The 55,871-nt window shown below is 41.4% G+C and carries 65 protein-coding genes and 1 tRNA gene (1 of these 66 running past the window's edge); 33 read left to right on the top strand and 33 right to left on the bottom strand.

Translation table 11 applies throughout. The features are described 5' to 3' along the window. The 6 genes in view from D7V32_RS08405 to D7V32_RS08380 are tightly spaced (at most 58 nt apart) and all read right to left on the bottom strand, a layout consistent with a single transcriptional unit that may run on beyond the window. A protein-coding gene (locus D7V32_RS08405; protein WP_120402439.1) for a hypothetical protein crosses the window boundary here: on the bottom strand, positions 1-338 show its 5' portion. It extends 166 nt beyond the left edge of the window; the window shows 338 of its 504 coding nt (coding positions 1-338); its start codon is at positions 336-338; the stop codon falls past the left edge of the window. Beyond that, complete coding sequence (locus D7V32_RS08400) at positions 335-943, bottom strand: restriction endonuclease (protein WP_120402438.1); 609 nt, start codon at positions 941-943, stop codon at positions 335-337. The genes D7V32_RS08405 and D7V32_RS08400 overlap by 4 nt, the downstream gene beginning before the upstream one ends. Further along, on the bottom strand, positions 940-1,782 hold the full coding sequence (locus tag D7V32_RS08395) for a replication protein (protein WP_120402437.1): 843 nt from the start codon (positions 1,780-1,782) through the stop codon (positions 940-942). Before D7V32_RS08395 ends, D7V32_RS08400 begins: the two co-directional genes overlap by 4 nt. After that, a complete protein-coding gene (locus D7V32_RS08390) occupies positions 1,779-2,507 on the bottom strand; it encodes a phage antirepressor KilAC domain-containing protein (RefSeq protein WP_120402436.1) in 729 nt (242 codons plus the stop codon). The genes D7V32_RS08395 and D7V32_RS08390 overlap by 4 nt, the downstream gene beginning before the upstream one ends. Before the next feature lie 48 nt (positions 2,508-2,555). Continuing rightward, positions 2,556-3,056 (bottom strand): phage regulatory CII family protein, encoded by a 501-nt coding sequence (locus D7V32_RS08385; protein WP_120402435.1) that lies wholly within the window; start codon positions 3,054-3,056, stop codon positions 2,556-2,558. A gap of 58 nt (positions 3,057-3,114) precedes the next feature. Further along, positions 3,115-3,303: a hypothetical protein gene (locus D7V32_RS08380; RefSeq protein WP_110975155.1), complete on the bottom strand. Its 189-nt coding sequence runs from the start codon at positions 3,301-3,303 to the stop codon at positions 3,115-3,117. Positions 3,304-3,405: 102 nt separating this feature from the next. On the opposite strand from D7V32_RS08380, the gene D7V32_RS08375 reads away from it, so the two are divergent. From D7V32_RS08375 to D7V32_RS08320, 12 genes are all read left to right on the top strand, one after another. Beyond that, on the top strand, positions 3,406-4,059 hold the full coding sequence (locus D7V32_RS08375) for a LexA family protein (protein ID WP_228200188.1): 654 nt from the start codon (positions 3,406-3,408) through the stop codon (positions 4,057-4,059). An 11-nt stretch (positions 4,060-4,070) separates the two neighbouring features. Next, positions 4,071-4,379: a hypothetical protein gene (locus D7V32_RS08370; protein WP_120402434.1), complete on the top strand. Its 309-nt coding sequence runs from the start codon at positions 4,071-4,073 to the stop codon at positions 4,377-4,379. Positions 4,380-4,695: 316 nt separating this feature from the next. After that, positions 4,696-5,067: a hypothetical protein gene (locus D7V32_RS08365; protein WP_120402433.1), complete on the top strand. Its 372-nt coding sequence runs from the start codon at positions 4,696-4,698 to the stop codon at positions 5,065-5,067. A gap of 41 nt (positions 5,068-5,108) precedes the next feature. Further along, positions 5,109-5,990, top strand: coding sequence for a DUF2303 family protein (locus D7V32_RS08360; RefSeq protein WP_120402432.1), 882 nt, complete (start codon positions 5,109-5,111; stop codon positions 5,988-5,990). 82 nt (positions 5,991-6,072) lie between these two features. Next, entirely contained in the window at positions 6,073-6,345 is a 273-nt protein-coding gene (locus D7V32_RS08355) for a hypothetical protein (RefSeq protein WP_120402431.1), read from the top strand. Next, positions 6,342-6,671, top strand: coding sequence for a hypothetical protein (locus D7V32_RS08350; protein ID WP_120402430.1), 330 nt, complete (start codon positions 6,342-6,344; stop codon positions 6,669-6,671). The genes D7V32_RS08355 and D7V32_RS08350 overlap by 4 nt, the downstream gene beginning before the upstream one ends. Next, positions 6,671-7,015, top strand: a complete 345-nt coding sequence (locus D7V32_RS08345) for a hypothetical protein (RefSeq protein WP_120402429.1) — start codon at positions 6,671-6,673, stop codon at positions 7,013-7,015. The genes D7V32_RS08350 and D7V32_RS08345 overlap by 1 nt, the downstream gene beginning before the upstream one ends. Further along, positions 7,015-7,407, top strand: coding sequence for a hypothetical protein (locus tag D7V32_RS08340; protein WP_228200187.1), 393 nt, complete (start codon positions 7,015-7,017; stop codon positions 7,405-7,407). The genes D7V32_RS08345 and D7V32_RS08340 overlap by 1 nt, the downstream gene beginning before the upstream one ends. Then, positions 7,404-7,820, top strand: coding sequence for a DUF551 domain-containing protein (locus tag D7V32_RS08335; RefSeq protein WP_120402427.1), 417 nt, complete (start codon positions 7,404-7,406; stop codon positions 7,818-7,820). The genes D7V32_RS08340 and D7V32_RS08335 overlap by 4 nt, the downstream gene beginning before the upstream one ends. Continuing rightward, positions 7,810-8,292 (top strand): class I SAM-dependent methyltransferase, encoded by a 483-nt coding sequence (locus tag D7V32_RS08330; protein ID WP_120402426.1) that lies wholly within the window; start codon positions 7,810-7,812, stop codon positions 8,290-8,292. Before D7V32_RS08335 ends, D7V32_RS08330 begins: the two co-directional genes overlap by 11 nt. Then, positions 8,285-8,485 (top strand): hypothetical protein, encoded by a 201-nt coding sequence (locus D7V32_RS08325; protein WP_120402425.1) that lies wholly within the window; start codon positions 8,285-8,287, stop codon positions 8,483-8,485. The genes D7V32_RS08330 and D7V32_RS08325 overlap by 8 nt, the downstream gene beginning before the upstream one ends. After that, positions 8,486-8,767 carry a hypothetical protein gene (locus D7V32_RS08320; RefSeq protein WP_120402424.1) on the top strand — a complete coding sequence of 94 codons (282 nt, stop codon included), beginning with the start codon at positions 8,486-8,488 and terminating at the stop codon, positions 8,765-8,767. Between the two features lie 34 nt (positions 8,768-8,801). On the opposite strand, the gene D7V32_RS08315 is transcribed toward D7V32_RS08320, so the two are convergent. From D7V32_RS08315 to efp, 10 genes are all read right to left on the bottom strand, one after another. Then, positions 8,802-9,791 (bottom strand): hypothetical protein, encoded by a 990-nt coding sequence (locus D7V32_RS08315; protein ID WP_120402423.1) that lies wholly within the window; start codon positions 9,789-9,791, stop codon positions 8,802-8,804. Positions 9,792-9,795: 4 nt separating this feature from the next. After that, on the bottom strand, positions 9,796-10,314 hold the full coding sequence (locus D7V32_RS08310; RefSeq protein WP_120402422.1) for a Panacea domain-containing protein: 519 nt from the start codon (positions 10,312-10,314) through the stop codon (positions 9,796-9,798). A gap of 216 nt (positions 10,315-10,530) precedes the next feature. Further along, entirely contained in the window at positions 10,531-11,541 is a 1,011-nt protein-coding gene (locus D7V32_RS08305) for a tyrosine-type recombinase/integrase (RefSeq protein WP_120402469.1), read from the bottom strand. 175 nt (positions 11,542-11,716) lie between these two features. After that, a tRNA-Val gene (locus D7V32_RS08300) sits at positions 11,717-11,793 on the bottom strand. 46 nt (positions 11,794-11,839) lie between these two features. Beyond that, a complete protein-coding gene (locus tag D7V32_RS08295; RefSeq protein ID WP_120402421.1) occupies positions 11,840-13,843 on the bottom strand; it encodes a transglutaminase family protein in 2,004 nt (667 codons plus the stop codon). A gap of 3 nt (positions 13,844-13,846) precedes the next feature. Then, the gene (locus D7V32_RS08290; protein WP_120402420.1) at positions 13,847-14,752 is read right to left on the bottom strand and encodes a DUF58 domain-containing protein; all 906 of its coding nucleotides are present in this window, start codon (positions 14,750-14,752) and stop codon (positions 13,847-13,849) included. Between the two features lie 11 nt (positions 14,753-14,763). Continuing rightward, complete coding sequence (locus D7V32_RS08285; protein WP_120402419.1) at positions 14,764-15,675, bottom strand: AAA family ATPase; 912 nt, start codon at positions 15,673-15,675, stop codon at positions 14,764-14,766. 274 nt (positions 15,676-15,949) lie between these two features. Continuing rightward, positions 15,950-16,255 carry a YbdD/YjiX family protein gene (locus tag D7V32_RS08275; protein ID WP_171407616.1) on the bottom strand — a complete coding sequence of 102 codons (306 nt, stop codon included), beginning with the start codon at positions 16,253-16,255 and terminating at the stop codon, positions 15,950-15,952. A gap of 9 nt (positions 16,256-16,264) precedes the next feature. Next, positions 16,265-18,364: a carbon starvation CstA family protein gene (locus D7V32_RS08270; RefSeq protein WP_120402417.1), complete on the bottom strand. Its 2,100-nt coding sequence runs from the start codon at positions 18,362-18,364 to the stop codon at positions 16,265-16,267. A gap of 180 nt (positions 18,365-18,544) precedes the next feature. After that, positions 18,545-19,114, bottom strand: a complete 570-nt coding sequence (gene efp, locus D7V32_RS08265; RefSeq protein ID WP_120402416.1) for an elongation factor P — start codon at positions 19,112-19,114, stop codon at positions 18,545-18,547. 366 nt (positions 19,115-19,480) lie between these two features. Here efp and epmB point away from each other — a divergent pair, with 366 nt between their 5' ends. From epmB to D7V32_RS08250, 3 genes are read left to right on the top strand one after another with little or no spacing between them, the layout of a single operon-like run. Beyond that, on the top strand, positions 19,481-20,497 hold the full coding sequence (gene epmB, locus D7V32_RS08260) for an EF-P beta-lysylation protein EpmB (RefSeq protein WP_120402415.1): 1,017 nt from the start codon (positions 19,481-19,483) through the stop codon (positions 20,495-20,497). 14 nt (positions 20,498-20,511) lie between these two features. Then, the gene (locus D7V32_RS08255) at positions 20,512-22,260 is read left to right on the top strand and encodes a GTPase (protein ID WP_120402414.1); all 1,749 of its coding nucleotides are present in this window, start codon (positions 20,512-20,514) and stop codon (positions 22,258-22,260) included. Beyond that, positions 22,242-24,410, top strand: a complete 2,169-nt coding sequence (locus D7V32_RS08250) for an EAL domain-containing protein (protein ID WP_120402413.1) — start codon at positions 22,242-22,244, stop codon at positions 24,408-24,410. The genes D7V32_RS08255 and D7V32_RS08250 overlap by 19 nt, the downstream gene beginning before the upstream one ends. 135 nt (positions 24,411-24,545) lie before the next feature. On the opposite strand, the gene rpmE is transcribed toward D7V32_RS08250, so the two are convergent. The 4 genes from rpmE to D7V32_RS08230 all read right to left on the bottom strand — a co-directional run bounded on the left by rpmE (position 24,546) and on the right by D7V32_RS08230 (position 28,719). Further along, positions 24,546-24,773 carry a 50S ribosomal protein L31 gene (gene rpmE / locus D7V32_RS08245; protein WP_120402412.1) on the bottom strand — a complete coding sequence of 76 codons (228 nt, stop codon included), beginning with the start codon at positions 24,771-24,773 and terminating at the stop codon, positions 24,546-24,548. A 239-nt stretch (positions 24,774-25,012) separates the two neighbouring features. Next, entirely contained in the window at positions 25,013-26,005 is a 993-nt protein-coding gene (locus D7V32_RS08240) for a bile acid:sodium symporter family protein (protein WP_120402411.1), read from the bottom strand. 156 nt (positions 26,006-26,161) lie between these two features. After that, positions 26,162-26,563 carry a lactoylglutathione lyase gene (gene gloA, locus D7V32_RS08235; RefSeq protein ID WP_120402410.1) on the bottom strand — a complete coding sequence of 134 codons (402 nt, stop codon included), beginning with the start codon at positions 26,561-26,563 and terminating at the stop codon, positions 26,162-26,164. 2 nt (positions 26,564-26,565) lie between these two features. Continuing rightward, positions 26,566-28,719, bottom strand: a complete 2,154-nt coding sequence (locus tag D7V32_RS08230) for an AmpG family muropeptide MFS transporter (RefSeq protein ID WP_120402409.1) — start codon at positions 28,717-28,719, stop codon at positions 26,566-26,568. Positions 28,720-28,899: 180 nt separating this feature from the next. On the opposite strand from D7V32_RS08230, the gene D7V32_RS08225 reads away from it, so the two are divergent. After that, a complete protein-coding gene (locus D7V32_RS08225; protein ID WP_120402408.1) occupies positions 28,900-31,539 on the top strand; it encodes an ATP-binding protein in 2,640 nt (879 codons plus the stop codon). 58 nt (positions 31,540-31,597) lie between these two features. On the opposite strand, the gene grxD is transcribed toward D7V32_RS08225, so the two are convergent. After that, a complete protein-coding gene (gene grxD / locus D7V32_RS08220) occupies positions 31,598-31,939 on the bottom strand; it encodes a Grx4 family monothiol glutaredoxin (RefSeq protein ID WP_120402407.1) in 342 nt (113 codons plus the stop codon). 200 nt (positions 31,940-32,139) lie between these two features. On the opposite strand from grxD, the gene D7V32_RS08215 reads away from it, so the two are divergent. Beyond that, entirely contained in the window at positions 32,140-33,351 is a 1,212-nt protein-coding gene (locus tag D7V32_RS08215) for an aspartate aminotransferase family protein (RefSeq protein WP_120402406.1), read from the top strand. Between the two features lie 49 nt (positions 33,352-33,400). On the opposite strand, the gene D7V32_RS08210 is transcribed toward D7V32_RS08215, so the two are convergent. The 3 genes from D7V32_RS08210 to surE form a co-directional block, all read right to left on the bottom strand. Further along, positions 33,401-34,351, bottom strand: coding sequence for a LysR family transcriptional regulator (locus D7V32_RS08210; protein ID WP_120402405.1), 951 nt, complete (start codon positions 34,349-34,351; stop codon positions 33,401-33,403). 93 nt (positions 34,352-34,444) lie between these two features. Further along, positions 34,445-35,266: a peptidoglycan DD-metalloendopeptidase family protein gene (locus D7V32_RS08205; RefSeq protein WP_120402404.1), complete on the bottom strand. Its 822-nt coding sequence runs from the start codon at positions 35,264-35,266 to the stop codon at positions 34,445-34,447. A 112-nt stretch (positions 35,267-35,378) separates the two neighbouring features. After that, a complete protein-coding gene (gene surE / locus D7V32_RS08200) occupies positions 35,379-36,155 on the bottom strand; it encodes a 5'/3'-nucleotidase SurE (RefSeq protein WP_120402403.1) in 777 nt (258 codons plus the stop codon). Positions 36,156-36,266: 111 nt separating this feature from the next. Between surE and D7V32_RS08195 the strand changes: the two genes are divergently transcribed. The 5 genes from D7V32_RS08195 (at position 36,267) to D7V32_RS08175 (ending at position 39,768) form a co-directional block, all read left to right on the top strand. After that, positions 36,267-36,641 carry an MCR_0457 family protein gene (locus D7V32_RS08195; protein ID WP_120402402.1) on the top strand — a complete coding sequence of 125 codons (375 nt, stop codon included), beginning with the start codon at positions 36,267-36,269 and terminating at the stop codon, positions 36,639-36,641. Between the two features lie 195 nt (positions 36,642-36,836). After that, positions 36,837-37,211, top strand: coding sequence for an MCR_0457 family protein (locus D7V32_RS08190; protein ID WP_120402401.1), 375 nt, complete (start codon positions 36,837-36,839; stop codon positions 37,209-37,211). Positions 37,212-37,327: 116 nt separating this feature from the next. Further along, positions 37,328-38,476, top strand: coding sequence for a D-alanyl-D-alanine carboxypeptidase PBP5/6 (dacC, locus tag D7V32_RS08185; RefSeq protein WP_120402400.1), 1,149 nt, complete (start codon positions 37,328-37,330; stop codon positions 38,474-38,476). Between the two features lie 112 nt (positions 38,477-38,588). Then, positions 38,589-39,128, top strand: coding sequence for a gamma carbonic anhydrase family protein (locus D7V32_RS08180; RefSeq protein WP_120402399.1), 540 nt, complete (start codon positions 38,589-38,591; stop codon positions 39,126-39,128). A 100-nt stretch (positions 39,129-39,228) separates the two neighbouring features. Beyond that, positions 39,229-39,768: a hypothetical protein gene (locus tag D7V32_RS08175; protein WP_120402398.1), complete on the top strand. Its 540-nt coding sequence runs from the start codon at positions 39,229-39,231 to the stop codon at positions 39,766-39,768. Positions 39,769-39,817: 49 nt separating this feature from the next. Here the strand turns inward: D7V32_RS08175 and D7V32_RS08170 are convergent, their stop codons facing one another. Further along, complete coding sequence (locus D7V32_RS08170) at positions 39,818-40,774, bottom strand: DMT family transporter (RefSeq protein WP_120402397.1); 957 nt, start codon at positions 40,772-40,774, stop codon at positions 39,818-39,820. A gap of 119 nt (positions 40,775-40,893) precedes the next feature. Here D7V32_RS08170 and D7V32_RS08165 point away from each other — a divergent pair, with 119 nt between their 5' ends. Continuing rightward, complete coding sequence (locus D7V32_RS08165; protein WP_120402396.1) at positions 40,894-41,430, top strand: helix-turn-helix domain-containing protein; 537 nt, start codon at positions 40,894-40,896, stop codon at positions 41,428-41,430. Positions 41,431-41,489: 59 nt separating this feature from the next. Here D7V32_RS08165 and D7V32_RS08160 read toward each other — a convergent pair whose 3' ends face one another. Beyond that, on the bottom strand, positions 41,490-41,891 hold the full coding sequence (locus D7V32_RS08160) for a hypothetical protein (RefSeq protein WP_120402395.1): 402 nt from the start codon (positions 41,889-41,891) through the stop codon (positions 41,490-41,492). A 240-nt stretch (positions 41,892-42,131) separates the two neighbouring features. Between D7V32_RS08160 and D7V32_RS08155 the strand changes: the two genes are divergently transcribed. The 4 genes from D7V32_RS08155 to purB all read left to right on the top strand — a co-directional run bounded on the left by D7V32_RS08155 (position 42,132) and on the right by purB (position 45,954). Beyond that, on the top strand, positions 42,132-42,617 hold the full coding sequence (locus D7V32_RS08155) for an NUDIX hydrolase (protein ID WP_120402394.1): 486 nt from the start codon (positions 42,132-42,134) through the stop codon (positions 42,615-42,617). 4 nt (positions 42,618-42,621) lie between these two features. Continuing rightward, complete coding sequence (gene mnmA / locus D7V32_RS08150) at positions 42,622-43,758, top strand: tRNA 2-thiouridine(34) synthase MnmA (RefSeq protein WP_120402468.1); 1,137 nt, start codon at positions 42,622-42,624, stop codon at positions 43,756-43,758. Between the two features lie 13 nt (positions 43,759-43,771). Continuing rightward, positions 43,772-44,503: a high frequency lysogenization protein HflD gene (gene hflD / locus D7V32_RS08145; protein ID WP_120402393.1), complete on the top strand. Its 732-nt coding sequence runs from the start codon at positions 43,772-43,774 to the stop codon at positions 44,501-44,503. Between the two features lie 62 nt (positions 44,504-44,565). Then, positions 44,566-45,954 carry an adenylosuccinate lyase gene (purB, locus tag D7V32_RS08140; RefSeq protein WP_120402392.1) on the top strand — a complete coding sequence of 463 codons (1,389 nt, stop codon included), beginning with the start codon at positions 44,566-44,568 and terminating at the stop codon, positions 45,952-45,954. Positions 45,955-46,006: 52 nt separating this feature from the next. On the opposite strand, the gene D7V32_RS08135 is transcribed toward purB, so the two are convergent. Next, positions 46,007-46,246 carry a hypothetical protein gene (locus tag D7V32_RS08135; protein WP_120402391.1) on the bottom strand — a complete coding sequence of 80 codons (240 nt, stop codon included), beginning with the start codon at positions 46,244-46,246 and terminating at the stop codon, positions 46,007-46,009. A 146-nt stretch (positions 46,247-46,392) separates the two neighbouring features. On the opposite strand from D7V32_RS08135, the gene D7V32_RS08130 reads away from it, so the two are divergent. Then, a complete protein-coding gene (locus tag D7V32_RS08130) occupies positions 46,393-47,031 on the top strand; it encodes a DUF2238 domain-containing protein (RefSeq protein ID WP_120402390.1) in 639 nt (212 codons plus the stop codon). 4 nt (positions 47,032-47,035) lie between these two features. On the opposite strand, the gene D7V32_RS08125 is transcribed toward D7V32_RS08130, so the two are convergent. Both D7V32_RS08125 and D7V32_RS08120 read right to left on the bottom strand, forming a co-directional pair. Then, complete coding sequence (locus tag D7V32_RS08125) at positions 47,036-47,458, bottom strand: hypothetical protein (protein ID WP_120402389.1); 423 nt, start codon at positions 47,456-47,458, stop codon at positions 47,036-47,038. A gap of 34 nt (positions 47,459-47,492) precedes the next feature. Continuing rightward, positions 47,493-47,909 (bottom strand): hypothetical protein, encoded by a 417-nt coding sequence (locus D7V32_RS08120; protein ID WP_120402388.1) that lies wholly within the window; start codon positions 47,907-47,909, stop codon positions 47,493-47,495. 333 nt (positions 47,910-48,242) lie between these two features. Between D7V32_RS08120 and D7V32_RS08115 the strand changes: the two genes are divergently transcribed. From D7V32_RS08115 to D7V32_RS08100, 4 genes are read left to right on the top strand one after another with little or no spacing between them, the layout of a single operon-like run. Beyond that, complete coding sequence (locus tag D7V32_RS08115; RefSeq protein WP_120402387.1) at positions 48,243-49,088, top strand: methylated-DNA--[protein]-cysteine S-methyltransferase; 846 nt, start codon at positions 48,243-48,245, stop codon at positions 49,086-49,088. Continuing rightward, positions 49,075-49,806 (top strand): 2OG-Fe(II) oxygenase, encoded by a 732-nt coding sequence (locus D7V32_RS08110; protein ID WP_120402386.1) that lies wholly within the window; start codon positions 49,075-49,077, stop codon positions 49,804-49,806. Before D7V32_RS08115 ends, D7V32_RS08110 begins: the two co-directional genes overlap by 14 nt. Before the next feature lie 2 nt (positions 49,807-49,808). Beyond that, a complete protein-coding gene (locus D7V32_RS08105) occupies positions 49,809-50,054 on the top strand; it encodes an Ada metal-binding domain-containing protein (RefSeq protein ID WP_120402385.1) in 246 nt (81 codons plus the stop codon). Next, entirely contained in the window at positions 50,041-50,661 is a 621-nt protein-coding gene (locus D7V32_RS08100) for an alpha-ketoglutarate-dependent dioxygenase AlkB family protein (RefSeq protein ID WP_120402384.1), read from the top strand. The genes D7V32_RS08105 and D7V32_RS08100 overlap by 14 nt, the downstream gene beginning before the upstream one ends. A 685-nt stretch (positions 50,662-51,346) precedes the next feature. Here the strand turns inward: D7V32_RS08100 and sohB are convergent. The 4 genes from sohB to pabC form a co-directional block, all read right to left on the bottom strand. Continuing rightward, a complete protein-coding gene (sohB, locus tag D7V32_RS08090) occupies positions 51,347-52,309 on the bottom strand; it encodes a protease SohB (protein WP_120402383.1) in 963 nt (320 codons plus the stop codon). 385 nt (positions 52,310-52,694) lie between these two features. After that, positions 52,695-53,291 (bottom strand): dTMP kinase, encoded by a 597-nt coding sequence (tmk, locus tag D7V32_RS08085; RefSeq protein WP_120402382.1) that lies wholly within the window; start codon positions 53,289-53,291, stop codon positions 52,695-52,697. A 9-nt stretch (positions 53,292-53,300) separates the two neighbouring features. Next, positions 53,301-54,353 carry an endolytic transglycosylase MltG gene (mltG, locus tag D7V32_RS08080; RefSeq protein WP_120402381.1) on the bottom strand — a complete coding sequence of 351 codons (1,053 nt, stop codon included), beginning with the start codon at positions 54,351-54,353 and terminating at the stop codon, positions 53,301-53,303. Positions 54,354-54,356: 3 nt separating this feature from the next. Beyond that, positions 54,357-55,169 (bottom strand): aminodeoxychorismate lyase, encoded by an 813-nt coding sequence (pabC, locus tag D7V32_RS08075; RefSeq protein ID WP_120402380.1) that lies wholly within the window; start codon positions 55,167-55,169, stop codon positions 54,357-54,359. Between the two features lie 185 nt (positions 55,170-55,354). Between pabC and D7V32_RS08070 the strand changes: the two genes are divergently transcribed. Next, a partial coding sequence (locus D7V32_RS08070; RefSeq protein ID WP_120402379.1) for a sulfate ABC transporter substrate-binding protein occupies positions 55,355-55,871 on the top strand: 517 nt, incomplete at its 3' end.

Genomic DNA, 55,871 nt, shown 5'->3' with positions numbered 1-55,871 from the left:
ACCCAATTAACCAGCTGCCAGAACTCACATCCATGTCTCAAGCCCGCACATACTCGACCCGCCTCAGCCTGTAGAAACCAAAAGCTAATATGAGGTGCCTTTTGAGCTGGATTGAATTGCTTGCAGCGATCCGCTTTCTGCGTTTTGAATGCCTCAACAAAATAAATCTCAAGCTTTTGATCAGTCGCGATTTCAATTTCATTTTCACCAATCAGACCAAGCCAGATTTTGAAGTCGATATTTTCTTGCTCACTTAATCCAGCAAACGCATGATCAGTAAACGGCGTTGGATAAGTTGTAAGACCGCTTGAATCTTTGTATTCAGAAATTACACTCACGCCCCACCTCCCACACGATTAAATGTCTTCCCTATTTTTGCCACCAGCTCTGGAGGGCAAGGAACACCAATACGGTTTCGCTCATGGTTATCAAGCTGTTTTGGAGCCTTAGGCTTCACCCACATTTCTTGCGTCATACCCTTTGCCTTAGCGCGGCGTAGATAATCCACATAAATATCTTTGAAAGCGAAATGAGCCGATTTTTGCCCTTCTGCTGTCAGTACATGGCGAACTTCATCAAGTACCCGCTTAGTCAGTGTGGTGATCTTCGTTTGTGGATCTGATTCAAACTGCATTGCTTTTGCCCAAGCCATATCAGCAGTCCACCAATCACCGCCTTGTTCACACCAGCTACGGAATGTCGGTAAATTCTTCGGGCACCATTCCTCAGAGTTCATACGAGTTAAGCCGCGTGCGATATCTGCCGGGGTTAGGCCATTTAGGACTGTGCATGCCAATTGGCGAAGTTCTTCATCCGCATAAACTTCAAAGTTTTTCGTGAATGCTGACCCGTAAAGATCACTCATGCGCTGAAGAACCATGTCCGCTACTTCAACTGGGAAATCAATCGCAAATGCTTGCTCAAATAATTGGATATTGCTCATGCGCACTCTCCTTGAACATCACGCATTGGCGCTGGTTGATTTGCTTGGCTGCCAAAACGACGGCGCTCCAAAGGTTGTTGAACTGGTGCGGGTGTATTCTTCGGTGGGTATACGCTTTGGTAGCTACCGATGATCGAAGATTCCAAGGATTGATTTGCACCTACACCGAAACCAATTAATTTGTTGATCAGCAACTTCACGGCGTTTTCAGTCAGAGGTTTTTTGATGCTGTTGCGCATGTCCACGAACTGAATCCACAAATCACGATTTACATTCGCTGGTAACTCAACCGATTTTGGATCAAATTGATTTTGCTTTTCCGCTTTTGGTTTTTCAGCCTTAGGTTGTTCAGGAACACTCTTACTTTTTTTATTTATTTTTTTATTTTGTAGAGTGTCTTTTGATAGTGTCTTTTGTGTGTAAAGAATTTTTACTAGTGGTGGTAAAGATTCTTTACTAGCGTAGTTAAATTTCTTTACTAGTAAAGATTTTTTACTAGTGCCTTCAGGTAGTAAAGAATTTTTACTAGGGAAAGACATTTTCCAACTAACAACACATTCGTCATTCAGCTTAAAAGTATTGCCATGAATGGTAGAACCACACTCAATTACCAAGCCCACTTGAATGAGTTCAGCAATTGCTTTTGTGACTGTAGGACGGCTCTTACCTGTCATCTTTTGGAACTGACTTAGAGAGATCGAATCATGCTCTTTGTACCAGCCACGTGTCTTACGACAGATGATCAAATACAGCTTCGCAGCAACATCCCCAATTTGACAAAGAACGTCGTCTACAAAGGCGTTAGGCACCTGAAAACTGTTAGGAGTGAATTGACTCATTTGTTTAATAACCCCGCAGCAGCAACGAGCGCCGTCAATCTTGTTAATCCATAGGCTGTAATGCGTGCTTGGGTGTACACCTTGTCACCCTCTACACATGCAATCACCTGTGAAACCTTGTTTACCATTACCTTTTGCTCTACTCGTTGCGCGTATGCACATAACCGTCGGTGACGGCTGTTTTCTCGGTATACCCAGTGCTTCTTCAACATGAAGTCAATGAGCTTTGATTCTTGAATACCGATGGTTTTTGCTGAATCACGGATTGAATAAGTGTTTACCGTGTCTGCAATCACATCCATCACCTGCGCCTTAGGCTCTAACACGGCGACATGGTCCTTAAGCGCTTGGTTTTCTTGTTCAGCAGCCAAGGCCAATTGGATTAGCTCCATTCGACTGAGTTCGACAGGCTTTGCGGTTTGGCTTTCCAACTCATACCAACGCTTCACCAGGAGCGCCGTGAATTGAGGGCAAAGCTGTGCAACTACGGTAATGCTGTCTAATTTCCCTTGTTCACCGCTAAAAACGTAAGCATCAGAGAAACGGTTAGGACTAAGTGATTGTTTGTTTTCAACTTTCGCCATTGGCGGTAGTTGAATTACATTCTTATTGGCTAAACGCTCAATAGAAAGCTTCACATTGCGCGGTTCTGTATGAACAATCTGAGCAATTTCAATGTGATTGATTGAACCGGCAATCGTATGTGGTATAATTGGCATATTCATAAAGATTTACCCTCTGAATTGAATACTGAAAAAGCCTGATCTCAACTCTCAGGCTTTTTCTCTTTTTAAAGCTGACAAATATTTCCCAGCCTCTTTTTCTAAAGCCACACGTAAACCGCGCAGGTTTGCTTCCATCTCTTCCAAGATTTGAACTGTGTCTGCCAATTCCGACGGCGTTACAACACCATCCGCCATAACATCTGCAATATGCTGATTCACATGACCGTTATTGATATTGATTTGAAGAAGACGCTCTAAAACACTCACCTGATGTTCTTTTTCTTCAGCTTGGTTTGCTGGTACACACATCAATCCCAATTTATGCGCCCACGCTTTTACCAATGCTGGATTGCGAGTGAATGTCATCATTGATTCGATGGCTTTCACTGTTGGCAAATGCTGGTCCATATTTGGATTTGCATAGTTCAGAACAGTTTTATGAGAAACACCAAGCACCTGAGCAATGTCTTTAGGCTCGATGCCTGGTGTGTTATGAATCATTGTGTGTAAAGCATTCTTTGCTTCACGACTTAGCGTTAGTTCGCTCATATGTGAATCCTTGAATTTATTCACGTTTACCTATTTGTTGGAAAACGTGAAAATATGTTTATGGAGTTAAGGTTTCTAAATCAGCCTTCAATTTCCCTTTTGTGGTTAATTCAAAAACTGCTTGAGTACGCGGCGGGATTCCCTTTTTTTCCCACTTCCATAAAGTGACTTCTGAATAACCAGTTTTTAACGACAGTTCGCGCTTGGTTTTGCATTTGAAGTACCGCATTAGGTCAGACGGTCTCATGATTTTCTCTTAACTACGGTTAATTAACCAAAGTTACCACACGCAAACCACAGTTACAACTGTATGTATTAACATTGGTTAATACTTTTGATGGGTTTTTTTATGTCTTTCCACGAACGCTTAAAACAAAAAATGGAACAAAAAGGTGTAACACCTGCAGCTTTAGCACGTGCTGCATCTGTGTCACCTGTTGCGGCAGGAAAGTGGGTTCATGGAGAAAGTGAGCCAAAAGCTGCTAAGTTAAAATTAATTGCTGATTTTTTAGGTGTGACTGATGATTGGCTTTTAACAGGCAAAGGCTCGCCATCAAAATTAGATAACAACATCGATCTATCTGAAAAAATCCCCTTAGAAGGCCGCCCTATTCCTGTTATCTCATGGGTAGCGGCAGGCTCACTTTCATCAATTGAGACTGTTTTAAGAGACACTGAGATTGATGAATGGCTTCCACCAAATAAAGACTGTGGAAAAAGTGGTTACGGCTTAAAAGTAACTGGAATGTCAATGTCACCTTACTTTCTTCCAGATGACCGCATTTATGTAAATCCCGAAGTGCAAACTTTTGATTTGCAAACTGGCGATTTAGTCATTATTGCTTGCTTTGGTGAAACAGAAGCAACCTTTAAAAAGTTAATTATTGAAGGTGATAACAAGTATTTACAGCCATTAAACCCCAATTGGCCAGAGCAAATTATAAAACTTAGCGAAGACTGCCGATTGGTAGGCAAAGTTGTTGGTTTATATAGAAAAATCTAATTGGGTTGCAAATGATTGAAAAAATAAAAAAGTGGTGGAATGGGGAAGATATTTTTCATGAAAATAAACCCAGTGATCCTGTAATTTTTATTGGTTGGAATAATAAAAAACACTGGACATCATCATTGCTTCACTGGGTTGTTTCGCTTTTTACCAATCCAGAAAGAAGATCAACTTTCTTGGCAGTATTGGCATTTGTCACTTTTGTTTTTATGATTTTGAAGTATTTCACCCACACTGATTCCGAACAATATTCCACATATCCAAAGAGTGAAAATAGAGAGGCTAGTGCCCCAATCAACAAACCTGTAAATCAATAGAAATATGCCAGATTGAATAACTAGCATTAACGTTAGAAATTTGTTCATTGTGTACCTACTTCCACCCCTGCGGTGGATTTCTCATTTCTGTAACATACCTTTATTACTATTGAATCAAGGTCACATCGAAGGATGACCTGTAATAACAAAGTAGAGCCTAAATAACCTCGCATGCGCGGGGTTTTCTTTTGCCTATTAAACCACAGTTAAGTAATCTGGTTTAATTAATTTTAACTTTGGTTAATTTTATTATTGACTAAATTATTAACCTTAGTTAATCTTTGCTCACACACCAACCCAATGTGAGTGAACCAAAATGACAAAACAAACCTCCTTCTGCCAAACCCTTAGTAATTTGCAACATGGCTATTCGCTTCAAGAACTTGACCAATTGCTTACAGAAGCGCTTCAAGCATCACAAGACACAGGCAAGGTCAGCAAAGTAAGTGTGACCTTGACGATCAAGCCTAATGGCGCTGGAACATACAAAATCACAGACGACATCAAGTCGACGCTTCCTAAGTTTGAAAAAGAGGCAACGCTATTGTTTACAGATGGCGAACAGCAACTTGTGCGTGAAGATCCACGCCAACAAAAATTAAAACTTGAGCAAGTTCAGTCAAGCGGCCCAATTGATCTGAAAGGTATTCCTGCTGATTCAAAACCACTAATTAAACCACTTAATTAATTTTTCCTTAACCCCTCAACCTCACTATAAACAGGTGCTTTATGAATAATGAAATAAATCAAAACAACGATTTAGATGCTTATCGCGCAGGTCAGCTTTCACAACAATATGCAAATGCGAATCTTCCATTTGTTGTGGTGCCAGGCGAAGGTAAAGTACACACCTTCCCTGAAACCCTTGATCGCCCTTTACAGCTTCAGCAAACGGTAAGCTTGCATACAGCCAAAGACTTCATTGGTTACGTAAATCGTTTCGCTGATAAAAATTCAGTCATTTTCGTTAATGTCCTTGGCGGAAAAATCCAAGCTGTTCTTGATTACCATGAAGCTTCGCCAGTTGAAGAATACGGATCTAATGCTAAGCAACGTCATTGCTTACATAAAGCTATCTTCAATGTTGAGCAGACACCGGAGTTTAAGAAAATCCGTGACAAGTCTGGTGAATCAATGTCTCAGTCTGACTTTGCATTGTTCTTAGAAGATGTAATGCCATACATCAATCAGCCTGCAGCTGCCGAGCTTTATGAAATTGTCAGCACATTATCTGCAAAAACTAGTGTGGACTTTAAATCAGGTATTCGTACTGACAATGGTCAAGTCTCTATCACATATAACGAAAATATTGATGCCAACGCAGGTCGTGAAGGCAAACTGAATATTCCTGAACAAATCGTATTTGGCATTCAGGTTCATCGTGGAGGCAGTCACTATGCTCTACCTGCTCGTTTCCGCTATCGCATTAAAGATGGCAACTTGCGCATGTACTACGATCTTGATCAATTAGAAAAAGCTATCGAAAAGTCCATGGAAGACACAGTTACATATATCCGTGAAGGCAAAGTAATTGATAACGGCGATGGCACTGAAACAAATTTATCAGGCGTTCATTCAGACGTAACAATTTTGGAAGGCTCTGTTAACTAATTAACAGGCATTAAAAAGCCCTGATTACTTTGGACGGCGATCAGGGCTCAACGTAAACAATTGGAAGCTTACGGAACTAATTATGAATCAACGCGTATCACATAGCAACTTACCCAAGTTTAATGCTAACAAAAGCCAAACAAGTGAAATTCTCTATCAGCAACCAACTGCAGGCGAAATGAAGACTCCTGCTTTGGGGAAAGCTAAGAATTTTGCTCATAACTTAATCGCTGTAGCACTGGTAATTGGTTGCATTTCATCACCAATTTATATGATTCGCGGTTGTGCTGATGATGTAGATCGTCAACATGCTCAAGCCGTTCAATATCAGGCGCAATTTGGAGTTTCTAAATGATTTCAGATACGGCGCAAACTTTAGTGCACCATGCACTAAATTACAAAAACATTTCTATTGAGCCAGATCTCAATGAACCTGTAATAGCTTTAGCGATTGCACACGCTTTTGAATGCTGGATATTGAACGACGGATACATTGGCAAATATTTACCTGGTCAAAATTCTGTTCAATATTCAAAGCCTAAAATGCCAAATTTAACAGTTCACGGCGCAGGATTCATGAATGAAGCTTGCCAAAAGCGCTACGCCGTATTTTTAAAATCATATTTAAGAAAAGGTCGTAAATTCATTGAAAGCCTAAAAATACAAGTGCAGGTGGCGTGATGGAAATAAAACAATTAGAACCTGCTGAAATTATTCGCAGCGAAATGGGCACTTGGACTCATTCTGAATATGCAAAGTATTTGGCTGAAAAATGTAATGATGCTGAATGGATTGATCAAAAAGATTGGGATGAATTAAAGCGTTACTTCAATATTGATACTGTGACTTTTTGGATGGAAGGCCATGTAAACACTGATGATTGGGAAACGATGATGGATGCAGGCGACATTTCAAAATGGAATCCAATTGCACCAAATGGCTTTTTCTTAATAGATATTCATTTCAGTGAAGATGATGCATACGCATTGTTTGCCCGCAATAAACGTGAAGTTGAGGTGGCGTGATGGAAATTCAAAAAGTCAAAGTTAAAGCTCAAATTCGCTGGTGGGAAGACACCACAGTAAATGGAATAGAAGACACTGAAAATGGTGCAAATGTTCCATGTAAACAAGGTGAATTATGGTGCCCTATTATTAATGTGGCTACTGGCATTATTGAAAATTGGGAAATTGGTAAAACAGCAAAAATTCACTACAAAGTAACCGATGGCTGTGGTTGGGAATTGTTGGATAAAAATGGAATAGTCATTCAATCTCAAGCCGATGGTTATGTGCCTGAAACACTTTGCCCTGCTGAACGTGGCTACGGTGATTACATCATTATGAACATTAATGAAAATGGTCTAATCGATAAGTGGCATTTCAATATTGATGATTTTCAGGAGGATGACCAATGATGGATATTCAGAAAGAAAAGCACAATTACTTGGCTATGCTTGTGGCTGAAGATGCAATCACTCAAGAGCAATGTAGCAACCTAAGTCTATACAATGGCGGTAACTACTTTCATTCCGATTTTTTAGCTTCTTCAAGAGTCGACTGCATTAATTGGGGCTGGTCAGCATGGTTGAAAGCCAAAGCCCAAACTATGCCTAAATGGATTTCGGTTGAAGATGAATTGCCACCTTCAGACACAATGGTTTTAATTTGCTGGTCTGATAGTCCAGATGTAGAACCCGAAAAAGACTTCATGGATGTGTGTGTGGATACTGGATGCCCTTTTTGGGCGAATAGCTTGAATGATGAACCATCACATTGGATGCCTCTACCTGAACCGCCAAAAGCACAGGAGCAAGGCCATGACAGCTAAGGTTTTAGATCCATGTTGCGGCTCTCGCATGATGCATTTTGATCGTGTTAATCCGAATGTTGTTTTTGGGGATATTCGAACTGAAAGTCATATTTTGTGTGATGGGCGCTCCTTAGAAGTCGCACCGGACATTGAGATGGATTTTCGCAATATGCCTTTTAATGACGGTCAATTCAATTTAGTTGTGTTTGACCCACCCCATTTGGTGAAAGCAGGCCCTTTAAGTTGGTTAGCTTTGAAGTATGGAAAGCTTCATGAAAATTGGCGCGATGATATTCGCAAAGGTTTTTCAGAATGCTTTCGTGTGTTGGCCAATGGTGGTGTATTGATTTTTAAATGGAATGAAACTCAAATTAAAGTGAGTGAAATATTAAAACTAACTGATCAAAAACCTGTGTTCGGGCATATAAGTGGGAAACGAGCTAATACACACTGGATCACTTTCATGAAAATGGAGCCAACCAATGATTGAACTATCCCCTATTGAAATCGAACTTCTAGAGGAGTTCCGCGAGGAGTTAGGCCCGCGTGTTATTTCAGATGTTGGCTTTGCTGCTGAGCTTCCCGCGGCTCTAGTGCAGGCTCTTTATAAGTTGGTTTGTGAAAAAGTTGCTGAAAATGAATTGCCGTACAAAGTTTTGAAAAGTTTGAGGGAGGTGTCTTAAATGGGTACATTTCAAATCACAGTACATGGAGATGCACCTCAACTATTTGTTGGATCTGATCTAGGCGGAGCTAAAATTGTATCTATCAAAGATGTGAGTCCTAAATTAGTGTCTGCTGCTGATTTAGCAAAGCAATTTGGAATTAGTGTTGATGCGGTCCGTGATCGTTGTGCAGAGATCAACAAAGGTACGCGCGGTAAGTGCCTTTATGATCCAGAGCAGGCAAACTTGATTTTGATTGCCCGGCCCGTGGCAAAACGTGGTCGAGCGAGGAAGAATTAATATAAATGACCAAGCCCCTATTGGGGCTTTAACTTTATTCACTTTTATCTTTATCTGCATTTTTATCATTTGCATGATTAGATACAGTAATTTTTTCTACAACAGTAACTTCTTTGTTTTGGCTTTCAAGCTTTGATTTATCGGCTGGTTTATTATTTTCTGCAGCCATTGGTAGATTTTTAGTGGTGGTTTCCTTCGTAATAGTAAATAAGCTTTCCTTATTAACGCTGTACATACCACACATACTAATAAGTAAAATTAAGAGAAAGAAAGACACTGCTTTTGTATAAAAGTCCCATGTCCAAGGCTTATACCAATAGCATTCTACAGCAGTCACATTGTCTTCTTTATTATGCTTCTCTAAAACCCTTTTTAAATTACTCATCGAGTTAATCCACTTCACCATCATATTTAATAGTGTCAGCAGACAAATCATTAGGAGAGCAATGATAAAGGTTAAGTATGGCCACCTGGAGTTAACTTCTAAGAGTTTTACTGTAGACCCTATTAAGTTTACACCACCAAATAAAGTAAAAATGATCGAAGCAAAGATACCTAGAATAGAAATATAGTTTGCAATCGTTGATTTGGCTTGTGCATCTGCTTCATTTGCTAAATCTTCGGCTTTTTTAGCAATATCTAAAGCATCTTTTGAAGCTTTTTGAATAAATTGCTTTTGTATAAATGCTAATTCAATATGATGTGTGAATTTTTCGTAGCATTTAAGAAGATGTTCGAAATCATTACTACTGTTCTTGTATTTATCAACTAATACCTCTTTAACCGTGTTAGCGAAGCTATCTAAGGTATTAGACTGAATTTCATTAATATTACTTTCAAATATTCTTACTGATATTTCTTTATAAGGTAGATTATAAAATGTTTCACGATTTGTTTTTTGAACAAAGTCTGCTTCAAATAAACTAAATAGATATGCAGCTTTATCAACGATATCATTCTTATGGAATGAGGCAGAATCCAAGTGCAAATCTATTAGTATAATCTTAGCTTGTTCAAAGTTCATTTATTCAAATATCCTTCGCTTGTTTTAGCTCAGACATTGAATAAGTTAGGTTTTGAGTTCCTGAATTAATTTCAGGCTCATATCTACTCCAGGCATTTTCCTCATGAGTCATTTCAACTAGATCAAAAGCCTTTCTAGAAATTAATTTTTCAATTATAGGGTCTGCAATTTCAACAAATTTTTTATCAGATAAAAATAACCCCTCTTTAAAATCTCGTTTATGTATACCAAACGGAGCATCTGATGACTCTTCAATAAGAGACTTAGGTTTACTTATATGATAAATATTTGCCGATTTGAACTCTCTATACACTTCTTTAACCACTGGTCCATATTGCCATTTTTGAAATGGCTCATCAAACAACAATACTTCGTGCTTTTTTAAATAATTAGCAGCAACATAGTATAAAATTTTTTGAAGTTTTAGAGGAGTTAATCCTCCTAATGGGGATTCCTGATCTTTGTTAACATACCAAATAATATAGTTAGCAATATCCATCGCTATATATTTTTTATTATCCATATCACACCTCACATAAAATACTTAACTCAACAGAACTTAGCAGGAAAAAACTAAGGATTAACATTGTCGAAAATCAGTGGCGGTATGCATTTTAAATTCCTTATTTCGGGTACAGCAAAAGACAAGATCAACCTTGCCCATAGCCAAATTATAGCATTTGCTATAATTAAACAATAGCGTGAAACATAAAAGTTCCACACTTGAGCTTATTTTTTATTACGCATCCATCATATCTGCAATATCTTCAACATCCGGGTTGTAGTAAGTATTCACCAGGACTTTAATATTTTTATGGCCTGTCACCTTGGCCAGAACTTCTACCGGTAATTTCTGGTTATTCACAAAGCGAGTAATGGCTTCATGGCGTGTGTCATGGAAATGAATATCTGCCAGCCCTACCCTCTCCTTTCTACGCTCCCACATTAACCGAAAGGCATTCTCAGACTGTGGAATCAACTTATCACCTTCATGATCGATCAGATCCAGTAAAGCTAAAGCCTTTTTCGTCAATGGCACATTACGAGCATCACCGTTTTTGGTTTTTGGTAAATGCACATGCCGATCATAAATTTCAGACATTTTAATGCCAAGGATTTCACCACGGCGCATCGCTGTTTCCAATGCAAATAAAAATGCCCAGGCAACATAATGTTCGGGAAGTGTGGGCACCTGGCCATGCCTATACCCTAACCCTTCAATAATTAAATCAATCTCATCATCCCGGATACGGCGATTACGTGCCTTAGGCTTGGCAGGCTTCTTAATCCCCATCCATGGATTGTTATCCAATAGAAATAGCTCTTTGACTGCATAGCTAAAAACTGATGAGTACAGCGCAATTTCACGCAGCACTGTATTTGCACCAACTTCTTTTAAACGCTTATTTCGCCAAGCGGTTAAATGCTTCGGGGTGATGTCATGAATCGACATATCTGCAAGCGGACCAAACTTTTCCTCAAATGGCCCTAATTGTTCTTTCACATATTTTGAGCCTCGCAGCTTGCGGCCTTGCTCATCATAATATTTATGAAAAAGTGTCTTGAATGGATAGAGTTGTTTTACGCCCTGATCCTCTGCTAATTGATTCGCCTTAGCCTCAAGCATCTTTTGCGCCGCCCACTGCTCACACTCCTTGGCAGTATCACGAGTTGCAGACGAGCGCTTACCATTAATCATAATTTCAATATAAAACGCTGCACCGCGTTTGCGAGGCTTCGGTAATTTCATGACGTAAATTCCAAAATTCTTGACGTAATCTTGACGTAAATTTAACTGCATAATCAGCATAAAATAACGATTTCGCAGCAAGTGCGGTTAAGTGATTACTTTTTTATAGGCATAAAAAAAGGGCTTTAAGCTGTTGTTTTAGCTTAAAACCCTTATAACATATAGTTTTGAATCTTGGTAGGTATATCCAGACTCGAACTGGAGACCTCTACGATGTCAACGTAGCGCTCTAACCAACTGAGCTATACACCTGAAGTCCAAGCATCATATTCATTTTTATTTGCATAAACAAGTTTTTTCATAACTTTTTCAACACATATGAACAAGATTTAAGCAAAATCTTAAATTGCTTTATTTCTTGCTTTGAAACAGGCTGCCCAGCATACCTATGCCGTATATATAATTCAGATAGCCAAGTAAAATCATCCTGATACTTAACATTAACCTGACTGGATAAACGGCGCATCCAAACACTAAATGTTTCTGCTTGTTTTTGCTGCAGTTCAGGTTTTAACTGGCGGTTAAAATGCTGAATGCTGCGCTCCCATATAGACAGCTTTCTTTTTTGCCGCCAATACATCCAGCCAAAATACAGCATTGCTAAACTTACACAGCCCAGTGCAATCACCAAAACTGCAGCATAAGATGAATGCAGGCCGATTTTATTCAGCCAGCTGCGCTGCGTTTCAGCATTGTACCCCACAACTTTACTTTGCCATTGATAACTGGCGAAGTCGCTCCAAATACGCATTTTAGTCAAAATTGCATATTTCTGGCGGTCAAAATTTGAATTGCCTTCAAATTCACGCGCATCTGCTGCAATATAGTTCTGCATCCCGCTGTCTATGCGCTGCGGCGCAATAATTGCTGTAGGATCATAGCGTTGCCATTTTCCATGCAGCCATACTTCAGTCCACGCATGCGCATCCAGCTGCCGCACCTCCCAGCTTTTCCCATCTGGCGCTTCCTGACCGCCTTGATAGCCCACAACAACCCGTGCAGGAATATTTGCATAACGCATTAACATGACAAAACTTGATGCAAAATGCTCACAAAAACCTTTACGGCTGCCAAATATAAAATCATCGACTCGGTTTTGCCCCAAAGTGCCAGGGGTCAATGTATAAGCAAAATTCTGCTGTTTATACCACTGTAAAACATTGGAAATATAACGTTCAGGGAGTCCGCCGCTTTCCCTCCAGAGCGTTGCAGCTAATTGCTGCGCTTTCGGGTCTAGCTGATCGCTGACTTTCGTATTTAATTTAGCCTGCCGCATTTGCTGGCGCTCATCCAATGATTCCAGCGGAGAACTGCCGATCCAATTCAATGCAATCGGCTCAACTTTCAAGGTCATACGGCGCGGTGTAATCCTGCCGTCTATACCTAATAAATAACTGCCCTGCTGCGGCATAGACTGCTCCAGTCCCATGACCCAATGTACACGCGGATCTGCGGCCAAATAACGGTATTGCCATTTCTCCTGCTGCTGCAGCTGACTCAGCTGCTCAGGCATAAATATACGCTGATTAAATTCACTGCTGGTCCAGCGGCTGCCGTTATACTCATCTAACACCATTGCCCGCCAGTACAGCTCTGAACGCGGCGGCAGCTGTTTCATATCACCAATAATTCGAAAAGCTAACTCGCTGGATTGCGATAATTGCGCGATATCTCCCGGTGACATGCTGTCACTGATACCCGTGACACTGGTGTCGTCTGGAATTGGAATATGCCACAGCGGCGGCAGACGCGGGAAAAAGATAAACAGCAGCACGAAAAATGGAATGCCGTAGAGCAAAAGCTTTCCTACATGGCCCGCATCTTTTTTTATGGTCTGCCAAACCTGCACTTGGGCGGTTTCAAACTGACTGGTCTGCAAACGGTACAGTCCCATAAAGCAGCTGACCAAACACAATATAATGATGACTGCCATCGCAAATGACTGGCTGAATAAAAATGAGCTGGCTGAAACAAATAATGCAAAATTAAATAAAATCAGCATATCGCGCTGATCTTTACTTTCTAAAGCTTTGGCAAATAAAAACGTGCTAAGTACAGCAACACCTGCCTCTACCCCAACAAAACTGCGGTAACTAAAATAAATACTGGCTAATGCGATACATGTCAGCAATAACGTCCAACTGCGTTTTAACGCGCCAATATTTTGTTTTCTGCGCAGAAATAAACACAGCCACATCACAGCAAACGTGAGGCTCAGCGCAATTGGCAAGAACATGGCTTGCGCCGCCAGCAGCAGCGCCAAACTCAAAAGCATCGAAACTCGAACAGAATAAGTCATCATCAATTAAGCCTGCGCTAATAGCAATTTGGCATGATTAAGCTGTGCCTCACCTAGACCGCTTGGCAGCGCCGCCTGAGGCAATAACAGTGCATACGAAAACTGCAGCTGCTCACATTGCAGCACCAGCCCCATCATCATGCTCAGTTTCTCTTCATGTGACGCGCTTGGCATATGTGCATAGTCAATATCAATACGGTGCTGATCTGCATATTGTTCAAAAACCTTGACATATAAGCCTTGCCCTCTGGCAGCCTGTTTCCATGATACGGCCTGCAGTGAATCGCCTGCTTTAAAATCACGCAATTCACGAAACTCATCCATATCTGGCTCAAAGTTCATCTGATGATGCTTATTTTCCAGTTCAGGATAGATTGCCTTTGGAGCAATCCAGCTGCTTAAGTTTAAATATAAATAGCTCCAAGCCCGAACTAAGCCAAACGGATAAACCGAATAAAATTGCAAATTTGGATAATGAAATTTCCCTCTGTGCGGGGCAATAAACGCGATTTGAAAATGTGTTTTCTGCTCATACACAAATACTTTCTGCAGCTGCCCCTCAGTACGTATCCACAAATATCTGGGCTGCTGATGCGGCTGCTGTATATAAATATCTAAATAAACCTGCTGTTCAGCCGTGCCCATTTCCATAGCAGCAACTTCAATGCTCATTCCATGCAGCTGTTTAAATGTCAGGTAAAAGCTCATGCACAGTACGGCGCTGATTAAAAAGCAAAAACCCAAAATCAAGTTATTGGCATAGTTCACCCCAGCAATAAAGGTAATAAAAATCAGCACCAAAAACAGATAACCCTGTTTATAAATGAATACCAGTACATCTTTTTGTGTCAGCTGTTTTGCTTCAGTATATTGAAAGCGCTTGCTGAGCCATTTCTGCCATAAAGACGCCACAAACCGCCTCCTTAACAGATATTAACCCGCTGCATTAAACGTACTGTTTCATCTTCATTCATGCCTATCCGGTGTGACGCCACTGCGGCAAATACCGCCTGCACATCATCAGGAATAACAAAGTTACGCTGTTCCACCAAAGCATGCGCCTGAGCGGCTTTTTTCAAAGCCAGTACGCCTCGGGTAGATAAGCCATGACGCCCCTTACGGCTTTCTTCTGCCAAATCTAAAATATAGTCCAGTACATTTTCATCTACATAAATTTGTCCGACAAGATTTTGCAATTCTAAAATCTCCTGCTGGCTAAATATATGCGCCAATGAAGCAATCAGCTGCTGACGGGAACTTTGCTGCAAGAGCATTTTTTCAGCATTACGAGATGGATAACCCAAAGATAGGCGCATAAGAAAACGGTCAAGCTGCGACTCAGGCAATGCATAAGTACCGCTTTGAAATAGCGGGTTCTGTGTCGCAATCACCCAAAAAGGCTGCGGCAATGCATAGCGCACCCCATCAACTGTAACAAACCCCTCTTCCATCGCCTCCAATAAAGCGCTCTGAGTTTTGGGGCTGCAGCGGTTAATTTCATCGGCCAGCAGAATTTGCGTAAATACTGGCCCCTGTTTAAATTCAAACTGATGTTCTTTTTGATTAAACATATTCACCCCAATGACATCACTTGCCAGCATGTCATTGGTAAATTGAATGCGTTGAAATTGCAGGCCAGCCAAATGCGCCAAAGCACTGGAAAGCGTGGTTTTTCCCAAACCCGGCAAATCTTCAAACAGAACATGGCCGCCTGCCAGCAAACTGCACAGCGCCAGTTTGGTCTGCTGATTTTTATCTAAAATAATTTGGTTGATGTGCTCAAGATATTTCTGAATCTTCGGGTAGTACACTGCAAGCTGCTGTTCTTCCAGCATTTCTATTTGTATTCCCCCTGCTTTCTCTTTTTTTCCAAGCACGCCGTATTCCCCAATTCAAAAGCTTTTAAAGTATTTACCATACAGGTTTTTAAAGCAGATGCAAAATTTACAAGCACATGATTTATTTTACAAAATATATCGTAAACAGGAAGTTTGATGTGCATCACATTAAAACCAGCTTCTCTGGCACATTTATTTTTCCGCTTTTTTATTTTACTTATTTGCAAATAAAAAAACGGCACCGAAGTGCCGTTTTAGTTTTTATCCTATATCAGCAAGGACATTTTTTCATATTGCCGCCTGCCGATGGATAACGGGCATCTACGCAATAGCGGTAAAAAGTTTTCGCGTCCATCGCCTCTAAATCTGGATGATGCTTTTTCATATGTTCCAAATAATTTTGGTAATCCGGCACTCCCACCATCAAGCGAAAACTTTGCTGTAAACGCTGCCACAATGTCGCAATTCGAGACCAGTTTTTCGGATTCAGGATCAAATCCTTTTGCGACATGATGGTCATTTTAATGATTTTATAAATCACCGTTTTTCCACTTTTTGCAAATTTAAGATTCATCACTGACTCCTTTTAATGCTGATTCGATGCAACAATGTCTTTCGGATCACGATAAACAGCTTCACTTTCATTTACCGTTGGCGTTGGACTAGCCAGAGCACGGCGCACAACACCAATCGCTGCAAATAACATAACAAAAGCCACGATCATAAAGAATGCGCAAAGCGCTGCATTAATTTGATTCGACAAAGCAACTGTATGCATTTCAGCCATGGTTTTCGCCGGCGCAAGAATTTCATTTTTCGCAATCGCTGCATTAAAACGGTCTGCCTGCGCCAAGAAACCAATTTTCGGGTTTTCATGGAAGATTTTTTGCCAGCCAGCGGTCATTGAAGTAATAAACAAGAAAACTGTTGGGATAATCGTAACCCAAACATATTTCTGCTTCTTCATTTTGAATAAAATAACCGTACCTAGAATTAACGCCATCGCCGCTAAAATTTGGTTACCGATACCGAATAGCGGCCACAAGCTGTTAATGCCGCCGAGCGGATCAACTACACCTTGGTAAACAAAGAACCCCCAGCCTGAAACTGCAACAGCTGTTCCCAGCAAGTTGCCAAAGAAGTTATGTGAGTTTTTAACCGCTGGAATAACAATGCCGACTGTATCCTGCACCATGAAACGGCATGCACGTGTACCGGCATCCACAGCTGTCAAAATAAACAGCGCTTCAAATAAAATCGCGAAGTGATACCAAAACGCCATCATTGAGCGGTTATTGAAAATTTCCGTAATAATGTGCGCCATACCAATTGCAAACGTTGGCGCGCCGCCTGTACGGGAAAGAATCGAGTTTTCACCGACTTCTTGAGCAAGCAGCGTCAAGGCCTCTGGCGTGATGACAAAACCTAAATTACGCACTGCTTCCGAAGCGCTTTCTACAGTTGTTCCTAAAACTGCAGCTGGCGAGTTAATCGCAAAATAAACCCCTGGTTCTAATACTGTTGCACACACCATGGCCATAATGGCAACAAAAGATTCCATCAGCATGCCGCCGTAGCCAATCACACGGATGTCTTTTTCGTTATTCACCAGTTTTGGTGTGGTCCCTGACGACACCAAGGCATGGAAACCAGAGATTGCGCCGCAGGCAATCGTAATAAACAAGAATGGGAACATTGAACCTGCAAATACAGGGCCTGTGCCATCTATGAAAGGTGTCACTGACGGCATTTTCAGCATTGGCATCGCAACCATAATACCAATTGCCAAACCTGCAATCACACCAATTTTCAGGAAGGTAGATAAATAGTCACGCGGTGCAAGCAGCAGCCATACAGGCAATACAGATGCAACAAAACCATAGCCAATCAGCCACCAAGTCAGCTCTGTGCCGCTTAGGGTAAAGAATGGGCCCCAATACGGATGCTGCGCAACATCACCGCCATAAATAATGCCAGCCATCATCAGCACAAAACCAATGATTGAAACTTCAGCAATTTTCCCTGGGCGGATATAGCGCATATAAATCCCCATGAATAATGCAATCGGTATCGTCGCAGCAATACTGAATACACCCCATGGACTATTGGTTAATGCTTTCACGACCACCAGCGCTAAAACAGCTAAAATGATGATCATGACACCAAGTGCGCCAAGCATCACAATGATGCCGGCAAATGAACCCAGCTCTTGTTTTGCCATTTCACCCAATGAACGGCCATCACGGCGGGTCGAGATAAACAGCACCAAGAAGTCTTGCACTGCGCCTGCCAGCACCACGCCGACCAACAGCCAAATTGTACCTGGCAAATAACCCATTTGGGCTGCCAAAATTGGGCCAACGAGCGGACCTGCACCCGCAATTGCGGCAAAGTGATGGCCAAACAATACGCCTTTATTGGTCGGAACATAGTCCAAACCGTCATTTAAGCGGTGTGCTGGTGTTAAACGCCGTTCATTCAGTTCAAAGACTTTATTTGCAATGAATAAACTATAAAAACGGTATGCAATACTGTAAACACAGACTGCTGCTAGAATCAGCCAGACAGCATTAACATGCTCTCCCCGGCTGACGGCTAATATGCCAAAAGATACTGCACCTAAAATGGCGACAAATAGCCAGATAAATTTCGAAACCAAGCTTGGCTTCGTTTGCGTTTGATCCATGTCAATCCCTCATTTCTGTGTAACTAAATCAGCTGTTTTTCTAATTCGAGGTACTGCTGTTTCTTCCAATGAAACTTTACTCCTTTGACAAATGATTTCCTCTACGACTTTGGAATGCATAACCATAAAAAAAGGGATGATTTTCATCATCCCTTTCGATAATAGTCTATTTATAAACCATTATGCACGTTCTAAATAGTCACCAGTACGAGTGTCTACACGAACGCTTTCTTCTTGCTGTACGAACAATGGAACACGTACCACAGCACCTGTTTCAAGTTTCGCAGGCTTACCGCCGCCGCCTGAAGTGTCACCGCGTACACCTGGATCAGTTTCAACGATTTTTAACACAACGAAGTTCGGTGCAGTTACGTTCAATGGCACGCCATTAAATAACATAATTGTGCATTTTTCGTTAGAATCGTCTTTTAACCATTTAGCAGCATCACTCATTGCTGTTTTGTCAGCTGCGATTTGCTCAAATGATACAGGATCCATGAAGTTCCACATTTCGCCATCGTTGTACAAGTATTCCATTTCTACTTCTACAATGTCAGCCGCTTCTAAATTTTCACCAGATTTAAAAGTTTTTTCCAACACTTTACCGCTGCGAAGGTTACGTAATTTAACACGGTTAAACGCTTGGCCCTTACCAGGTTTTACGTATTCATTTTCCATGATTGAACATGGGTTGCCGTCAAGCATAACCTTTAGGCCAGACTTGAAATCATTTGTAGAATAATAGGCCATGACTGGCACGCTCCAAACTTACTAACTTTAATCTATGAATGCATTAGGCCCATTGCGCATATAAAATATGCGGGCTTAAAACTGATGCAGAAGACACGTATTGATTATTTTAACATTCTATAAAAGCAAAACGAACAAATTCCAGCATAAAAATGCAATGAATGACTGTTTGCTGCCTAAGGCGCATGCGAAAGAACCAGAAACGGTTTCCCTTCACGCTGCGAATCGCTAAAATTATGCCATACTTCTTTGCATAGAAATATGGTCCAGCCCCATCCCTTGCACTCAACACACCAGATCAATAGGACGGCAATGCTGCATATGACTTGCCTAACGCTATCCATCACGTATTTTTAAACACACAGCATGATAAACTATTTATACCAAGAGCAAAACTGGCAATCTCAACTCAGTGATTTAATTACAGATCCTGCAGAACTTCTCGATTTGCTCCAGCTTTCTCAAGATGAATTCCTCGAAGGCGCTAAACTGGCAGCTGAACAGTTTAAATTACGTGTGCCGCGTGCATTCGTCGGAAAAATGAAGGCTGGCGACCCTTTTGATCCGCTGCTGCTGCAAGTGCTTCCGCACCATTTGGAAACAGAAGATCATGAGGGTTTTGTCACAGACCCTCTAGGTGAAGAACAAGCCAATCAGCAGCCAGGGGTCCTGCATAAATACAAATCCCGCTTTTTACTGACCCTGACAGGCGCATGTGCAGTACATTGCCGCTATTGCTTTAGAAGACATTTTCCGTATCAGGAAAACCTGCCCAAAAATGAAGATTGGCTTAACATTCAGCAATATATACAAAGCCAGCCTGATATTAATGAAGTCATTTTAAGCGGCGGAGATCCGCTCACCTTAAATAACCGCAAAATAAAACTCTGGATTGAAAGATTAGAGAGCTTGCCGCAGCTAAAATTTTTGCGAATTCATTCACGGGTTCCTATCGTAATCCCCAACCGTGTCGATGAAGAGCTTATTTCCATATTAAAAAACAGTAGGCTACGGGTTATTCTGGTGGTACACTCAAACCATGCATTAGAACTAGATGATTTCACTTGCCATCAGCTTTCCAAGCTGGTCAAAGCGCAAATTACTGTACTGAACCAAGCAGTATTGCTCAAAGGGGTGAATGATTCTGCTGACGTTTTAGTCAAATTAAGCAGCCGCTTATTTGATGCTGGCGTTATGCCATACTATTTACATGTTCTTGATAAAGTAAAAGGCGCACATCATTTTGATCGTCTGCCACAAGACATAGATGAGATTTACAAAGAGGTTTTAGCGAACTTACCAGGCTATTTGGTTCCTAAACTTGTTCGGGAAATTGCGGGCGAAAAAAACAAAACACCGCTTTTTGGGGTTTCAACTTTTTGAGTTAAATAATAAAGATGACTAAGCGCACTTCAGATATATTTCAGAATTCGACTGAACTAAAACTGGATAAACTCAGTTTTTGTCCTACAAATGCAAAAGGTTTGCAGGAATGGCTGAACAATATCTCCATATTACAACTGGGGACTTCGTCTAAATCCTTATTTAACGCGCTGCTTGAAATTTCAGAACTCAAATGCCAGGAAATGCTCCGCTTTGACCTGATTCAAATTTTGCATCCAACACTGGAAAATGTGCTGACCAGCCTCGAAAAGCATTTTGCCAATCATAGTTTGATTACCACTGACCGCAATGATCAAATTATTGAACTTGCCATGCTGCTGCGCAGTTATTTCGCAAAGATATATATTGATATTGCCATGCGCTGCAATACTCAGCTCAGCCAGCAAAAGTTTTCAATTTTTTCATTCGGCCATAAAAAAAGTCTGCAGACAGCCAGAACCGCTTCAATTTATTATGCCCTTCAGCAGCTGGCTTTGTTGCTGTACCAGCAGCATATGCTTTACACCACGCCAATCCCGAGCCAGTGGCGCGCTGCGCACCAGCTGATTGATTACGCTATTCAAAATAATTTTGATCAAACCAATATCAATCAATTACTTGGTACACAGCATGAGGTAAACACAATTGCACAAGTCTATGCACAGCTCATTTTATTGGATATTTTCAATACCAACCAAATCCGCCCTGCAGAAATTCAAGGCTTGTTTATGTGCAGCGCAGACTGGGCAAAACTGATTCAAATCATGCCGAAAGAAACCACGCTTTCGCGCTATATTGTGGACAGCTCAAAAGACCATCCGCCTATTTATAATTCGCATCAAGCATCACACTACAAAGCCAATATTTTTATTTCCACACAGAACCTGCCGGATCATTTAACAGAAACACAAACTAAAAATGGCCAGTATTTATCTAAAAATGAAAAACTGTTTTTAACGCCTGCACTGCATTTCCATATTCATAATCTGCTCATTAACAATATCGAGCGTAAGCATGAACGTTATGAATACTCTGCAGATATCAATATTTGCTTCAGTCTTGCCGTTTCACATTTTTACCTCTCTAAAGGCAAAACTTTGCAGGAAACGTTACAGCTGGATAACAGCTATCAAATGCAAAGTGAAACTGGCTTTTTAAATTCAATGGACAGCAACAGCTTGAATACCAATGTATCCAATGCTAAGGCGCTGGACCGTGAATCAAAACAAATTCACAGCGCAGAAGTATTGGATATCAGTGTTAACGGTTACCGTATTAAATGGACTGGTGAAACCCCTGCCAATTTAAAAACTGGCGAGTTTATTTTGGTACAGGAAAATGCCAAAAGCTTATGGCGCGGCGGTGTGATCCGCTGGATTAAACAATCTGCTGAAAAGAGCCTTGAATTGGGTCTAGAGGTTCTATCTCAAGATCTGTACCCATGTTCTGGCCATATCCGTACAGATCTTCATACCCACAACTATCAGCCCGCTCTGCTGATGCAGACCTCTCAGCTGGATCAAGTATCTACAACGCTGATTCTGCCTGGTTCCAACTTATTTAGAGAAAAACAAACGATTTACCTGCGTTTAGGCAAAGAAGAATTAAAAGTTTATTTAACCAAAGCGCAGCTGATTACGCAGAGCTTTATCCGTTTTGAATATGAATTATTAAATGATCAGCAAGAACACCTGATCTCCGAATTTATCAGCAAACAAGCGAATGAAACGAAAAATCACGATTTATGGGAAGCATTGAAGTGAGAAATCCATTATTGTCCAAAAAGTTAAAACATACGGAAACACGTTTACTCATTATCGATGACAATCAGATACGTTATAACCAAATTCGTGATCTGCTGACTGAAAGTGAGCACCAAGTTGAAGCTGTTTTACTTGATGATTTACATGGTTTTGAAAAGCAATTAAACCTGAATTGGGACTTGGTTATTTTCGGCCGCGCTTATGATTTAAAGTATGAACAAGCGCTGAGCCTGATCCGCTTGTCCAAGCAGCCGAATTTACCGATGATTTTACTTAAGCCTGATGATTATCAGGCTGAGCAATATCCTGCTTATATACATAAAGGCATTTACGATATTCTAAACCTTGAATATCAAGACCGTTTTTACTTAGGTTTAGTCCGCGCACTGTCTTTCAGCAGGCTAATGCAAACTCAAACACAGCTGATGGATGAATTAGAAACTGCCCAGACTCAGGCTCAGTCACTCGTTGTAGACAGCCACAAAGCAGTTGCTGTCATTCAAGAAGGCATTCATATTCAAGCCAATGCCGAATATTTAGCATTGTTTGGCTTAAAATCTGAAGATGACATTATTGGGCTGCCATTACTAGACTTGCTTCAGCCAGCAGAACTCAGCAGCTTTAAATCACGCTTTAAAAAGATCAGCCAAGGACAATTAGACCTAGGCCGTTTCGATGTCGAATCATTACACGCAAATGTTGCCAGCCATAATCCTTTAAAACTCGAATTCATCTCTGCCGCTGAAGAAGATGCACTGCAAATTGCAATTGATATTGGCAGCGCCGGTACCAAAACAGAAGCAGCTAACCCCGCTGTAAAACCAAATGCTTTTCAGCTCTTTAAACGGACAATGACGAAGCAGCCCGCTAAAGTAAATGCCTTAGTACTGTTCTCCTTGGCCGCTGCGCCAGAGCAGATCTTTAAATCAGACTGGGCAACCCTGAAAGATTATTTCGCGCAAGTACACAGCTTTATCAAAGAGCAAACCAATGCGCCTTTGTTTAAATTAGATGCTGGCGTAATTGCTGCCTTATTTCAAGCCGAATCACAGACAGTACTTGAATCTAAACTGATTGGTTTAAGTTCTTTAAGCAAACCGCAGCTGATTAATGTAAACAATCAGAGCTTAGCGCTCAATCTGCGTTTGGGTTATAGCCTAGTGGAAAGCGAACTGCAAAATGAAGATATTTTCGATCAGCTTGTCAGTAAAGCCTATATCACTAAACTTCCGCAAAATCAGCCAGCGCCTGAACTGGAAATTTCTATACCGGAAATTCAGTTCGCTCCAACTCTTGAGCCTATTGCTGCGCCAATCACAGCTAAAGAATCCTCTATTCCTGCCATCAGTTTTCAAACGCCTGAAGCAGCCTTTATTCCTCAAAATGTACTGAATGAACCTGCTGTAATTAAAGCGCTGCGCGGCTCTCTGGAAGCTGGTGAAATTCATCTTAAATATCAGCAGCTATATGACAAAGAAGACCAAAATATGTATACATATGAGGTCACTAGCGGCTTCATTTTTGAAAACAAATGGTGTGATATTTCTGAGCTGAAAGAGTTATCGGAAGATGCAGAACTGTCGATCAAACTTGACCGCTGGATTATGGTTGAGTCATGCAAACAGCTGCACAATTTCATTACCCAATACCCTGATGCAAAACTGATTATTAATTTAAACAAAGAAATTTTATTAAAAGACCGTGACTTCCCTGTCTTTATATCAAAATTGCTCAGTATTATCCGCAGCAAGCAAGCCCATCCGCTCATCCTGCAATTTGCCGAAGATGATGTATATCAAAACCTTGCTCATGCGCAAAAAACAATTGTAGAACTTCGCCGCAATGGTGCTGAAATTGCAATCCGTGACTTTGGCAACTCGATGTTCAGCAGCACACTGCTGGAGCAAATTGATGTAAATTGCCTGACATTACATCCAAATCTGACCAACATGCTGGCAACAGATAAAGCCTGTGAAGAGCTGCAAGTTAAAATTGCGGGTTTCAATGAAGTCCGCCCTGCTCTTATTATGCTTCGCGGTTTAAATGATATGACACTGTTTGCCAATGCTTGGAATGTAGATGCCCGCTTTATTCAAGGTGATTACTTCCAGAAAAAACTGGATCATTTAATTGATGTTCAGGACCAATAACTCATCTCATCCTGAATGTTAAATAAAAAGGCGCAGTCATAACTGCGCCTTTTTTTACTTAAGTTAAACTGCTGCAAGTACTTAATTAAGAATAAAAAAAAGCAGGCTGAAAGCCTGCTTTTTTCGTTTTGGATATTAACCGCGTTTGATAGAACGTGACATACCAGCAAAACGTTGTTTGAATTTATCGATACGGCCGCCAGTGTCAACGTTTTTCTGTTTGCCAGTGTAGAATGGGTGGCAAGCTGAGCATACGTCTAGGTAGATAGATTCTTTACCTAAAGCTGAACGAGTTTCGATAACGTTACCGCATGAGCAAGTAGCAACTAATGTTTCGTATTTTGGGTGAATATCGGCGCGCATCGTCGATTACTCCATAAAGTTTAAGAAGGTTTTGCTGTCATCGCAATTGGCCACTCTCCATTAAATATGGAGGACATGCCTAAGGCAGACCAACACCACAACAGACCATTCTTTTGGCCCACCGAAACGGATACCGTCAGGGCTAAGCGCAACAAGTTGAGGCATATTATAGCCGAAGCCAGCACATTAATAAATAGAGCAAACCAAATGAAATCTTTCAGCTCACCACAGCAAACCGATTAAGTTTGCTCTAGCTCTATAGCTTCTTCTTCTGGCTGCTTAGACCAATAGTTTGCAATCACACCGCAGACCATCAGCTGAATCTGATGAAAAATCATAATTGGCAAGACAATCATTCCTAAAGGCTGGCCAATAAATAAAATTTGCGCCATAGGAACACCGCTGGCTAACGTTTTCTTTGACGCACAGAAGAAAATTGCTTTTTGATCCGCATTATTAAAGCCCAGCCAGCGCGGCACAAATAAAGCCATCAGCATCGTGATCGTCAATAGAACCGAACAAGCGAATATCAGCAGCATCAACGTCTTGCCGCTGACTTGGTTCCATAACCCTGCGGCAACTGCACTGCTGAATGCTCCATACACCACCATTAAAATTGAACCCTGATCAAATACTTTTACAATCTTGGGCATTTTTTGCATATATGGAAAAACATACGGCCTCAAAAGCTGGCCCAAAATAAACGGAACTAACAGCAGAAGCGTAATTTGGATAATCGATGAGGTCGGATCAAAATCATGCTGTGTCTGCCCAAGGATGAAAAAACTCACCATCACTGGAGTAATGAACATACCGATAATATTTGAAAATGACGCACTGCAGACAGCACTCGCGACATTCCCCCGAGCAACGGATGTAAAGGCAATAGATGATTGAACTGTAGACGGCAAGAAGCACATAAATAAAAAACCCCAATATAATTCCTGCCCTAACATTGGAACTAAAATGGGTTTAGCCATCAAACCTAAAATTGGAAAAACGGCAAAAGTGAAAGCAAATACTAAGCTATGCAATTGCCAATGCATCAGTCCTTGAACTACAGCCTCACGGGACAATTTAGCCCCATGTAAAAAGAATAAAATTGCGATAGCAGCTGTTGTAATGATGCCAAAAACATCTGCAGCCTGCCCTGATATTGGAGCAATAGTTGCCAATACCACCATAACCATGAGCAATATTGTAAAACGATCCAACGCCAATAGTTTTAACATATCAACATCCTGTCATTATGATTATTCATAAAAAAGCCCAGAGACTTCTTTACCTTTAGGTAAACTCATCTTACTGGGCTAAATAATTAAAGCTAGTCTTTAGCGGATATGTTCAATATTTATTTAAGTAATATTAAAACAATTCCACCTGTTCACTTAATTATTACGGGCATTTTGATCTTGCTGAATCAGCTCAATTTTATAACCGTCTGGATCTTCAACAAAAGCAATCACTGTTACACCGCCTTTCATTGGACCTGCTTCACGCACGACATTGCCGCCGCGCGCTTTAATTTCTTCACAGGCTTTATAAGCATCATCGACACCAATTGCGATATGGCCATAAGCGTTGCCCAATTCATAACTGTCTGTATCCCAGTTATGGGTTAATTCAAGCACAGTATGATTGGCTTCATCGCCATAGCCGACAAATGCCAATGTAAAACGACCTTCTTCATAATCACGCTTACGAAGCAAAGTCATACCGAGTACTTCGGTATAGAACTGCAAAGAACGTTCTAAATTGCCTACACGTAACATGGTATGCAGCATGCGCATTGTTATTCACCTTTTCCGTTCAATTGTGCGTTATTATGATCACGCAGTAATTTTCCAACCCAAACCACTAAAATCAAAATTGGAATACCAATTAAGGTTGTCATCAGAAAGAAGTTTGGATAGCCGATGTTGCTGACTATAGTACCCGAATAACCGCCTAAAATCTTAGGTGTCAGTGTCATGAGTGAGCTGAAAATAGCATATTGCACTGCTGTAAATGACACACTGGTTAAACTGGATAAAAAGGCAATAAAGGCAGCGCCTGCTAAACCGGAGGCCAAGTTATCTACAATAATGGCAAAATACAGCCAAAGTGAGCTGTAGGATTTGATGACCTTGCCCTTAATTTCAACAAGCCCGTTTTGTGCATTATTCAGCTGAATCGGCTGTATATCAATATCTAATACGCCAGCCATATTGGCAGAGCCATTCACGCTGTAACGATGTGAAATGCTGCTGACCACAGCGGTATTTTCCAGCAGCTTGGCCTGTATGGTTTGTTTATCGGACTTCACCAAAGCTTCTGCAGGAATAGCCGCAGTAAAGATGCCTTCTTTGTCCAGTTTGGCATCATAATCCTGACCATCCAAGCTGAACTGCAGCTTTTGGTTTTCACCGAGTGTTTTTGCATATTGTCCGCGTACAACAATGCTGTTTGAGCTTTCATTCGCACTGATCACGTTATCCGCTGTCACAGGTAATACAATCATACCTGAGCTTTGCAATGCACTGAGATATGGCATTTTAACAGTGACAGGTGCGGCCTGTTCTTTTGCATAATCGGCTGTGACTTGAATTTCGCCATAACTTTGTAATGACATTTGCGGTACAAGAATGCTCCAAGCACCTGTTTCATCTGGCTGCGCAGTATAATTCTGCCCTGCTGCTTGAACCGTTACATCTGACAATGGCTGACCTGATTTTACCAGACCAATAAAAATTAAATTGGTTGAACTGGCCAAAACCGCACCGACAAACATCAGTTTCATGATATTCATGCGCTGCGCCAGCAAGCCGCCTAAAAAGCCGCCGACCAAGCTGAAGATTACGCCATAGACTTTTACCGCTTCTGCAATTTGTTCTTTACTGAAGTTTAAATCTTGATAGAACACATTCGAAATGACCCCAGCAATGATGTCTGAAATACGGTAAAAACCAATCAGCAGCAATAGCACCAAAGCCAGTTTTAAGCCATAACGTTTAAAAAAATCAGCAACTGGATTGACCCATGTCTCATAAGCCATTTGCTTGTTGACTGCACCTATTTTCACCAATGCAGAGCCTACAGCTAAAGCTGCTGCGCCTGAACCAATAAAACGCAAAGCTTCTAAACAGAACAGCAAAAATGAATCTTTGACAGCAAATTGCGACTTGAGCGCTTCAACCGCATTGCCAGAAACAACATAACTCAAGACAAAACTGACCACAGCCACAAAGAACACACCGACTAAACGGTAATAATCAAATCGCTTATAATTTTTAACCGCGCGCTCAACTTGAGGCTCACGAATCAATAAAGTGGTCACAATACCTACCAGCATGACTCCAGCCATGGCTAAATATGTCGTACGCCAAGCCTCATAAATATAATTGCCTTTGGCTGTACCTAAATAAGCCGCAAGAAACAATGCGCCTGCACCAGCCACGATCATACCGATACGATAGCCAGCATTGTATGTAGATGCCAACACCGTCTGCATCTCAGTTTCAGCCAGCTCAATACGGTAAGCATCAATGACAATATCTTGTGTCGCCGCTGAAAAACCTAACAGCACGGCACCTGCTGCCATTTGATATAAATAGCTTTGCCCTAACGCTGGATCTGAAAATGCCATAATGGCGATGGCGGCAATAATCAGGCACTGCGCAATCAACAGCCAAGCGCGGCGCCGGCCAAGCAGTTTTGTCAGCACAGGAACCGGCAGCTCATCCACCAAAGGCGCCCAGACAAATTTAAAAGAGTAGCCCAATGCTGCCCAGCTGAAAAATGTGACAGCGCTTTTATCAATGCCTGCCTCACCAAGCCAAAGCGATAAACTGGAAAAAATCAGCAGAATTGGAATACCCGCTGAAAAGCCTAAAAACAGCATGATCAGTGCGCGCTTATCCAAAAACGCTGTAAATGCAGATTTCCATCCTGAAGCTTGTGTTGTCATTACATTATTTTTGTCAAAAACGATTGATGCTATTCAATCGCTTAATTCGCTTTGTTTCAATACAATTTATAATTTACATACGTAATTTTATCGAGAATATCTGTACTCTTGCTTGATCTTTAGCACTAATACTGTATACCTTTAAATTCTGCCGTAATTTATTTTGTTTTGGATTAAACAGTGACTAAAAAACTCGACAATATTCAATCTTCACTCTCTGCCAGCACTGAAACCAAAAACGAACAAGAACTTCAAAAAACCTTAAACAGCGTATTTGATCAACCCGAGATCCAACAAACATTGGTAAAAACTCAACTGAAAGCTGAACAGCTTACGTATTTGACAGACCTGAAAAAAATACCGACTTCAACCAAAAGACTCAAACCGCTGAACAATTTTTTAGGTCAAGACCGCGCACGTGCTTCTGTTGAGGCAGGTATTGCCCTGCCATATTCGGGCTACAACATTTTTGCTGTGGGGACAGCGGGCCTTGGCAAACGCACCATGATTAAACGCTTGCTGCAGCAGCATGCAAAAAATATGCAAACGCCAAATGACTGGGTATACGTCAATAATTTCCAAGCCTCACGCCAGCCGATTGCACTGCAGCTGCCAGCAGGCCAAGCGCCAAAATTTCAAACTCAGCTGCATCAAACTTGGCTGACTGTTTTAAAGCAGCTGGAACGCCGTTTTACGGCTGAAACTTATCATAACAATATTGAGTTGATCCGCCAGCAAACTGGCGATGAGCAAAATCAGGCGCTTTTTGAACTGACGAAAGAAGGCGAAGATTTAGACCTGAAGCTCATTACTCAAGACGATGAACACTGTTTTGTGCCAGTACATGTCATAGACAATAAATTGCAGGAAATGTCTAAAGAAGACATCAATGCGCTAAACAGTAAAGAACGCGCTGAAATTGCGGCCAATATCCGCTATATGGATAAAAAGCTCGATCGTCTCGGCCTGCATTTAGGCAACCTTGAAGATGATGCCCGTGACCAAGTACAGCACTTAAACCGTGATATCGCGAAACAAGTAGTGATGCCGCGTATAGACATGCTGCTGAACAAATTCAGCGAAGTCAAAGGTCTAGAAAATTATCTAAAATACTATGCCGAAGACATCATTAACAATGTTGAAGTGGTGCTGGAACAGGAAGAAGATGACTTCCGTCCAGGCGTATTCAGCCGTGTGCCGTCACGCTACCAAGCGAACATTATTGTGACGCATAAACCAAATTCAGGCGCTCCTGTCATTTTTGATGACTTCCCTACACACTACAACCTGCTTGGCCATGTAGAACAGCTGACACAAAATGGTACGATTACCACAGATTTCACGCTCATCCGTCCAGGCGCATTGCACAAAGCTAATGGCGGCTTCCTTATGCTGGAAGCTGAACAGCTGCTGGAACAGCCTTATGCATGGCAAGGGCTGAAACGCGCATTGAAATCAGGCCAATTAAAATTATCTTCTTTAGAACACATGCTGACGTTAACGGGCAGCATTTCTATTGAACCTGCATCCATTCCGCTAAACATAAAAGTGATTTTGCTGGCAGAACCTGAAATTTACTATGAAATTTTAGAGCTTGAACCTGAACTTGGCAGCGTATTTAAAATCCGTGCAGATTTTACCGATACTCTTCAGCGCAACGAAGAAAATGAACAAGCTTATATGCAGCTCATTGCAGATTATGTGCAGTCAGACAAACTGCTGCCATTTGACCGCACAGCCCTGTCTGCCTTACTGACAGATTCCAGCCGTCAGGCCGAAGATCAAAGTTCTCTGTCGCTGCATGCGCTGACTTTAGGCGATCTAATCCGTGAAGCGCATCATCATGCCGCGCAAGCTGGCGATACCTTAGTTACAGATCAGCATATCAATACCGCGCTGGATCACCGCAAATACCGCTTAGGCTATTTACGTGAACTATACTGGCAAGACCTGTCCCGCGGCACACAGCTGATTGAAACCCGCGGTCACCGCTTAGGTCAAATCAATGCTCTGTCTGTCATTCATTATGCAGATGTTGAGTTCGGCTTGCCTTCGCGCTTAACTGCTTCCGTTTACCAAGGCGGCGGCGACATTTTAGATATTGAACGAAGCGTAGAACTGGGCGGCTCATTACATGCCAAAGGTGTATTACTCATGTCCAGCTTCTTAAAAGCGCATTTTGGCCGTGAACAAATGCTCCACTTCTCTGCAGCTTTAGCCTTTGAACAAAGCTATGGTCAAGTTGATGGCGACAGTGCAACAGTCGCTGAACTTTCCGCACTCATTTCCGCGATTAGTCAGCTGCCGATCGATCAGTCCTGGGCCATTACTGGCTCAATGAACCAATTGGGTCAAGTTCAGCCGATTGGCGGCGTGAATGCGAAAATTGAAGGCTTCTATGATGCCTGCAAATTACAAGGTCTAACAGGCAAGCAAGGTGTGATTATTCCGCGCCAAAATATGCAGCATCTCATGCTGCGCAAAGATGTGATTGAAGCTGTAAAAAATGGTCAATTCCACATCCACGCTATTGATACCATTGACCAAGCCTTAGAAATTTTGATGGCCCGCCCTGTAGGCACATTGGATAAAAAAGGCCGTTACAGCAAAAATTCAATTTATGCTGCGGTTATGGATCAGCTGGAATACTGGCAAGCGCTGGAAGACGGCGCTGAATTTGAAGAAGAAGACAGCAAGAAAAAGAAAAAAAAGAAGAAAGACAAAAAAAAGAAAAAAGCGGAGCAAAAAGCGAAGTCTGACGCGGAGCAGAACAGTGCTGTTGCTGAAAAAACGGAAACAGCTGAAACAAGCCCAGAATAAGGCTTATTTCAGATACAAAAAAAGCGCCTATTAAAGGTGCTTTTTTTTACGCACTGAATTAAGCTTCAGGTGCTGGGCTGAATTCTTCAACTAAAGATTTCAATTCACCCTTTTGGAACATGTCCAACATGATGTCGCTGCCGCCAATCAACTCACCGTTGATCCACAATTGCGGAAATGTCGGCCAGTTTGCAATTTGCGGCAAAGTAGCGCGAATATCTGGGTTTTCCAAAATATTTACATACGCAAATGGACGGCCAATTTGACTGAGCGCCTCTACCGCACGTGCAGAGAAACCGCACTGTGGAAATTGTGGAGTGCCTTTCATATATAGAAGAACTGCGTGTTTAGCAATTTGATCACGAATTAACGCTTCTGTATCACGTGCTTGTTCAGTCATTGATAAATCCTCAATAAATCTGCATCACATTATACCCAAAACTGGCAGAAACAGTATGACTAAAGCAATATTTCCAATTTTATTTACAATCGGGCTTTAAATCATGGGGAGATTTTGCTTATATAGAAAACATTGACGCTTTATTAAGAGATGGCGCCAAAATCTATTTTTTCAATCTACCTATCAGATAAGAGTTCGTTATGAATAACTTTACCCTTGCGCCTGTGCAAACTGATCAACCCTCTCACTTGATGCCAGTATTCGGCCGTCAACAGATCAGCTTTGTCCGAGGCCGAGGTTCTTATCTTTATACAGAAGATGGCACAGAATATTTTGATGCGCTAACGGGTATTGCCGTTTGCGGTTTAGGCCACTCACATCCTGCGATTACAGCCGCGATCACTGAACAGGCTGCAACGCTGATTCATACCAGCAACATCTTTGAAGTGCCTTGGCAAACTGCAGCAGCGCAAAAGCTGGCAGAAGCTGCAGGCATGGAAGAAGTGTTCTTCTCAAACAGCGGTGCAGAATCAAATGAAGGCGCAATTAAAATTGCGCGCAAATTTGGCCATTTACAAGGTGTAGCAAACCCTAAAATTATTGTGGCAGATCATTCATTCCATGGCCGTACTTTGGCAACGCTTTCAGCAACTGGCAATAAAAAAGTGCAAGAAGGTTTCGCACCGCTAGTTGAAGGTTTTATCCGCGTACCTTTTGGTGATATTGAAGCCATTGAAGAAGCAGCCATCAATCATCCCGACATCGTTGCAATTTTAGTAGAACCTATTCAAGGTGAAGGCGGCGTAAACACTGCTCCTCAAGGTTTCAGCTATTTAGAAGAAATACGTCAAATCTGTAACCAGCACAACTGGCTGATGATGCTGGATGAAGTGCAAACTGGTAACGGCCGTACTGGTAAATACTTTGCTTACCAGCACACCAATATCATTCCAGATGTTCTAACTACAGCAAAAGGCTTAGGCAACGGCTTCCCTATTGGTGCAGTCATGACTCAAGGCCGCGGTGTTGGCGTTTTAACTGCAGGCAACCACGGTTCTACCTATAGCGGCACACCGCTAGGTTCTCGTGTGGTTTATACCGTAATTGAAACGATTCAAAAAGAAAACCTTGTTGCAAATGCCGCTGAAAAAGGCGCTTATATCGTGCAGCAATTGACAGAAAAGTTAAATGGATTGAATGTCACAGTACGCGGTTTTGGCCTTATGCTGGGTATTGAACTGCCAAAACCTTGCGCTGAATTAGTTGATATAGCACGTGATGAATATCAATTAATCATGAACGTAACAGCGGGTTCTGTGATTCGTTTATTACCAGCATTGAATATTACGCAAGAACAAGCAGACCAGCTGATTGAGCGTATTGAAAAACTGGTAAAAGCTTATTTAGCATAAGTTTTGATCAAAAAAAGCCGCTTTCAGCGGCTTTTTTAATACTTTAAAATTATTGATTAATACATAAAAGATATTGATAGTTTTCTTGATACATTCGTCCGCCCGGCAATTGACAGAAATATTGCTTTAATGCATCCAGGCAGCGGTGAATTTTGGTCGGCTGCTGATCACTTTTTGGCATAACGGCATACAAGGTAAATGCTGGTAATTTCCACTCTGGCAATACTTCGACCAATGCGCCATTGACCAAGTCTTTTTGTACATCTAAATATAAATGACGTGATATGCCATGCCCTTGCATGCACATCGCTTTTGCCGCCATAATATTATTGGTCGAAAAGCGGGATTCTATTTCTAAACTTACTTCTTCACCGCTGTTATGCCTGAAAGAAAAGTGCTGACAATCTTTCATCACATTTGCCAGCAGCAAATCATGATGCTTTAAATCTTCTGGACGTGAAATCAATGATGTCTGATTAATATAGCTAGGCGCGGCAACCAGCACTTGCTCCACATGCGCTAAAGGCACTGCGATTACATTTGGATCATCAATTTTAGCGCTCATACGCAAAGCAAGATCAATACGGCCATGAATTAAATCGATGTACTGATGATCAGCTTCTAAATGCACAGACAAACCGCGGTGTGCAGACATCCAATGTGACAAAGCTGGAATGACATGATTTGCGCAAATCTCTGGTGTAGAGGCTATACGTAATTCTCCAACGAGATCATCACGCAGCTCGTTAATACGGATTTTTCCGCGCTCTGCTGCTGACAGCATTTCTTGACAGCTATGAAAAAAAGCCTGTCCAGCTTCGGTCAGGCTTAGTTTTCGTGTAGAACGGTGCAGAAGTACAACTTCCATATCCTGTTCAAGTGAACGGATTTGCTGGCTTACGGCGCTGGTTGTAATTCCAAGTTCACGCGCAGCGCCGCTGAACGAGTTCTTTTCTACTACGCAAGCAAACACACCCATTGCGCGAAGTTGATCTAACATAAATTTCCCTCATAAACTTATGAGACACTCTTATCACTTGATAAAAGCAACTCATTGTATTATACGGTGAAATTATGCGTTTGCATTAGTTTTTTAATTATTTGATAAAACTGTCGCCGGATTGATAGGTTTGCCGTCTAAGCGGACTTGAAACTCAAGCATAGCCCGGTTTGCACCGCTAGAACCAAGCTCTGCAATCTTTTGGCCAGCCTTCACATTTTCGCCGCTTTTGACTACCATTTTACTGTTATGAGCATAAGCCGTAATGTAACCATTAATATGCTTAATCAAGACAAGATTGCCATATTCTTTCAAACCGTCGGCAGCATAAACCACCTGACCATCTGCGGCAGCCAAAACTGGCGCGCCTGACGCACCGCTGTAACGTATGCCTTTTACATTGCCGGCTAGGTTAAATTCTTCAATCACTGCGCCAGCTGTTGGACGTACCCAGCCTAATGCAGAAGATGCCGCTGGCGCTGCAGGTGTCACCGATGGCGTTACTGGCGTTGGCGCCGGAGTCACTGATGATGGATTATTTTGCGGAAGCGCAATAGATTGACGCTGAATTTGTGTTGGCGGCGCAATTGGCTGAGCTGCCGCTGTACGGCGCGCGCCGCTGTTTTTCAAACGAATCGACTGCCCGACAAAAATGCGGTAAGGCGCAGCAATATCATTCATTTCCGCAACACTGATATAACTTAAGCCATAACGGGCAGCAATGCCGCTTAAGGTGTCACCAGAACGGACTGTATAAAAGTCAGGCGCAGCTGCATAACGTGCTGTGTTATTCACCTGCGGTTTTGATGCACAGCCAGTAAGCGCCGCAGCGGAAACAGCCGCAGCAGAAATAACCAAGGTTTTGAATAAAGCTGCTGGAGCTCCAAATACACGTTTTTGTGACACCAGGGACATTATTTTCCTCTCAAACACGAAATAAGCTAAAGTTTTAAAATCTGTAAAGATTAGCAAAAAACATCTGTAAAATAGTTACGCATTGATCTTTTTCACAAAGTTATAACACTAGTTAGACCTTTTGCACGTAATGTGCATGTAAGTCGTTCAAAATATCGTAGTTTGTAGCATCCATTTGTATCGGCGTTACACTTACGTAACCATTTGCCACCGCAAAAAAGTCTGACTCAATCCCGCCTAAGCCTGGTTTTGGCTCTGCAACCGCTTCACCGGCGAGACCAATCCAAAACACTTGGCGGCCGCGCGGATCGACTAAGCTGGTAATCGGTTTCGACTGGCGGCGGCGGCCTTGATACGTAATTTTCATCCCTTTTAATTCAGCCGCGTCTGGAATATTCACATTCAAAATATGACGGGCTGGAACTGCTGGCAGACCATTGGCAATAAACTGATATACCCAGTTGGCAGCAGCAGCATAATCTGCTGGATGTTCATAAGCACGCACATTCGGCCCCGCCAAGGACACCGCAATCGCTGGCTGCTTCATAAGGCGGCCTTCAAATGCCGCCCCGACTGTGCCTGAGTACAGAACGTCATCACCAAGATTTGCGCCGCTATTGATACCGCTAACCACTAAGTCAAACTCAAAATCAAACAAGCCATTCATGGATAAATAAACGCAGTCTGCCGGTGTTCCATTGACCGCCCACACATCAGGCGCAATTTGCACAGGCTTCAAAGGTCTATCCAGCGTCAATGCGCTGGAAAAGCCGCTGCGCTCCGCTTCCGGCGCAACAATAACCACACGGCCTAAAGGTTTTAGCGCTGAGGCTAAGGCTTGAATTCCGGGAGCAAAAACACCGTCATCATTAGCAATTAAAATATTCACGACAAACCCTGTTACTTTTCAAAAATGACTAATCAGAACATTTGATTGATATATATAAAGAATTATATATATTTATAGCCTAACATCCATCATAAATGTGTGCACTTAAAAATGATTAAAACCATATCACTTCGTAATTTATTGGGGTTAACTTTGGCTGCGGCAGTATCACAAGCCGCTCTGGCAAGCGACGGTTTAACCGCTGAAGAAGCCAATGAAATTATTAAAGAAGATATTGCAGCAACTCAAGTTATGGCTGAAGTGTGCCCTGCTATTATTGGTCAAAATGCAAAATTTGATGCCAACATTCAAGTCTTGGTAAAAACATATTTAGCTGATTACTCTGACAAATCTGCGAGCTATCAAAGCCTGCAGTCAGATGCACAATATAAATCTTTTTTAGAAGAGTCACGTGAAGCCGCAAAACAATCTTCAAAAGAGGAACAAAAATCTGTATGTGAAGATGTGCTTAATTTTGAAGGCTAAGAGCTCTTAAGGCCGTTTTTCTTTGAGTCTTGCTGCTTTATGCAATAAAATACCGCCAGCCGCGCTGGCGGTATTTTATTTTCATTATTCCTTCATCATTTCAACAGCTTCAATACAAAACCTTGCTGTTATTTGCAAAAAATCGTTTTAAGCTAGACGCATTGTTTCACAATCTATAAATATTCAGGTTATTGCATGAAAAATTCGATTATCAAAACTTTATCGGCTTTAGCTCTTGCTGCTTTCGCTTTTACTGCTCATGCAGAAAATATTGATCTTTCCGCAAGCGCTCAACAAGTATCTAAGCATGAACTGGCGGCGATTTACGTATTTTCAGAAATTTGCCCTGACTTAATCAGCAATAAGGAACAAGCTTCATTTGATAAAGGCTATGCCCAACTCGTAAAAGAGAACATGCCGTCTGTAAAAAATCCAGCATCTGCACTCAAAACACTTGCTGCAGAGAAAAATTTTGCTCCGATTTTAAAAGAAGCGCGCAATGATGCAGCGAATGCAGGCAAGGCAAAAAACCAAGAAATTTGCAAAGAGATCACTGCATACGCAAAATAATTTAACTTGGTTACAATACTTTTAAAATAAGCCATTTCACCCCATAGCAGTAAGCCTAGCTTTGTCCTAAAATGCTAGGCTCTTGAGCTTATAACAAGTTATTGGAACCACTTAGAATGACCCGAAAAACCGCCCTTGCCGCACTGCTGCTTGCACCCTCTTTTTCATTCGCGGCAACCGTCCTATCAGCACCTCCAGAACTGAATAATAAATCTTATGTGCTAATGGATTATGAAACAGGGCAAATCCTCGCTTCAAAAAATGAAAATGAAAAATTAGCGCCAGCTTCAATGACTAAAATGATGACAAGCTACATCATTGAACAAAAGCTTTTAAATGGCGAATTGACTGAAAATGAAAAAGTCCGTATGAACGAATCTGCTTGGTGCCGCGGCAGCAGCACTGAGTCATGCATGTATGTTCCCTTAAACGGCACAGCGACTGCGCTTGAAATGCTCCGCGGCATTATTATTCAGTCTGGCAATGATGCATCTAAAGCAATGGCTGAACACATTGCCGGCAATGAAGGCACTTTTGCTCACATGATGAACCAAGAAGCAAAGCGTATTGGTATGGTAAACACACAGTTTATCAACTCTACAGGCATGCCGGCCGATGGTCATTATTCAACAGCAAAAGATATGGCGACATTGGCGCAGCATATTATTCACGACAGTTCAAAATACTATCCAATTTATTCTGAAAAAGCATTTACGTTTAACGGAATTAAACAAGGCAACCGCAATGCTCTGCTTTATACAGATCCAAGCGTTGACGGCTTAAAAACTGGCCACACAGAAGAAGCTGGCTATTGTTTAACAACTTCTGCCAAGCGCGGCCCGCTGCGTCTGATCTCTGTTATTTTCGGTGCGCCGTCTATGCAGGAACGCGCAACACAAACACGTGAAATTTTAGCTTGGGGCTATTCAAACTTTGAAACCGTAAAAGTGCAGCCTGCCAACCAAGTCCTTGCAAAATCGAAAGTTTGGTATGGCAAAAGCAACGACGCTCAAATTGGCCTTGCAGAAAATTTCAATGTAACTTTGCCTAAAGGCGAGGCAAATGCAATCAAAACACAATTGGTTGTTCAGCCTAAATTAACTGCACCGCTGAAAAAAGGCCAAGTGGTTGGTAAATACGTTGCATCTTTAAATGGCAAAGTCATTGCGGAAAAACCGCTGATTGCATTACAAGATGTAGAAGAAGCTGGTTTCTTCGCAAAAATGATTGATCACATCAAACAATTCTTCTCCAACTTATTCTAAGCAGAGTCTGAGTTCACTCAGCACTTTTCACTTAGACTAAAGCATCCTAACCTAGGTTCGGATGCTTTTTTTATTTTATACTCCGCACAGCCTCTCTTTACGACGGACCGTTATGAAAAAAAATATTCGCCCTTATCTTGACCAGCATCCAAAAATTGATGCGACTTGCTATGTTGATGAAATGTCTGTGGTAATTGGTGACGTTCAGCTGGAAGAAAATGTTTCAGTCTGGCCTTTTGCTGTCATCCGCGGTGATGTCAACCATATTCATATTGGTAAAAATTCTAATGTGCAGGATCATGCCATGCTGCATGTCAGCCATAAGAATGCGGACAAACCCAACGGCTCACCTTTAATAATTGGTGAAGATGTCACCATTGGACATCATGTCAAGCTGCATGGCTGCACTATTGGCAACCGGGTCTTGGTCGGCATCAGCAGCATTATTTTAGATGATGCCATTATTGAAGATGATGTGATGATTGGCGCAGGTTCACTCGTACCGCCGCGCAAGCGTTTAGAAAGCGGTTATTTATATGTAGGCAGCCCTGTGCAGAAAGTCCGCCCGCTCACGGATAAAGAGAAAGAGTTTTTGCCTTACTCTGCACAGCATTATGTAAAAGTAGCGCATAATTATTTAAATCAAAATTAATCACGCACCCTTTATGCATTTTCATAACTTAGATGAGCATTTGAAGTGCAACACAATGTTTTAATTAAACAGTTATTATGCAAATATTGAGCTGCTTTTCATGCCCTTTAAACACAATCGCGCTGCATTCAGAAAAATACTGCTTTCAACAATGCTATTTAGCGCTGCCGCTGCTTCTGCTGAAAACAGGCAATGTCAAAAAGACTATGAAAGTGTGATTTCAGCAGAAATCACACAAATAAGCACCGCATTAAATGAAGGCAATTATTCACATATTCTGGAAAAATCAGATTTCTCAATTATTGAATTTTCAGGCGGTATAGAAAGCTACAAAGCCATTCTCTCACTTGCAGCCAGCTTCTTTAAACAAAGCAATATTCAAGTTGAAAAAGTTGAACTATTGCCGCCGAACAATAGCCATATTTTTGGAAAAAAAGAATTTTGCGTTATTCCCAAACAATTGACTATTTTAATAAATGGTAAATCGATTACAGGAGATCCTTCATTTATGCTCGCAGTACGTCCACTTAACTCTAAAGAATGGAAATACATCGATGGGACAGGCTTAAAGAAAAATCCAGATATGCTGTATACACTATTTCCTGAGATCCCAAGCAGTCAAAATATCATTACTGATTAATTTTTTCTGATAAAAAATATAAACACAGCCTGATCCATCTGCTTCATGCTTAGCCATTCACTGGACGATTCTGCCGCATCCGTATAGAGGCTAAGCTATGCACCACCATCCCCAAAACAATCAAAGACACGCCCAGCAATGCAATATTTGAGGGTAAGCCAGTATTTAAAATTATCATTTCGCCTAGTAATGTAAATAGCAACTCACCTGCCTGAGTGGCTTCCACCATGGCCAATTGACTAGGATTGGTATGTACTAAATTAGTTGCAGAGAAAAAGAGTAAAGTTGCTATTACCCCTGAAAATAGCGCCACTAAAAATGAATATGACACTTGACTGCTAGACGGCAAACCATGATCAACTGCGCCGCACAGCGCAATCACACTCCAAAATGGCAAACTGGCCAAGGTCATATTCAATACACGTTCAGGTGTTTCTACTTTACCTTGGCAAACTTGCATCATTTTACGGTTGCCAAGCGGGTACATAAATGCAGCAAAGAGCACAGGAATAAACCCTGCTAAAGCCAGTTTCCAGCTGATACTGCTCATTTGATCCCAAAGAATGAGAAATACGCCTAAAATAATGACACTCGACCACTTCAGCTCTTTCCATGGAAGCTTTTCCAGCACACTGCCCGATGTATGAGATGTGCCTGCGCCTAAAAACGGAACCAGTAAAGAACCTGCAATAATGGTCATTTGCCAGCTGCCGGCAACCAGCCAGCCCGGTGAATAAATACTGGCAAAAGTTAATGGCGCGTAGAACAGCCCAAAGCCGACTGTGCTCCACAGCAAATAACTTTTAAAATTTTCTTTTAAGTGCTGCCAGCTTGAAGTCAACTTACCCCGAACTCCAACAATCAGCACCAGCATTGGCACCATCCAAAAAAAGCGCAATGATGAACTCCACATCCAGCTCCCGCCATCCACTTCCATCGCGCGGTTAAAAATAAATGCTGTCGAAAAGAAACATGATGCAAGCAGGCCATAAAATATCGCGCGCATATATACACCTATTTTACAAAATGGAAGATAAACAAATTTTGGCTTGAATTCACTCGTGCGTTATACTGCACAAGAAATTCATTGTACGTTATAACGCACAAGATAAATAGAGGTATCTCATGACGTCTTTGCTCACACATATTGCTGTGCAGCTCAAAACGCTGCGCACAGAAAAAGGCTGGAGTCTGGATCAAACAGCCAAAGAAACTGGTATCAGTAAAGCCATGCTAGGTCAAATTGAACGTGAAGAATCGAACCCAACTGTACAAACCTTATGGAAAATTGCTTTGGGCTTTCACACTTCCCTAAGTGCGTTCTTACCTGCAGAACAACAAAGTGAAACTGTGCTGAAGCATCAAGACGAAGCGTTATCGGTGAAAATACTGCAGCCATTTAACCCTGTTTTAGGCTATGAAATTTTACACATCACCTTAAAAGCCAATGCTGCCCATCACTCATGTGCACATGAAAAAGGCGTGATTGAAGACATTTTACCTTTGAATGGACAAATCAATATTCGTATTGGAGATGAAAATTTTACGGCTTTGCCAAGTCAAATGATCCGAGTTGCAGCAGATCAAGAACATATCTATATCAATTCAAGCCATGAAAATATTGAATTTTATAATATTATTCACTACCCGACTGTGCATTAAAGGCCCATACCCATAAAAAGACTGGCTGCTTTGCTGAAGTATTCAACTCCAGCTGCGATTCAATTTTTGAATGCGCAGTTTTTTTCATTATAACTATAAGAAAATATAAGTTTTTGATTCATATCAAATGTATTCGAAACAATTGAATAACTAGGCTCCATCTCATCATTTAAAAAATTGCACATTTGGGATTTAATCGGTTCACTGCTCGCAACCTTTTCTAATAAAGGTATTTTCTCTTCAGGAAAGTGATATCCATCCATCTTATAAGTGAAATAAATGGTCTTCCCATCCCTATAAATATCCGTCCATATTGTATAAGGACTATTTTTCTTTGGAAGTTTCCGTTTTACATCTAAAAGTGCCTCATCAATCAACAAACTTTCATTTTGCTGCAAATCACTTTGAGCCGTACAGCTTAAACAAAATAGTACAGGAACATACAGTAGGTTTTTTTTCATTTATCTCTCCTCGCTTGTATTTATAGTTTGAAATTTTGGATATCTAGCTGTTTGTTTTCTATTTAAGAAAACCCAAAAAAAATGAAGTTAAAGCGGCTTAAATTTCATGCTTAAGCAATCGCATCCATATTCTATACCAGCACTGAAAGTTTCAAACTATTGTCATTTCACATAAGTTCAACATAGCCACACACCCCAAAATTTTATACAATAGCGCATCCCTTACCATGGTGCTTTTCTATGACCGCTTGGACTGCGCACGTTACCGTTGCAACTGTTGTTGAAAAAAACGGAAAATTCCTGTTTGTTGAAGAACATACTCAAGGCGTAACGCATACTGTGTTCAATCAGCCTGCGGGTCATGTCGAGTGCGGTGAAACCATCATTCAAGCAGCCATACGTGAAACCATGGAAGAAACTGGCCATGCTGTAGACATTGATGCCCTTTTAGGCATTTATACTTATACGCCTCCTATGTATCCAGACCGTACCTATTTCCGTTTCTGCTTTTTAGCGCATGTGCTGGAATATTTTCCAGAAGCAGAATTGGACACAGGCATTGTTGGTCCAAAATGGATGACATTAGAAGAACTGCTGGAATCTGCCCGTGCGCGCAGCCCGTTGGTGATCAAAGCAGTTCAAGATGCTTTGTCTGGTCAAAAATATCCTTTATCGCTCGTTTATGAGCACCAAAATTCTCCCCTCATTTCAAATTTGGATGCCTAATCCTATGCAACAACGTGTCATCGTCGGTATGTCTGGTGGTGTAGATTCTTCTGTATCTGCAGCGCTCCTTCTTCAACAAGGCTATCAGGTTGAAGGCCTTTTCATGAAAAACTGGGAAGAAGATGACGGCACGGAATACTGCACAGCAATGGAAGATCTTGCTGATGCACAAGCCGTTTGTGACAAAATTGGCATCAAACTGCATACTGCTAATTTTGCTATGGAGTATTGGGACCGTGTATTTGAACATTTCCTAGCGGAATATGCTGCTGGCCGCACACCAAACCCAGATATTCTGTGCAACAAAGAAATTAAATTCCGCGCTTTCCTTGATCATGCCGTAAATCTAGGCGCGGATTTTATTGCGACTGGCCACTACTGCCGCCGCGGCGAAACCATGAAAAATTCACGCGGTGAGGAATATGCGCCTTTACTGCGCGGTGTAGATAACAACAAAGACCAAACTTATTTCCTGCATGCTGTACATGGCCGTGAAATTAACAAAACATTGTTTCCAGTAGGCGAAATTGAAAAGCCTCAAGTGCGAAAAATTGCAGAAGAACTGGGTCTAGCAACAGCCAAGAAAAAAGACTCGACAGGCATCTGCTTTATTGGCGAACGCCGCTTTAATGACTTCTTAAAACAATATTTACCTGCTCAGCCGGGAAAAATTGTCCTTGAAGACGGTAAAGAGGTTGGTGAACACCACGGCTTAATGTACTATACGCTCGGCCAGCGCGGCGGCATTGGTATCGGCGGTATGAAAGGCGTTGCAGAAGGCGCTTGGTTCGTGCTTCATAAAGATATCGAAGGCAACCGCTTAGTCGTAGGCCAAGGCCATGAACACCCGCTCATGCAAAGCACCATTTTATGGTCTGAAGCCATTGACTGGGTTGCAGGCGAGCAAGAGATTCCTGAAACAGGTTTCCGCTGTACTGCAAAAACACGTTACCGCCAAGGCGATCAGGCATGTACGCTGTACAAAGACTCCAATGCGCCAAATGGTGTGCGTGTAGAATTTGATGAAGCGCAGCGCGCTGTGACCCCAGGTCAAAGTGTCGTATTCTACTCAGGTGAAGTTTGTTTAGGCGGCGGTGTTATTCACCATACCAATGCGCCTAAACCGGATTTTATTCAATAAGGATTGTCTCGGCATGACTGAGTTACCGTTCCAGCAGTCTCAAACTCTGAACACCCGTCAAAATAAAGCTTTGGCGTTAGCTGGCGTTTTTCAGGCAACGCAGCTGACCCATATGACTGCATTGACAGGACATCAAAGTATTGGTGAAAGCGGTAACTTTTATTTTGAACAGCTGATTAAAGCCAGTCTAAATATTCGTCCTAGCGGCAAATGCAGCTGCCAGACTTTAGATTTTTTTAATCAGCTTGCCGATATTTCCTTAGGTCTTAAGATCTTAGAAAGCAGCATTACCCAACCGTTCAATGTTTCTCCAAAATCTAGACTGCCAAAGCTTACCAATACCAAGCTCCCGATGAGCTATGCGATGGCCCTGCTGCAGCTGGAAAAGAAAGTCTACAGCAACCCCAAATTCGTTGAAATTATTGAACAGTCCCAGCAAAAAATCTTAAAACAGCTGTCTTTTTTTGATCATAATTATTTACACCCAAGCATACTTGCCAACTTGGCCCAAACTTATATTGAAACCGCGGGCCAAATTAATCCGCGCATTATGGTTCGCGGCAATGCTGAAGCATTTAAAGACTCTGCCCATACTAACCGCATACGCGCTTCGCTATTTACTGGCCTGCAAATGGCGCATTTATGGCGGCAGCTTGGCGGCAGTTCGTGGGGCATGATTTTCAGTAAGCGTAAGCTGCTGCAGGATATTCAAGATCTTGCCCGTTTACAGCATCAAACTATTTGAATGATGCTGTATGTATTCGGGCTTTTTGTTTTACGTTTAATTCCAAAGTTTAAGGAATCGCTATGAACGCTTTAACCGCACTTTCTCCATTAGATGGACGCTACGCAAGCAAATGTGATGCTCTGCGCCCTTTCCTCTCTGAGTTTGGTTTAATCCACGCTCGTGTGACTGTTGAAGTGCGTTGGTTACAAGCGCTTGCAAACCGTCCAGAAATCACTGAAGTTCCAGCATTCAGCGCTGAAACAAATGCAGCGCTTGATGCGATTGTTGCAAACTTCTCTGAAGACAATGCAAACCGCATTAAAGAAATCGAACGTACAACAAACCACGACGTTAAAGCCGTTGAGTACTTCCTGAAAGAACAGATTGCTGGCATTGAAGAACTTAAAAATGCAGGTGAATTTATTCACTTTGCATGTACTTCAGAAGACATCAACAACTTGTCTCATGCTTTAATGCTGAAAAATGGCCGCGCTGTACTTGCTGAATCTATGCAGCAAATCGTAGATGCGATTGCTGCTTTAGCTGAAACTCATGCTGAACAGCCAATGCTGTCGCGTACACACGGTCAAACTGCAAGCCCGACAACTTTGGGTAAAGAAATGGCAAACGTGGCTTACCGTCTTGCGCGCCAAATCAAACAATTTAACAACGTTGAATTGCTGGGCAAAATTAACGGTGCTGTAGGTAACTACAACGCTCACTACTCTGCTTACCCTGAAATCAACTGGCCTGCTCACTCACAAGCTTTTGTTGAATCTTTAGGTTTAACGTTCAACCCATACACCACTCAAATTGAACCGCACGACTACATCGCTGAAATGTTCGATGCGCTGCGCCGTTTCAACACGGTATTAATTGACTTTAACCGTGACGTTTGGGGCTACATCTCTCTTGGCTTCTTCAAACAGCGCTTGAAAGAAGGTGAAGTTGGTTCTTCAACAATGCCGCATAAAGTAAACCCAATTGACTTCGAAAACTCTGAAGGCAACCTTGGTATTGCAAATGCAGTGCTTGCTCACCTAGGCGAAAAACTTCCTATTTCTCGCTGGCAGCGTGACCTAACAGACTCAACTGTTCTTCGCAACATGGGTGTAGGCATGGCGCAAAGCTTAATCGCGTTTGAAGCTTGCTTAAAAGGTATTGGCAAACTTGAATTGAATGCTCAGCGTATTCTTGAAGATCTTGACCACGCTCAAGAAGTTCTAGCTGAACCAATTCAAACAGTTATGCGCCGTTACAACGTTGAAAAACCATACGAAAAATTGAAAGCCCTTACTCGCGGTCAAGCAATGACTCGCGACATGATGGTGGACTTCGTAAACGGTAACGAGTTAGAAGCTGTGCCTGCGGCTGACCGTGCCCGTTTAGCGGAAATGACTCCTGCAACTTACACAGGTAATGCTGCAGAACAAGCAAAACAAATCAAAGACTTGATTGCTAAAATCTAATTTAGCTTAAAGCAGAAAAAGCGAAGCTCAGGCTTCGCTTTTTTTATGCTCTTTATTCCATTGGACAATAACGCATAAAATCTGCTTTCATCTTTTCAAACTCTTCACCCGCCAAAACATCACTATAATAAATATAGTAAGTTACTTTTTGATAGCTTAATTCATGCCGATACATCATCCCGCGCAGCGAAACAGACAGCTCTTCAGGAAAATCATTTTCCAAGTACAGCTCTTCAAATTCATAATTGAAATAACAGTTTTGCGTTGCAATAAATGCTTCTACAGCCGCCATGCGCTTTACCTAAAAATCAAATAACTGTCTGACAGTTTAATAGATTCATGCTCAAAAAATCCTGATTCAAAAAATATTACGCCAGATATACTGTATTTTATTTATAATTCAGCCTGACTCGAACAATAAACTTAAATAACAAAGTAATGATTGATTATCAGCTTCACAAAAAACATTATGCAGCACTGATCATACTGATTTGCGCAGCGGCGCTCGCCAGTATTCAGCCTTTAGAATTTGAGTCTTATCTGCTGCATCAGATTGGCACCGTGATTATGCTCGGCGCTTTAATGCTATGTTTAAAAAAAGCTGGGCTTACATTCTACAGTTTTGCACTATATCTCGGATTTTTACTGATCCATATTTTAGGCGCGCATTATCTATATTCTTATGTCCCATATAATGAATGGTTCATCCAGTATTTACATCTAGACCTCAATCAGACCATGGGCTGGTCACGCAATATGTATGACCGCTTTGTACATCTCGCTTATGGTTTACTGCTCTACCCTGTGTTTTTAAGACTGTTTCAGGTTTGGCTGCCGCCACTTAAGCCATTTACCTTATATTTGCTGGTTATTCAATTCGTCATGGCAACCAGCCTATTTTATGAATGGATTGAGTGGTTAATCGCCATTGGCCTTTCACCCGAAGAAGCAGAAAATTATAACGGGCAGCAAGGTGACATCTGGGATGCACATAAAGATATGTTTTTAGCCACCATTGGCTCAGTGTTTACAGGAGCACTCTGCCTGTTAAAAAAACAATCATCACTAAGATCTTAGGCGCTTATTCAATCCAGCGGATAAGCGTCGAATCTTGCAGATGTGTATTTAATTTAAGGTCATAAAATTCAAAACAGATACGCGTGCCCACATTTGCTTTCACTATTGTTTCATCTAACCGTAAATGCCGAGCATACTTGACCCGATCAAATAATATTTCAACACGCTCAAATGACTTTCGTTTATTGGCGTTCCCGCTGCTCATGTAGGTATGATAGCCTTGCACCATGCCACAAGCTATAGACGGCACATTTTGCTGCTGACCAAACCATAATAAATAACTGCTCAACAATAAAACTGATGGGCTAAACAGCATGGCATTGCATTTCAACGCATGATCTGTTTCTTTGTGATAGCGAAAAACATAGAACGCAGGCCAAATTACAAGGCAAATCAATCCACCCAAAATATAAAGCAGTGCCATCATCTATTTATTTACCCCAAATTAATAACTGCGATCGCTATGGATCAATCCATTTTAAAATTTTAGATTCAGGCAGATCTGGATTTTCAAACTTATCTAAATATTCAAAACAGACGTAATCACCTTTATTTTTACGCACAAGATTTTCGTCAAAACTCAGGTGCCGATTATATTTTCGGCCATCAAATAAAATCGTAATCCGCTCAAAACGATCATGTTTAATGGAGTAGGTCTTATAAAACTGTACAACACCGCATGCTTGTGACGGTAAAATTACTTTTTCTTCTTTTAAATACGCAGCCAAGGCTAAAATTAAACAGCCCGGAAGCAAAGCATAAAACGGGTAAGTATCCCGATGATTTTTATCCTTTAACTTCGGCACGATAAACATGATGGTCAAAAATGGGACGAACACCAAAGTCAGCAAACCAATAAAAACCATAATACCAAACATGATTACCCCCAAATAACCTGTTAAGGCGTGAGCCACTCAACAATATTTGAACTTTTTAAATGCGAAATTTATAACGGTCATAAAAGCGGAAACATACCCTTTCGTTCACTTGCTTACGCGCTAAACCTGCGTATTCTTATTTTAATGGACACTAAATCTCACAGAGAAGTGAACAGCGATTCCTATTTTACTTGGATGCTTTAGGGCTCGTATAACACCCAGTGTGTTAAATAAAACTAAATAGCATCACTAATTTATAGCAAGAATCGGATTTTTCTCAGCAATTCTATTTGTTAATGTTGTTTTTTAGCTAAAAGATTTCGGTGAGTGAAAATGTCAGAAGATACGAACTATATTCGAATTGCTAAGGCTATTGAATATATTAATCAGAATTTCAAAGAACAGCCAAGCTTATCTGAAATTGCAAAGCATGTTCATTTAAGCCAAGCTCATTTTCAACGAATCTTTACCGAATGGGCAGGGATCAGCCCTAAAAAATTCCTGCAATATATTAGCTTGGAACATGCTAAATCTATTTTAAAAAGCCATAAAGAAAATAGTGTATTCGATGCAGCCTTTGATACCGGCTTTTCGAGTACAAGCCGTTTGCATGATCTCTTTATACATATTGAAGGCATGTCACCTGCTGAATACAAAAATGGCGGTGAATCTTTGCAAATTAATTATAGTCTTTTCGAAACAGCCTTTGGTTCCGTCATCATTGCATCAACAGCCAAAGGCATTTGCTATATGGCTTTCACTGAGAGTTATGAAGATGCTTTTTCACAGCTTAAAGCGCTATTCCCACAGGCTAAATTTATTCAGCAAGAAGATGATTTACAACAGAAAGCCATTCATGTTTTTCAATTGGATTATCATGATTTGTCTGAAATTAAGCTGCATCTGAAAGGTACTGAATTTCAGCTCAAAGTTTGGGAAAGCCTGCTTAAAATTCCTATGGGAGAACTGACAACCTATGGCGAAATTGCAAAAGGCATTGGCAATCACAAAGCTTCACGAGCTGTAGGAACTGCGATAGGAAATAATCCTGTTGCATTTCTCATTCCATGTCATCGGGTAATTCAATCTTCTGGACATTTTGGCGGCTACATGTGGGGTGCAGTGAGAAAAACAGCCATTATTGGTTGGGAAGGAGTGAAGACTCATGCACCCTACTGAGTTAGAAGAATATTTTAAAGACAGATTGGCTCAACTTGATTGGAATGCTATTACTGAAGCGATGCATCAACATGGTTTTGCGGTACTCGAAAAGTTTTTAACTGAGGGACAATGTGACCTTGTAAAAAACAATTATGATCATCCCACGCTATATCGTAAGACCGTGAATATGCAGCGCTATCGATTTGGATTAGGAGAATATAAGTACTTTACTTATCCTTTGCCACACTTGATTCAGCAATTGCGCACGCAGATATATCCTTATCTAATGCCCATTGCGAATGCTTGGTTTAAGGTACTGAATTTGGATACAGTCTTTCCTGCAACACATCAAGAATTACTGCAACAATGTCACGAAAATGGACAACTGAAAGCAACTCCATTAATTCTACAGTACCGCAAAGATGGTTTTAATACTTTGCATCAAGACCTTTATGGTGATGTGTATTTTCCGATTCAACTGGTGATATTGTTAAATCAAGTGAATGTGAATTACCAAGGCGGAGAATTTGTTTTGACTCAGCAAATTCCGCGCGCTCAATCTAAAGCCACGGTATTACAGCCGCAAAAAGGTGATGTACTCATTTTTACAACGCATTTCAAACCAGAAAAGGGTACTCGTGGTTATTATCGCGTCAATATGAAACATGGAGTCAGCCCGTTACATCATGGAGAGCGTTATACATTAGGTATTATTTTTCATGATGCAGTGAACTAAATATGATACGCCATGAAATGATTACGAATCAGGAGCTTTATAGTTTGCTTCGACAGGAAAAAATCTTGTTTGGAGGAAATCTGAACTTAAAAATATATGGTTCATTGCGATGTCGATCAGGCAAACGAATGAAACGTAAGAACCGTGTCTTTTTTAAAGATGAAGTTGAAGCACTTGCACGATGCTATCGTCCTTGTGGGCATTGCATGAAACAAGCTTATATGGACTGGAAAAATGGATCTGTTTGAGCAAGAAAATCTCTATAAAAACCTATTGCCCTATGACGGCACGGTTTTGTATTTCGGTCAGATTCTTACATCACAGCAAGCAAATGCATATTTCGATGAGTTATTTCGTTCAATTGCTTGGAAACATGATGAAGCCATCATTTATGGAAAGCGAATCATAACCAGACGTAAAGTTGCTTGGTATGGCGATCACCCATTCTCATATACCTATTCAAAAACAACAAAACACGCTTTGGCTTGGAGTCCTGTATTACTTGAATTGAAAAAAATGGTCGAGCAATTGACGGAGGAAACGTTTAATTCCTGTTTATTAAATCTTTATCATGATGGCAATGAAGGCATGGCATGGCACAGTGATGGAGAAGTAGATCTAAGGAAAAATGGTGCGATTGCATCCCTGAGTTTTGGGGCAGAAAGAAAATTCGCCTTTAAACATAAGATGACCAAAGAAAAGATTGAGTTATTTTTAGCGCATGGCAGTTTACTGGTGATGAGGGATACGACACAGGCTCACTGGCTACATCGTTTACCGCCAAGCAAACGAATTACAACTGCACGTATTAATTTAACTTTTCGACAAATTGAAAATCATGATGTTACAACCTAGATCTTTAAATTTTTCTAAAATTAACATAATACATCCTATACAAAATTCTTGAAATTTTGTAATAAAAATCATTATCTTAATAAAAGTGGTTCCAGTGCACTGGAACCACTTTTTTATGACTATTCATGTTTCACAGTTTTGTGTAGTCTCATTTAACCCTAAAGCAGAAAAAAATGTCCAGATAAAACAAGAATAGATGTCCAAATAGTTATTAATTTTGAACCAAACCCGCATCAAAACGCATATCACGGCTGTCGGCTGAACAATCAAGTTTCAATAATATTTTTTCATAGGGATTACAGCGTGTTTGGCCTCGGCCGCTGCAGTTTTATAATGCTTATAACCCAATACCACAGCGCAAGCTTCTGAGCGCTCCATCGGCTGTTCTTTTTTCATCGACATGCCAAAGTGATATGACGTTATCCCCCAGCAAGCATCAGCCCATAATCACAAAAGGCAATACTGCCCATTTTTCACCCCTCTTCTCTGCCTTTGGCAAATACATTAGCAAAGCTGCAACAAACCCGAAAAAGCAGAAGAAAATAGAATTAACCCTAAAATAATCAGAAAATTAGACATTGTATTGGTATTTAATTTTGCTTAAAAAGCAATCTATCATAGTCTTATGCTTTCACCACAAAAAGCTCACCGAAGTGAGCTTTAGATACGTTATATCAATACATTTTTATAGTTTCGGATCACGCAGCTGAACTAAACTTGCATTCGCTTTAGTCAGGGACTCCATGACTTTAGACATCACCGCAGGCACCAATGAATCAGCCATCTGTGCAGCTTGTAAACCCAGCTTTTCACCCAAAGTCGGTTTTTTACGGGTTTGAATCAGGTATACATCATGCTGCGGCAGTAAACCCAGCAAGTATTCATCCGATGTTTTTAACTGATCCACCAAATTCAGATCAATTGCATCTTGGCCATACCAATGCTCACCTGTTGCTACTTTTTCAACATTCAGCTGCGGGCGGTATTTTTCGACAAAGTGTTTAAACAAATTATGGGTTTGCTGCAGCTCTTCCTCAAATTTTGCCTTACCTTCCGCAGTATTTTCACCAAACATAGTGACTGTGCGTTTAAACTGCCCTGCTGTATACAGCTCAAAGTCGATGTGTTTTTCTTTCAGCAAACGGTTGAAGTTCGGCACTTGCGCAACCACACCAATTGAACCGACAACTGCAAATGGCGCAGAAACAATTTCAGAGGCAATGCATGCCATCATATAGCCGCCGCTAGCCGCTACTTTGTCTACACAAATCGTTAAATGAAAACCTGCATCACGCAAACGCACAAGCTGCGCAGCTGCCAGACCATAGCCATGCACCATGCCGCCCGGGCTTTCTAAACGCAGCACAACACGGTCACGTCCAGCTTTTGCCGTTGCTAAAATTAAAGTGATTTCTTCACGTAAACTCGATACTGCAGAAGCAGCCGTATCTCCATTAAAATCCAGCACATAAACTTTTTCATTGTTTTTTTTACGTGCCCGAGCCTCTTTCGCCAGCTGTTGAGTCAACTGTAAAAGCTCAAATTTTGAAGCTGTTGTTTGCGCAATTTTTTTTCGCTGTTCATTAATACGCGCATTTAAATGACTGATGCGAATTTCAGCAGGCAATTTTGGAGAGTGAAATAACATAAAACTTTATACTCTTAATTTAATTTGGTTTATAACTTTTAGATTAGGTCAATTGAGACATTTTTCAATAGTTTTTCGATATCTTCTTCTTGTTTCTTTGTTGTGCTGCAAAAATGGATATTTACCGAATGCTTCTGCTCCCATCTTCAATCAAATATAGCCAAGTTATCTTAAATACGGCGCTTAGAATCAATCTTCAGATCAGGCCTCTCATGCATATAAGTCCAAATCTATCTGAATAAAACTTAAAACGTGAAAGACAATGAATTAAAGCCGTCTATAAATCAAAGTCATCTTCTCAGCCAACAAGTTCGGATGTACCCGCCAAACCTGCTCTGAGTGCAAAATAAACACTCGCTCGTATTTAAAGCGCTATTTTTTCAATTTATAAATATGCAAGCGCCTGTGCAAAAACCTGATCTGCAGTTTGCGAAGCATCTAAACGTTTTACACGTTCAGCATGGCGTACAGATAAAGTTTCATATCCTGAACGCACTTTTTCAAAAAATGCTGCTTTTTCCTGCTCAAAGCGGTCTAGCTCGCCGCGTGCTCGTGCACGGGTCATACCTAATTCAATCGGCGCATCCAGCCAGAACGTAAAGTCTGGCATCTTGCTGACAAAATTGTCATTCAGCAGCTGTAATTTTTCTTCACTTAAACCGCGTCCTGCGCACTGATAAGCAAAACTGGCATCGGTAAAACGGTCACATAACACCGTTTTACCTGCTGCCAATGCAGGCAAAATCACTTGATTTAAATGCTGAGCACGAGCGGCGTACATCAAAAGAAGCTCTGTGTCATTGCACATTTTTTCTTCGTTATTGACAGACAGCAGCAATGAGCGGATGTTTTCAGCCATTGGCGTACCGCCCGGTTCACGAGTCAAAACCACATCCTGCCCAAGACTAACCAAATAATCATAAATTTTACGGATGAGCGTCGTTTTACCAACCCCTTCAGTGCCTTCAAAACTGATAAACATGCTCACTCCTTATTTCTTTGAACGCAATACAGTGAGATATTCTTGCACTGCACGATTGTGATCCTGCAAATTTGCAGAAAATTTATGGCCGCCGTTACCCGTTGCAACAAAATAAATGTTGTCTGAATTATCTGGATGCATCGCCGCTTCAATGGCTTTTTTTCCAGGCAGCGCAATTGGTGTTGGCGGCAAGCCATTGATGGTATATGTATTATACGGTGTTGGCGTACGTAAATCCTGACGGCTAATGTTGCCTGTGTATTTATCACCCATGCCATAAATTACAGTCGGATCGGTCTGCAAACGCATGCCCTGTCTTAAACGGCGGACAAATACACCAGAAACTTGCTCCAGCTCACTGTCTAAACTGGTTTCTTTTTCAATAATTGAGGCCATAATCAAGGCTTCATATTTATCTTTATATGGCAAATCTGATGCGCGGTTGGCCCAAGCCTGATCAAGCGCTGCCATTTGCCGTGTATACAAATGCTTCAGAATTTTCTGGTCAGACTCACCTTTAGCAAAAAAGTAAGTATCTGCTGAAAATAGCCCTTCAGGGTGCTGAAATGGAATATCCAGCGCTTTTAAAATATCTGCATACGGTAAATGGCTAATGTCATGCTGCACCAGAGGATCTCGCTTTAAACGGTCAATCAGCTGCTTAAATGTCGTTCCTTCAATCACCAAAATACGGTTCATTTGCGCATTTTCCACATTGGAAATCATATCCATCACTTCACGGATACTCATGCCTTCGCGCACTTCATAAACACCAGCCTTTAAAGTGTCATGAATCATAAATTTCTGATACAGCTTCAAAATAACAGGAAAACTGACTTTATCCTGTTTCGCTAAGCCATCAATAAATCCAGAGTAAGTATCTCCTTCACCAATGGCCAGCATTTGTTTTTTGCCTTCAACGGGATAATCTTTAAATAGGCTTGCCCAAAGTACACTGCACAGCAGCAGCGCCATGCCTGCAAGCACAAGTAATATAGCTTTAGACTTTTTAGCAGGCGGCGGGCTCTTTTTCTTTTTAGGTTTCGGCTTAACTGAAGACATAATTTAGCGAATCTGATTAAGTTGTAAAATGTGAAATAAATCGGTACAGGCTTGAGTATCCAGCGGCACACCGTCCAAATGAGAAGCAGCTTTCATTGCACTTAAAGCATTGCAAAAAAATAGACTCTGAATATCAGCTATTTCCGTAAGCGCCACAGGCCGCAGTTCACACACAATTCCGTGTTCATGCATACGCGCTAAAATTTCTGCGCGCATCACGCCATGCACGCCATTATAGCGAAGTTCAGGACTAATCCACCTATCCTTTATTCGAATAAAACAATTGCTGCTCACACCTTCAGCAATAAATCCCTGCACATCCGCTGCCAGCGCTTCTTTCCAGCCATGTTCATCCGCTTCTTGTTTCAGCATCACCTGCTCTAGGCGGTTGAGTGTTTTCAATCCTGCTAAATTTGGCATATTTATGCCTATGCGCTGCTGCAGCAAGCCGCAGTCCAAATATTCCAGCTGCATGTCCGCTGCTGGCTGCGGATAATAAAATAGCCAAACATCGGCAGGATGATCGGGCAAACTATAACCGCGCTGACCATCACCGCGGCTTAAAATAATTTTTACTGTACCTGAAGCGTTAGAATCCTGTTCTATAATTTTCGACAGACTTTGTTCTATAAGATGTAAATCCGCATTTAAAAATAAACGTTCACTTGCCAGCTTTAAACGCGCTATATGCTGCGCTTTTAGCTCCAGCTGTCCGCCGCGTAACCGCGCAGTCGTAAAACAGCCGTCGCCATAATGAAATGCTCTGTCCAAGAGTGTAACTTGACTGCTTTCCTGTGCATTTTTAAAACATCGCATTGGCGCAAACTTCCTCTAAAAGATAGCCTAGTTTAAAAAGAGCAGCAGGCCTTGCCTAGTCTTTTATTACATTGCATTTTTATTCATATCAAATTCGATTCTTATTATTTTTTTAACCGAAAACTTCAGCATATGCTTCAGCGTATCAACACATCTGAATAAATCCAATTCAAAAGGAAAATGATATGCGTACATTAAAACTTGGGGTGCTGGCAGCACTGATTTCTATCACTTCAGTTTCAGCTCTGGCAAAAGACTTTCTAAATGTCTCTTATGATCCTACACGCGAACTTTATGACAACTTTAATAAGGACTTCGGCGCATACTGGAAAAAAAGCACAGGGCAAGAAATTAATTTTAAACAGTCTCATGGCGGCTCTGGCAAACAAGCCCGCTCTGTCATCGATGGCCTAGATGCCGATGTGGTGACGTTGGCTTTGGCTGCCGATATTGATGCCATTGCAGAAAACTCAAACCTGATTCCTAAAGACTGGCAGAAAAAATTTCCCAATAACTCTACACCATATACATCCACCATCGTATTTCTGGTACGTAAAGGAAATCCCAAAGGCATTAAAGACTGGGGCGACTTAGTCAAAAATAATGTCGGCATTATTACCCCAAACCCGAAAACTTCTGGCGGCGCGCGATGGAACTACTTAGCCGCTTGGGCTTGGGCAAAACACCAAGCGGGCGGCAATA

This window comes from Acinetobacter tianfuensis, assembly GCF_003611465.1.
GTDB classification, from domain to species: Bacteria; Pseudomonadota; Gammaproteobacteria; order Pseudomonadales; family Moraxellaceae; genus Acinetobacter; species Acinetobacter tianfuensis.
The sequence above is the reverse complement of the archived record's forward strand: the minus strand, read 5'-3'. Positions and strand labels throughout refer to the sequence as shown.

Bases quoted from the DNA above. Each gene is read 5' to 3' on its own strand.
- D7V32_RS08400 (WP_120402438.1), bottom strand. From the start codon at position 943: ATGAGCAATATCCAATTATTTGAGCAAGCATTTGCGATTGATTTCCCA.
- D7V32_RS08395 (WP_120402437.1), bottom strand. From the start codon at position 1,782: ATGAGTCAATTCACTCCTAACAGTTTTCAGGTGCCTAACGCCTTTGTA.
- D7V32_RS08390 (WP_120402436.1), bottom strand. From the start codon at position 2,507: ATGAATATGCCAATTATACCACATACGATTGCCGGTTCAATCAATCAC.
- D7V32_RS08385 (WP_120402435.1), bottom strand. From the start codon at position 3,056: ATGAGCGAACTAACGCTAAGTCGTGAAGCAAAGAATGCTTTACACACA.
- D7V32_RS08380 (WP_110975155.1), bottom strand. From the start codon at position 3,303: ATGAGACCGTCTGACCTAATGCGGTACTTCAAATGCAAAACCAAGCGC.
- D7V32_RS08375 (WP_228200188.1), top strand. From the start codon at position 3,406: ATGTCTTTCCACGAACGCTTAAAACAAAAAATGGAACAAAAAGGTGTA.
- D7V32_RS08370 (WP_120402434.1), top strand. From the start codon at position 4,071: ATGATTGAAAAAATAAAAAAGTGGTGGAATGGGGAAGATATTTTTCAT.
- D7V32_RS08365 (WP_120402433.1), top strand. From the start codon at position 4,696: ATGACAAAACAAACCTCCTTCTGCCAAACCCTTAGTAATTTGCAACAT.
- D7V32_RS08360 (WP_120402432.1), top strand. From the start codon at position 5,109: ATGAATAATGAAATAAATCAAAACAACGATTTAGATGCTTATCGCGCA.
- D7V32_RS08355 (WP_120402431.1), top strand. From the start codon at position 6,073: ATGAATCAACGCGTATCACATAGCAACTTACCCAAGTTTAATGCTAAC.
- D7V32_RS08350 (WP_120402430.1), top strand. From the start codon at position 6,342: ATGATTTCAGATACGGCGCAAACTTTAGTGCACCATGCACTAAATTAC.
- D7V32_RS08345 (WP_120402429.1), top strand. From the start codon at position 6,671: ATGGAAATAAAACAATTAGAACCTGCTGAAATTATTCGCAGCGAAATG.
- D7V32_RS08340 (WP_228200187.1), top strand. From the start codon at position 7,015: ATGGAAATTCAAAAAGTCAAAGTTAAAGCTCAAATTCGCTGGTGGGAA.
- D7V32_RS08335 (WP_120402427.1), top strand. From the start codon at position 7,404: ATGATGGATATTCAGAAAGAAAAGCACAATTACTTGGCTATGCTTGTG.
- D7V32_RS08330 (WP_120402426.1), top strand. From the start codon at position 7,810: ATGACAGCTAAGGTTTTAGATCCATGTTGCGGCTCTCGCATGATGCAT.
- D7V32_RS08325 (WP_120402425.1), top strand. From the start codon at position 8,285: ATGATTGAACTATCCCCTATTGAAATCGAACTTCTAGAGGAGTTCCGC.
- D7V32_RS08320 (WP_120402424.1), top strand. From the start codon at position 8,486: ATGGGTACATTTCAAATCACAGTACATGGAGATGCACCTCAACTATTT.
- D7V32_RS08315 (WP_120402423.1), bottom strand. From the start codon at position 9,791: ATGAACTTTGAACAAGCTAAGATTATACTAATAGATTTGCACTTGGAT.
- D7V32_RS08310 (WP_120402422.1), bottom strand. From the start codon at position 10,314: ATGGATAATAAAAAATATATAGCGATGGATATTGCTAACTATATTATT.
- D7V32_RS08305 (WP_120402469.1), bottom strand. From the start codon at position 11,541: ATGAAATTACCGAAGCCTCGCAAACGCGGTGCAGCGTTTTATATTGAA.
- D7V32_RS08295 (WP_120402421.1), bottom strand. From the start codon at position 13,843: ATGATGACTTATTCTGTTCGAGTTTCGATGCTTTTGAGTTTGGCGCTG.
- D7V32_RS08285 (WP_120402419.1), bottom strand. From the start codon at position 15,675: ATGCTGGAAGAACAGCAGCTTGCAGTGTACTACCCGAAGATTCAGAAA.
- D7V32_RS08270 (WP_120402417.1), bottom strand. From the start codon at position 18,364: ATGGATCAAACGCAAACGAAGCCAAGCTTGGTTTCGAAATTTATCTGG.
- efp (WP_120402416.1), bottom strand. From the start codon at position 19,114: ATGGCCTATTATTCTACAAATGATTTCAAGTCTGGCCTAAAGGTTATG.
- epmB (WP_120402415.1), top strand. From the start codon at position 19,481: ATGATAAACTATTTATACCAAGAGCAAAACTGGCAATCTCAACTCAGT.
- D7V32_RS08255 (WP_120402414.1), top strand. From the start codon at position 20,512: ATGACTAAGCGCACTTCAGATATATTTCAGAATTCGACTGAACTAAAA.
- D7V32_RS08250 (WP_120402413.1), top strand. From the start codon at position 22,242: ATGGGAAGCATTGAAGTGAGAAATCCATTATTGTCCAAAAAGTTAAAA.
- rpmE (WP_120402412.1), bottom strand. From the start codon at position 24,773: ATGCGCGCCGATATTCACCCAAAATACGAAACATTAGTTGCTACTTGC.
- D7V32_RS08240 (WP_120402411.1), bottom strand. From the start codon at position 26,005: ATGTTAAAACTATTGGCGTTGGATCGTTTTACAATATTGCTCATGGTT.
- gloA (WP_120402410.1), bottom strand. From the start codon at position 26,563: ATGCGCATGCTGCATACCATGTTACGTGTAGGCAATTTAGAACGTTCT.
- D7V32_RS08230 (WP_120402409.1), bottom strand. From the start codon at position 28,719: ATGACAACACAAGCTTCAGGATGGAAATCTGCATTTACAGCGTTTTTG.
- grxD (WP_120402407.1), bottom strand. From the start codon at position 31,939: ATGACTGAACAAGCACGTGATACAGAAGCGTTAATTCGTGATCAAATT.
- D7V32_RS08215 (WP_120402406.1), top strand. From the start codon at position 32,140: ATGAATAACTTTACCCTTGCGCCTGTGCAAACTGATCAACCCTCTCAC.
- D7V32_RS08210 (WP_120402405.1), bottom strand. From the start codon at position 34,351: ATGTTAGATCAACTTCGCGCAATGGGTGTGTTTGCTTGCGTAGTAGAA.
- D7V32_RS08205 (WP_120402404.1), bottom strand. From the start codon at position 35,266: ATGTCCCTGGTGTCACAAAAACGTGTATTTGGAGCTCCAGCAGCTTTA.
- D7V32_RS08195 (WP_120402402.1), top strand. From the start codon at position 36,267: ATGATTAAAACCATATCACTTCGTAATTTATTGGGGTTAACTTTGGCT.
- D7V32_RS08190 (WP_120402401.1), top strand. From the start codon at position 36,837: ATGAAAAATTCGATTATCAAAACTTTATCGGCTTTAGCTCTTGCTGCT.
- dacC (WP_120402400.1), top strand. From the start codon at position 37,328: ATGACCCGAAAAACCGCCCTTGCCGCACTGCTGCTTGCACCCTCTTTT.
- D7V32_RS08180 (WP_120402399.1), top strand. From the start codon at position 38,589: ATGAAAAAAAATATTCGCCCTTATCTTGACCAGCATCCAAAAATTGAT.
- D7V32_RS08175 (WP_120402398.1), top strand. From the start codon at position 39,229: ATGCCCTTTAAACACAATCGCGCTGCATTCAGAAAAATACTGCTTTCA.
- D7V32_RS08170 (WP_120402397.1), bottom strand. From the start codon at position 40,774: ATGCGCGCGATATTTTATGGCCTGCTTGCATCATGTTTCTTTTCGACA.
- D7V32_RS08165 (WP_120402396.1), top strand. From the start codon at position 40,894: ATGACGTCTTTGCTCACACATATTGCTGTGCAGCTCAAAACGCTGCGC.
- D7V32_RS08160 (WP_120402395.1), bottom strand. From the start codon at position 41,891: ATGAAAAAAAACCTACTGTATGTTCCTGTACTATTTTGTTTAAGCTGT.
- D7V32_RS08155 (WP_120402394.1), top strand. From the start codon at position 42,132: ATGACCGCTTGGACTGCGCACGTTACCGTTGCAACTGTTGTTGAAAAA.
- mnmA (WP_120402468.1), top strand. From the start codon at position 42,622: ATGCAACAACGTGTCATCGTCGGTATGTCTGGTGGTGTAGATTCTTCT.
- hflD (WP_120402393.1), top strand. From the start codon at position 43,772: ATGACTGAGTTACCGTTCCAGCAGTCTCAAACTCTGAACACCCGTCAA.
- purB (WP_120402392.1), top strand. From the start codon at position 44,566: ATGAACGCTTTAACCGCACTTTCTCCATTAGATGGACGCTACGCAAGC.
- D7V32_RS08135 (WP_120402391.1), bottom strand. From the start codon at position 46,246: ATGGCGGCTGTAGAAGCATTTATTGCAACGCAAAACTGTTATTTCAAT.
- D7V32_RS08130 (WP_120402390.1), top strand. From the start codon at position 46,393: ATGATTGATTATCAGCTTCACAAAAAACATTATGCAGCACTGATCATA.
- D7V32_RS08125 (WP_120402389.1), bottom strand. From the start codon at position 47,458: ATGATGGCACTGCTTTATATTTTGGGTGGATTGATTTGCCTTGTAATT.
- D7V32_RS08120 (WP_120402388.1), bottom strand. From the start codon at position 47,909: ATGTTTGGTATTATGGTTTTTATTGGTTTGCTGACTTTGGTGTTCGTC.
- D7V32_RS08115 (WP_120402387.1), top strand. From the start codon at position 48,243: ATGTCAGAAGATACGAACTATATTCGAATTGCTAAGGCTATTGAATAT.
- D7V32_RS08110 (WP_120402386.1), top strand. From the start codon at position 49,075: ATGCACCCTACTGAGTTAGAAGAATATTTTAAAGACAGATTGGCTCAA.
- D7V32_RS08105 (WP_120402385.1), top strand. From the start codon at position 49,809: ATGATACGCCATGAAATGATTACGAATCAGGAGCTTTATAGTTTGCTT.
- D7V32_RS08100 (WP_120402384.1), top strand. From the start codon at position 50,041: ATGGATCTGTTTGAGCAAGAAAATCTCTATAAAAACCTATTGCCCTAT.
- sohB (WP_120402383.1), bottom strand. From the start codon at position 52,309: ATGTTATTTCACTCTCCAAAATTGCCTGCTGAAATTCGCATCAGTCAT.
- tmk (WP_120402382.1), bottom strand. From the start codon at position 53,291: ATGTTTATCAGTTTTGAAGGCACTGAAGGGGTTGGTAAAACGACGCTC.
- mltG (WP_120402381.1), bottom strand. From the start codon at position 54,353: ATGTCTTCAGTTAAGCCGAAACCTAAAAAGAAAAAGAGCCCGCCGCCT.
- pabC (WP_120402380.1), bottom strand. From the start codon at position 55,169: ATGCGATGTTTTAAAAATGCACAGGAAAGCAGTCAAGTTACACTCTTG.